The sequence below is a fragment of the Nocardia sp. NPDC060259 genome (genome assembly GCF_042728775.1).
In the GTDB taxonomy this organism is placed as follows: domain Bacteria; phylum Actinomycetota; class Actinomycetes; order Mycobacteriales; family Mycobacteriaceae; genus Nocardia.
Genome location: NZ_JBHXAY010000016.1, coordinates 1 through 57,671 on the forward strand (window position 1 = coordinate 1; position 57,671 = coordinate 57,671).

48 protein-coding genes are annotated in these 57,671 nt (G+C 67.6%); 19 read left to right on the top strand and 29 right to left on the bottom strand.

Translation table 11 applies throughout. The features are described 5' to 3' along the window. Positions 1-1,763 precede the first annotated feature (1,763 nt). Positions 1,764-2,330 (top strand): Uma2 family endonuclease, encoded by a 567-nt coding sequence (locus tag ACFWF2_RS09390; protein WP_379306298.1) that lies wholly within the window; start codon positions 1,764-1,766, stop codon positions 2,328-2,330. 62 nt (positions 2,331-2,392) lie between these two features. On the opposite strand, the gene ACFWF2_RS09395 is transcribed toward ACFWF2_RS09390, so the two are convergent. From ACFWF2_RS09395 to ACFWF2_RS09435, 9 genes are all read right to left on the bottom strand, one after another. Beyond that, the gene (locus tag ACFWF2_RS09395; RefSeq protein ID WP_379306300.1) at positions 2,393-3,937 is read right to left on the bottom strand and encodes an acyl-CoA carboxylase subunit beta; all 1,545 of its coding nucleotides are present in this window, start codon (positions 3,935-3,937) and stop codon (positions 2,393-2,395) included. Then, the gene (gene pks13 / locus ACFWF2_RS09400; RefSeq protein ID WP_379306302.1) at positions 3,934-9,138 is read right to left on the bottom strand and encodes a polyketide synthase Pks13; all 5,205 of its coding nucleotides are present in this window, start codon (positions 9,136-9,138) and stop codon (positions 3,934-3,936) included. Before pks13 ends, ACFWF2_RS09395 begins: the two co-directional genes overlap by 4 nt. A gap of 97 nt (positions 9,139-9,235) precedes the next feature. Next, complete coding sequence (fadD32, locus tag ACFWF2_RS09405) at positions 9,236-11,149, bottom strand: long-chain-fatty-acid--AMP ligase FadD32 (RefSeq protein WP_379306304.1); 1,914 nt, start codon at positions 11,147-11,149, stop codon at positions 9,236-9,238. Positions 11,150-11,359: 210 nt separating this feature from the next. Then, positions 11,360-12,379: an LLM class F420-dependent oxidoreductase gene (locus tag ACFWF2_RS09410; protein ID WP_379306306.1), complete on the bottom strand. Its 1,020-nt coding sequence runs from the start codon at positions 12,377-12,379 to the stop codon at positions 11,360-11,362. Between the two features lie 211 nt (positions 12,380-12,590). Further along, positions 12,591-13,538, bottom strand: a complete 948-nt coding sequence (locus ACFWF2_RS09415) for a cutinase family protein (protein WP_379306308.1) — start codon at positions 13,536-13,538, stop codon at positions 12,591-12,593. Positions 13,539-13,579: 41 nt separating this feature from the next. Further along, entirely contained in the window at positions 13,580-14,095 is a 516-nt protein-coding gene (locus ACFWF2_RS09420) for a DUF732 domain-containing protein (RefSeq protein WP_379306310.1), read from the bottom strand. Positions 14,096-14,208: 113 nt separating this feature from the next. After that, positions 14,209-16,065, bottom strand: coding sequence for an alpha/beta hydrolase-fold protein (locus ACFWF2_RS09425; RefSeq protein ID WP_379306312.1), 1,857 nt, complete (start codon positions 16,063-16,065; stop codon positions 14,209-14,211). A 362-nt stretch (positions 16,066-16,427) separates the two neighbouring features. Next, a complete protein-coding gene (locus ACFWF2_RS09430; RefSeq protein WP_379306314.1) occupies positions 16,428-16,709 on the bottom strand; it encodes a hypothetical protein in 282 nt (93 codons plus the stop codon). After that, positions 16,706-16,930, bottom strand: a complete 225-nt coding sequence (locus ACFWF2_RS09435) for a hypothetical protein (protein ID WP_379306315.1) — start codon at positions 16,928-16,930, stop codon at positions 16,706-16,708. The genes ACFWF2_RS09430 and ACFWF2_RS09435 overlap by 4 nt, the downstream gene beginning before the upstream one ends. A gap of 256 nt (positions 16,931-17,186) precedes the next feature. Between ACFWF2_RS09435 and ACFWF2_RS09440 the strand changes: the two genes are divergently transcribed. Together ACFWF2_RS09440 and ACFWF2_RS09445 are read left to right on the top strand one after the other, a co-directional pair. Then, positions 17,187-17,447, top strand: coding sequence for a hypothetical protein (locus tag ACFWF2_RS09440; RefSeq protein ID WP_379306317.1), 261 nt, complete (start codon positions 17,187-17,189; stop codon positions 17,445-17,447). Between the two features lie 123 nt (positions 17,448-17,570). Further along, entirely contained in the window at positions 17,571-17,921 is a 351-nt protein-coding gene (locus ACFWF2_RS09445; protein WP_379306319.1) for a hypothetical protein, read from the top strand. A gap of 70 nt (positions 17,922-17,991) precedes the next feature. Here ACFWF2_RS09445 and ACFWF2_RS09450 read toward each other — a convergent pair whose 3' ends face one another. The 15 genes from ACFWF2_RS09450 to ACFWF2_RS09520 all read right to left on the bottom strand — a co-directional run bounded on the left by ACFWF2_RS09450 (position 17,992) and on the right by ACFWF2_RS09520 (position 33,541). Beyond that, positions 17,992-19,008, bottom strand: a complete 1,017-nt coding sequence (locus tag ACFWF2_RS09450) for an alpha/beta hydrolase (RefSeq protein ID WP_379306321.1) — start codon at positions 19,006-19,008, stop codon at positions 17,992-17,994. A gap of 174 nt (positions 19,009-19,182) precedes the next feature. Next, positions 19,183-20,196 (bottom strand): alpha/beta hydrolase, encoded by a 1,014-nt coding sequence (locus ACFWF2_RS09455; protein WP_379306323.1) that lies wholly within the window; start codon positions 20,194-20,196, stop codon positions 19,183-19,185. 298 nt (positions 20,197-20,494) lie between these two features. Next, positions 20,495-21,565: an alpha/beta hydrolase gene (locus tag ACFWF2_RS09460; RefSeq protein ID WP_379306325.1), complete on the bottom strand. Its 1,071-nt coding sequence runs from the start codon at positions 21,563-21,565 to the stop codon at positions 20,495-20,497. A gap of 238 nt (positions 21,566-21,803) precedes the next feature. Beyond that, the gene (zomB, locus tag ACFWF2_RS09465) at positions 21,804-23,735 is read right to left on the bottom strand and encodes a flagellar motor control protein ZomB (protein ID WP_379306327.1); all 1,932 of its coding nucleotides are present in this window, start codon (positions 23,733-23,735) and stop codon (positions 21,804-21,806) included. Beyond that, positions 23,713-24,645 (bottom strand): decaprenyl-phosphate phosphoribosyltransferase, encoded by a 933-nt coding sequence (locus tag ACFWF2_RS09470; protein WP_189032058.1) that lies wholly within the window; start codon positions 24,643-24,645, stop codon positions 23,713-23,715. Before ACFWF2_RS09470 ends, zomB begins: the two co-directional genes overlap by 23 nt. Before the next feature lie 26 nt (positions 24,646-24,671). Then, on the bottom strand, positions 24,672-25,184 hold the full coding sequence (locus ACFWF2_RS09475; RefSeq protein ID WP_379306427.1) for a phosphatase PAP2 family protein: 513 nt from the start codon (positions 25,182-25,184) through the stop codon (positions 24,672-24,674). 89 nt (positions 25,185-25,273) lie between these two features. Further along, on the bottom strand, positions 25,274-27,196 hold the full coding sequence (locus ACFWF2_RS09480) for a glycosyltransferase (RefSeq protein ID WP_379306329.1): 1,923 nt from the start codon (positions 27,194-27,196) through the stop codon (positions 25,274-25,276). Then, positions 27,193-28,431: a UDP-galactopyranose mutase gene (gene glf, locus ACFWF2_RS09485; protein WP_379306331.1), complete on the bottom strand. Its 1,239-nt coding sequence runs from the start codon at positions 28,429-28,431 to the stop codon at positions 27,193-27,195. The genes ACFWF2_RS09480 and glf overlap by 4 nt, the downstream gene beginning before the upstream one ends. An 81-nt stretch (positions 28,432-28,512) precedes the next feature. Then, complete coding sequence (locus tag ACFWF2_RS09490) at positions 28,513-29,487, bottom strand: hypothetical protein (protein WP_379306333.1); 975 nt, start codon at positions 29,485-29,487, stop codon at positions 28,513-28,515. A 28-nt stretch (positions 29,488-29,515) separates the two neighbouring features. Then, the gene (locus tag ACFWF2_RS09495; RefSeq protein ID WP_379306335.1) at positions 29,516-30,205 is read right to left on the bottom strand and encodes a hypothetical protein; all 690 of its coding nucleotides are present in this window, start codon (positions 30,203-30,205) and stop codon (positions 29,516-29,518) included. A gap of 88 nt (positions 30,206-30,293) precedes the next feature. After that, positions 30,294-30,833 (bottom strand): hypothetical protein, encoded by a 540-nt coding sequence (locus ACFWF2_RS09500; RefSeq protein WP_379306337.1) that lies wholly within the window; start codon positions 30,831-30,833, stop codon positions 30,294-30,296. A 9-nt stretch (positions 30,834-30,842) separates the two neighbouring features. Beyond that, complete coding sequence (locus ACFWF2_RS09505; RefSeq protein WP_379306339.1) at positions 30,843-31,271, bottom strand: hypothetical protein; 429 nt, start codon at positions 31,269-31,271, stop codon at positions 30,843-30,845. A 27-nt stretch (positions 31,272-31,298) separates the two neighbouring features. Beyond that, positions 31,299-31,754 (bottom strand): hypothetical protein, encoded by a 456-nt coding sequence (locus tag ACFWF2_RS09510; protein ID WP_379306341.1) that lies wholly within the window; start codon positions 31,752-31,754, stop codon positions 31,299-31,301. Positions 31,755-32,000: 246 nt separating this feature from the next. Then, positions 32,001-32,759 carry a TipAS antibiotic-recognition domain-containing protein gene (locus ACFWF2_RS09515; protein WP_379306343.1) on the bottom strand — a complete coding sequence of 253 codons (759 nt, stop codon included), beginning with the start codon at positions 32,757-32,759 and terminating at the stop codon, positions 32,001-32,003. A 68-nt stretch (positions 32,760-32,827) separates the two neighbouring features. Then, entirely contained in the window at positions 32,828-33,541 is a 714-nt protein-coding gene (locus ACFWF2_RS09520) for an SDR family NAD(P)-dependent oxidoreductase (protein WP_379306345.1), read from the bottom strand. 105 nt (positions 33,542-33,646) lie between these two features. Here ACFWF2_RS09520 and ACFWF2_RS09525 point away from each other — a divergent pair, with 105 nt between their 5' ends. Continuing rightward, positions 33,647-34,273, top strand: coding sequence for a TetR/AcrR family transcriptional regulator (locus ACFWF2_RS09525; protein ID WP_379306347.1), 627 nt, complete (start codon positions 33,647-33,649; stop codon positions 34,271-34,273). A 13-nt stretch (positions 34,274-34,286) separates the two neighbouring features. On the opposite strand, the gene ACFWF2_RS09530 is transcribed toward ACFWF2_RS09525, so the two are convergent. Beyond that, positions 34,287-35,282, bottom strand: a complete 996-nt coding sequence (locus ACFWF2_RS09530; protein WP_379306349.1) for an EamA family transporter — start codon at positions 35,280-35,282, stop codon at positions 34,287-34,289. A 102-nt stretch (positions 35,283-35,384) separates the two neighbouring features. Between ACFWF2_RS09530 and ACFWF2_RS09535 the strand changes: the two genes are divergently transcribed. Beyond that, positions 35,385-35,885: a MarR family winged helix-turn-helix transcriptional regulator gene (locus ACFWF2_RS09535; RefSeq protein WP_379306351.1), complete on the top strand. Its 501-nt coding sequence runs from the start codon at positions 35,385-35,387 to the stop codon at positions 35,883-35,885. A 78-nt stretch (positions 35,886-35,963) separates the two neighbouring features. Here the strand turns inward: ACFWF2_RS09535 and ACFWF2_RS09540 are convergent, their stop codons facing one another. Continuing rightward, on the bottom strand, positions 35,964-37,544 hold the full coding sequence (locus ACFWF2_RS09540; RefSeq protein ID WP_379306353.1) for a SpoIID/LytB domain-containing protein: 1,581 nt from the start codon (positions 37,542-37,544) through the stop codon (positions 35,964-35,966). Between the two features lie 268 nt (positions 37,545-37,812). On the opposite strand from ACFWF2_RS09540, the gene ACFWF2_RS09545 reads away from it, so the two are divergent. Beyond that, positions 37,813-40,362: an N-acetylmuramoyl-L-alanine amidase gene (locus ACFWF2_RS09545; RefSeq protein ID WP_379306429.1), complete on the top strand. Its 2,550-nt coding sequence runs from the start codon at positions 37,813-37,815 to the stop codon at positions 40,360-40,362. 142 nt (positions 40,363-40,504) lie between these two features. On the opposite strand, the gene ACFWF2_RS09550 is transcribed toward ACFWF2_RS09545, so the two are convergent. Continuing rightward, positions 40,505-41,341, bottom strand: coding sequence for an HAD family hydrolase (locus tag ACFWF2_RS09550; protein WP_379306355.1), 837 nt, complete (start codon positions 41,339-41,341; stop codon positions 40,505-40,507). A gap of 77 nt (positions 41,342-41,418) precedes the next feature. Between ACFWF2_RS09550 and ACFWF2_RS09555 the strand changes: the two genes are divergently transcribed. The 7 genes from ACFWF2_RS09555 (at position 41,419) to ACFWF2_RS09585 (ending at position 51,040) form a co-directional block, all read left to right on the top strand. Beyond that, on the top strand, positions 41,419-42,396 hold the full coding sequence (locus ACFWF2_RS09555) for an ABC transporter permease (protein ID WP_379306357.1): 978 nt from the start codon (positions 41,419-41,421) through the stop codon (positions 42,394-42,396). Next, positions 42,393-43,361 carry an ABC transporter permease subunit gene (locus ACFWF2_RS09560; protein WP_379306359.1) on the top strand — a complete coding sequence of 323 codons (969 nt, stop codon included), beginning with the start codon at positions 42,393-42,395 and terminating at the stop codon, positions 43,359-43,361. Before ACFWF2_RS09555 ends, ACFWF2_RS09560 begins: the two co-directional genes overlap by 4 nt. Next, a complete protein-coding gene (locus ACFWF2_RS09565; protein ID WP_379306361.1) occupies positions 43,358-45,202 on the top strand; it encodes a dipeptide ABC transporter ATP-binding protein in 1,845 nt (614 codons plus the stop codon). The genes ACFWF2_RS09560 and ACFWF2_RS09565 overlap by 4 nt, the downstream gene beginning before the upstream one ends. A gap of 15 nt (positions 45,203-45,217) precedes the next feature. Then, entirely contained in the window at positions 45,218-46,912 is a 1,695-nt protein-coding gene (locus ACFWF2_RS09570; protein ID WP_379306363.1) for an ABC transporter family substrate-binding protein, read from the top strand. Between the two features lie 78 nt (positions 46,913-46,990). Then, positions 46,991-48,667, top strand: a complete 1,677-nt coding sequence (locus ACFWF2_RS09575) for an ABC transporter family substrate-binding protein (RefSeq protein ID WP_379306365.1) — start codon at positions 46,991-46,993, stop codon at positions 48,665-48,667. Between the two features lie 49 nt (positions 48,668-48,716). Further along, complete coding sequence (locus ACFWF2_RS09580; protein WP_379306431.1) at positions 48,717-50,393, top strand: ABC transporter family substrate-binding protein; 1,677 nt, start codon at positions 48,717-48,719, stop codon at positions 50,391-50,393. A gap of 2 nt (positions 50,394-50,395) precedes the next feature. After that, complete coding sequence (locus ACFWF2_RS09585) at positions 50,396-51,040, top strand: hypothetical protein (RefSeq protein ID WP_379306367.1); 645 nt, start codon at positions 50,396-50,398, stop codon at positions 51,038-51,040. A gap of 96 nt (positions 51,041-51,136) precedes the next feature. On the opposite strand, the gene ACFWF2_RS09590 is transcribed toward ACFWF2_RS09585, so the two are convergent. Further along, positions 51,137-51,670, bottom strand: coding sequence for an AAA family ATPase (locus ACFWF2_RS09590; RefSeq protein ID WP_379306369.1), 534 nt, complete (start codon positions 51,668-51,670; stop codon positions 51,137-51,139). 91 nt (positions 51,671-51,761) lie between these two features. Between ACFWF2_RS09590 and ACFWF2_RS09595 the strand changes: the two genes are divergently transcribed. Together ACFWF2_RS09595 and ACFWF2_RS09600 are read left to right on the top strand one after the other, a co-directional pair. Then, positions 51,762-52,568 carry a FadR/GntR family transcriptional regulator gene (locus tag ACFWF2_RS09595; protein WP_379306371.1) on the top strand — a complete coding sequence of 269 codons (807 nt, stop codon included), beginning with the start codon at positions 51,762-51,764 and terminating at the stop codon, positions 52,566-52,568. Positions 52,569-52,706: 138 nt separating this feature from the next. Continuing rightward, positions 52,707-53,318: a sterol desaturase family protein gene (locus tag ACFWF2_RS09600; RefSeq protein WP_379306433.1), complete on the top strand. Its 612-nt coding sequence runs from the start codon at positions 52,707-52,709 to the stop codon at positions 53,316-53,318. Positions 53,319-53,453: 135 nt separating this feature from the next. On the opposite strand, the gene ACFWF2_RS09605 is transcribed toward ACFWF2_RS09600, so the two are convergent. Beyond that, a complete protein-coding gene (locus ACFWF2_RS09605; protein WP_379306373.1) occupies positions 53,454-54,002 on the bottom strand; it encodes a TetR/AcrR family transcriptional regulator in 549 nt (182 codons plus the stop codon). A gap of 121 nt (positions 54,003-54,123) precedes the next feature. On the opposite strand from ACFWF2_RS09605, the gene ACFWF2_RS09610 reads away from it, so the two are divergent. The 4 genes from ACFWF2_RS09610 to ACFWF2_RS09625 all read left to right on the top strand — a co-directional run bounded on the left by ACFWF2_RS09610 (position 54,124) and on the right by ACFWF2_RS09625 (position 57,657). Then, positions 54,124-54,882, top strand: coding sequence for a carboxymuconolactone decarboxylase family protein (locus ACFWF2_RS09610; RefSeq protein WP_379306375.1), 759 nt, complete (start codon positions 54,124-54,126; stop codon positions 54,880-54,882). Positions 54,883-55,032: 150 nt separating this feature from the next. Continuing rightward, positions 55,033-56,442, top strand: a complete 1,410-nt coding sequence (locus tag ACFWF2_RS09615) for an MFS transporter (protein WP_379306377.1) — start codon at positions 55,033-55,035, stop codon at positions 56,440-56,442. A 19-nt stretch (positions 56,443-56,461) separates the two neighbouring features. Further along, a complete protein-coding gene (locus ACFWF2_RS09620; protein ID WP_229740050.1) occupies positions 56,462-56,701 on the top strand; it encodes a heavy-metal-associated domain-containing protein in 240 nt (79 codons plus the stop codon). Positions 56,702-56,721: 20 nt separating this feature from the next. Next, positions 56,722-57,657 carry a hypothetical protein gene (locus ACFWF2_RS09625; RefSeq protein WP_379306379.1) on the top strand — a complete coding sequence of 312 codons (936 nt, stop codon included), beginning with the start codon at positions 56,722-56,724 and terminating at the stop codon, positions 57,655-57,657. Positions 57,658-57,671 lie beyond the last annotated feature (14 nt).

Genomic DNA, 57,671 nt, shown 5'->3' on the forward strand with positions numbered 1-57,671 from the left:
ACCTCTTATTATTTTTCCCCCCCCGCGCGGCCCCCCCCCGTTTTCAGCGGGCCCCCCCCCGACCGGCCCAAAATGACACGGTAGCCGCCCGCCCACGCGAGCCTATTTGCGACGCAACGTCATCCGGATAAGTTGCGATGACACCAGGGCTACGAATATTGCAACCCACATGAACACCGCGAAGACGATCGTTCCTGAAACCGCCTGAACGTCAGACTTCACCAATTGGCCTACACCAATATTCGCCCCAGCGACCAGTATCAAGAGCAATCCTGCAGCATAGTTCAGCCATGGAGAGCGTCGATCAGCTGTCCACAGCACGACAATACTGCAAGTCGCGACCACTGCAGAGGCGATTAACACAGCTATCCCGATATCTGCCGCGACACCACGCGTACTGCCCGTACGGCCCAATTTCCATAGCAGCAGAGCAAAAAGTAGCGCCGGCAGTATTGCCCAAAGAGCGTAGATGGTACCCAGTGTTTCCGTGCGGCCGTGCGACCGATTCACTATAGCGACTTCACGGACCACTCAGCGGTACCATCCAATCGCGTTCCGTTATCGAAGGTGCTGGTAGAAGCATCAGGCCACTTACCTCCCGGCCAGATCTCATTGCCTGTTGCCGTCGCTTTCAATGCAAGCAAAGAAGTAACTTGCGCGCCGAGTACTGTAGTAATTCCAGCAACCAGTGCCGTGATCATAGCTGGATCAGCGATTGCCCCCTCCGCTGTCAGCGCCACCCCTGCCCACGAGAAACAGCCGCACCAAACGACATCTTTACCGCTAATCAGCACCCACAAACTCCCCATTCATATGCGAGCCATCCGAGCAGCAAGTTCTGCACCTGCCAGGATATGGGCGTTCGTCAATGACAGAGGGCCGATTGTCGTGCGCCCCGCCGATTCGTCCAATTGCAACGAAACACTGACTCCATCGATGGGCACCACGATATCAATCAAGCCGTCGGGGCGACCATCCGCCACGAAGGCTGGTGCGGATGCGCCTGCCAGCGGGCGAAACCTTGGGTCATTGATCTTCGGCTCGTGACTCACTTTATCCGACCGAGAGATGAATCCGACCCATGACGTACTCGTGTCCACATAGCAATTGCCACTGCGACTCGTGTATGAATCCAGATCGCGGGTAGCTCTTATTCGCGCTCCCGAAACCCCGAGTTCCTGCGTGATGAAATTGAGCAGCGGGTCGCATAGATCCCGCACCCGATAGCCAGAGGAGAACGAGGATTCGATCTGATTGGAATCTATTTCGGGCTCGATATCGACACAGGAAACTAAACATAGGGCCACCGGAACGAGAAGGAGGCACCGCCTGATACCTAGCGAGCTCCTCATCTTCGATCCGTACTTACAGACCAGGTGTTCGTCCCGTCGAGAACCGATTGTTCGTCGGGGTCATCATAGTGGTTGTGCCAGCCCTGCGTAGCCATCGCACCGCCCTTCCGACCAAGACACATGACTGTCCATCCCCCGCATACGACTCCCCTCCCGATCCTTCAGTTCCTCTCCGCAGCTGAGGGTTCCAGGCGAGTACTCGCGGTGTCAATGGTGACAACGGGTTGTCGGCGCTGTCGTGGTTTCAGCTGCGGTCAGTGGGTGGGGAGACCGGGTCTGCGCAGCCGACGACGCGGGATCTAAACAAGACCGTTGTGTTCAACGTGTGTATGACAGCGGGAACTTCGAGCTCGAGTACACTGAATCCACTGGGTTCAGCCCCGCCCCGATCGCGTCCGGGAGGAGTGCGTCATGACTGTTGAGTCAGCGCCCCCTGCGTGGATGCATCAACAGATCACGGCAGTAGAGTACGACTCCTGGTCCGAGGAGCAGTGTGCGGGAATCGAGATCGTCGACGGGATGGTCGTTGTGAGCCCGAGCGCGTCCAAGCGGCACAACCGATTGGCCCGTATTCTGGCTAATTCGCTCGATGCCGCGGCCGGACCGGACTGGAACGCCGACATAGACTTCGATGTCCGGCTCCAGGACGTTCCGCTGACAAATCGCCGCCCGGATGTCGTGGTGTATCGCGCGGACACCATCGATCTCACGCCCACCCGTCCCGAACATGTGGTACTGGTCGTGGAGGTCGTATCTCCAGGATCGGAGACCACCGACCGGATCGTCAAGGTCGACCAGTACGCCAAGGCAGGTATCGCCTTCTATTGGCGCGTCGAGCAGGCCGCAACCGGTGTCCCGCTGATCTACACCTACATCCTCGACCCCGCGACGATGACCTACCGGACCGGGGACATATTCACGGGTGTCGTCACCGCATCGGCGCCTTTCCCGGTGGAGATCGATCTCAGCGAGATCTGATCTCGAGCGAATGCCGGCGGGCCGCCGCGGCGGGTTCTCCGGGGCGGCCCGTTCGGGTTCGGCTACAGCGGCAGGACGTGGTGTTTGCGGGGGTTGCGCTGGATTTTCTTGTCCTGCAGCAGTTTCAGGGCTCGCCGGATTTCGAGGCGGGTGGTGGCTGGTTCGATGACCGCGTCGATGAAGCCGCGTTCGGCTGCTACCCAGGGGGTGGCGATATTGGTGTTGTAGAAGTCGATGAGTTTCTGGCGGATGGCGGCGCGCTGGTCTTCGGGGGCGGCGGCGATCTGGGCGGCGCCGAGGAGGCTGACGGCGCCCTCCGCACCCATGACGGCCAGGCGGGCGGTCGGCCAGGCGAGGTTGATGTCGGCGCCGAGCTGCTTGGAGCCCATCACCGCGTAGCCGCCGCCGTAGGACTTGCGCACGACGAGGGTGATCTTGGGGACCGAGGCCTCGACGTAGGAGAACAGGAAGCGGCCACCGCGCTTGATCACGCCGACCTTCTCCTGTTCGACGCCGGGCAGGAAGCCGGGGGTGTCGACGACGAAGACCAGCGGGATCTCGAACGCGTCGCACAGGCGCACGAAGTGCGAGGCCTTGTCCGAGGCGCGCGCGTCGAGGGCACCGGCCGAGGCCAGCGGCTGGTTGGCGACGACACCGACGGTGCTGCCGTCGACGCGGGAGAAACCGGTGATGATGTTCGGGCCGGTCTCGGCGCTGATCTCCTTGAACTCACCGTCGTCGAAGATGCGCAGCAGGATCTCGTGCATGTCGTAGCCGGCATTGTCGGAGTCGGGCATGAGCGTGTTCAGCTCGCGGTCGGAGTCGGTGATCTCCGGTTCCAGACCGGGATTCACCACCGGCGGCAGTTCCTGGCAGCTGCTCGGCATGTAGCTCAGGTACTCGCGCACCCAGGTGAACGCCGCCTCCTCGTCCTTGGCGACGTGGTGGATATTGCCGTACTCGGCCTGCGTGCGCGCACCGCCGAGCTCCTCGAGGCTGACGTCCTCGCCGGTGACCTCTTTGATGATCTTCGGGCCGGTGACGAACATGTGCGCGGACTCGGTCGCCACCACCACATCGGTGCAGATCGGCTCGTACACCGCGCCGCCGGCACAGTTGCCGAGGATCAGCGAGACCAGCGGCACCATGCCGGACAGCGGCTCGAGATTGGTCGCCATCCAGGCGTACCAGGCCAGCGAACTGATCGCTTCCTGCACGCGCGCGCCGCCGGAATCGTTGATGCCGACCAGCGGGATGCCGACCTTGGACGCGTACTGCATGATGCCGCACAGCTTGCGGCCGAACGCCTCACCGACCGAACCGCCGTAGACGGTCTGATCGTGCGAGAACACCGCCACCGGACGACCGTCGACCATGCCGTGCCCGACGACGACACCGTCACCGTAGAGCGCGGTCGGATCGCCGGGCTTGCGGACCAGAGCACCGATCTCGACGAAGGTGCCCGGGTCCATCAGCATGTTGATCCGGTCGCGGGCACTCGGAATGCCCTTCCGCGCCCGCTTCTCGATCCCCTTCGCGCCTGCGGGCTCTTTGGCGAGCTCGAGGCGCTGATGTAGATCGGCAAGCTTCTCGGCGGTCGTGCTCACTTCTCTCCCTTGGCGATCTTCCCCAGCTTGGCGGACAGGTCCGCACCGATCTGGCCGATCCGCGGCTCGTCCACGATCTGGAGGTGATCGCCGGGGATGTGGACGATCTCCAGGTTCGGGATGTACTCGTCCCAGCCGCCGTTGGGGCGACGGTCCGCGTAGCGCGGCTCGAGCTCGATCGCGCCGTCGTGGTAGCGATCGGCCAGGTAGAGCACGACCTCGCCGTCGTACTGGCTCGGCTGCGCCTGCTGGAGCGCGCGCTGCTCGATCCACGAGGTCCGCTGGTGTTCGAGGACACCGCCGGGAATCTTGGCACCGCTGAGCTTGACCAGATCCATGATCATCTTGATCTGGTCGTCATCGGTTGCCGCGGCCAGCTCTTCGAGCTGCTCCTGGTCCAGTTCAGCGGGGACGTTGTAGGTCTTCTTCGCGAAGGCCTGGTAGCGCTGGAGGCGGGCCAGGCGCTCGGCCGGGCTGTTGTCCTCGGGCTCCACGGTGATGGCGAGGTCGATCAGGCCGACGTGGCGCACGTCGGCGCCTTCCGCGCGCAGCAGCTGGGCCACCTGCAGCGCCAGCACAGCGCCCAGCGACCAGCCGTACAGCACGTACGGACCGTTGCCCTGGATCTTGCGCAGCTCCGGCAGGTACTCGCGGGCCCGTTCCTCGATGGAACCGTCGACCCGCTCGAAGCCGTAGACCGGGGTGTCAGCCGGAAGACGCTTCATCAGGGGCTCGTAGACCAGCGTGTTGCCACCGGCCGGGTGGAACACGAAAACCGGGACCGCGTCGGAACCTTCGGGACGAGCCCGCAGCGGACGGATGAAACCATCCACATCTGCCCCGCTGTCCTGCAGGTTGCGAACGATGTCGGACAGCTGCTCGATGGTCTCGCAGTCGAGCACGTCATCGACGGTGACCTCGGCGCCAACCCGCTCGGTGAGGCGGGCCGCCATCTTCTCGGCGACCTCCTCTTCCAGGATCGGCAGGGTGTTGAAGATGCCGCCCGGAGACGCGTCGGTGACCAATGCCCAGGTGGCGTAGGTCAGGCGCTCGGCCGCGTCACGTGGCGGAACGTTGTCCTCGTCACCGGCCGGGGCCGAGTAGTCGACGTCCGGCATGACCGGCTCGGCGGCAGGCGCCACCTCGGCGACTGCGGGAGCAGCGGCTTCGGCAGCATCCGACACGGGCGCGAATTCCGAAACCGGTTCGGCAGCAGCAGCTTCCGACGGCAACTCGGCACCAGCGGCCTTCGCGGCGGCCAGTGGATCATCGCCCGCCGCGATCGCCGCACGCGCGGCCTCGACGAAGTTGGCGTCGACGCCGATCTCGACGTCCTCACCGGCAGCCTTGGCAGCAGCCTGCTTCTCCGCCATCGCCGCGACCTCGTCGCGATGCTCGATCGCGTACCGCAGCACCTTCGACACCTCGTTGAGGCTGGCGTCGCGCACGGCCGAGATCTGCAGCTGCGGAATGTCGAACTCGTACTCGACGCGGTTCTTGATCCGCATCGCCATCAGCGAGTCGAGACCGAGCTCCATCAGCGGGATCTCCATCGGAAGATCCTCGACGGCGTAGCCCATCGACTCGGCGACGATGACGCACAGCCGCTGCTCGACCGTCTCGGTGCCGTTGGGGTCCCAGCGATCGCTGGTCGCCACGGCGACCTCGGCGGCGGTCGGTTCGGCGACGGCAGCAGCCGGAACGGCAACGGCGGCAACCGGTTCGGGCAGCGCGGCACCGGAGGTGACGACAGCGTCGAACAGCAGGGTGAACCCGACCGGGGTCTTCGCGTGCACCTGCACCGACGCACCACCGAGGTGCGGGGTGAGCGTGGTGGTCAGCGTGCTGGTGGTGGGCAGCGCGGCGTGCGGATGCGACACCGTCACGGCCACATCCGAAAGCACCTGCGCGGCAGCGGCTTGCACCAGCGCGGTCAGATCGGTGACCGAGGAGGCCTGCACCTCCCAGGCATGGCGGCCGTCCGGCATGGCGACATGCGCGCCGGGCACCCGGCTGTTGCCACCGCTCGCGGCGAAGGTGGCCTTGGGCCAGTACTGCTTGCGCACGAACGCGGTTCGCGGCACATCGGCGTAATCACCCTGCGGCAGCAGCGAACTCAGGTTCACCGCGTGACCGTGCACGTACAGCTGGGCCAGCGCGCCGATGACACCGGCGGACTCGTCTTCCTTGCGCTTGAGCGTCGGGATCAGCTGCGCGTCGTGCACGCCCGCGGCGAAGGTGGTGCCGAGAACCTGCATCAGCGCAACGGAATTGGGCGCCAGCTCCAGGAACGTGGTGTGCCCTGAGTCGACGGCGGCCTTGATCGCATTGGTGAAGTACACCGCGTGGCGCATGTTCTTCACCCAGTAGGGCTCGTCGTGGATCGGGTCGGAACCGGGCCGGAAGTACAGGCCCTCGTGCACGGTCGAGTACAGGCCGGTCTTCAGCGAGGTGGGCTCGATACCCGCCAGTTCGGCGGCGAGCTCGCCGAGCAGCGGGTCCATCTGCGAGGTGTGGCCCGCGCCGCGGGTGGGCAGGATGCGGGCGAACTTGCCCATGCCCTCCACCTCGGCGACGATCTGCTCGACCTGCTCGCGCGGGCCGCCGATGACGGTGTTGGTCGGCGCGGCGTACACCGCGCACTCCACGTCGGGGAAGCGCGGCAACAGCTCGGCCACATCGTGGGCGCTGAGCTCGACGAGTGCCATATTGCGCACGTCGTCCTCGGTGATCATCTGCTCGCCCTCGCCCATCAGGCGCGAACGGGCGCAGATCACGCGCACCGCGTCCTCGAGGCTCAGGCCGCCCGCGATGTACGCGCCCGCGACCTCACCCATCGAATGACCGACCACGGCAGCGGGTTCGGCGCCGTGTGCGCGCAGCACCGCGGCCAGACCCAGCTGGGTGGTGAAGATGCCGACCTGGCAGGTGCCGACGTCGTAGTCCTGCTCGTCGTCGAGGAACATCTCGCGAATCGAGTAGCCCGCCTCGTCCTGCACCAGCTCGTCGACCTCGTCGACGGTCTTACGGAAGATCGAGTTCTCGTTGTAGAGCTGCTTGGACATCTTGCGGTGCTGCGCGCCGAAGCCACACATCACCCAGACCGGCGCGGCGGCCGCCGGGGAATCGGCGGTGAACACACCGGCGCCAGGCTTGCCATCGGCGATGGCGCGCAGACCGGCGACGGCCTCTTCGTGCGTCTTGGCGAGCACCACACCGCGCGAACGGTGATGGCTGCGCTTGGCCAGCGACCGGGCGACATCGGTCAGCGGGACGTCCTTGCCTGGACCCTCCAGCCAGTCGGCCAGCTCGGCGGCGGCGCGCTTGCGGCGCGAGGGCAGGTAGGCGGACACGGCAAGGATCACCGGCAGCGGCTCTGCGCGCTCGCCGTCCCACTCGAGCACAGCTTCCGCGTCCTCGGCGGCGGCGACGATCGCGGCGGCCTCGGCGACCACATCGGTGGCCTCTTCGTCGGCGAGCTCGTGGGCGGCGACCTGCTCGGGCGTCACCTCGACATCGGGAACGTCGGGGGTCGGCACGTATTCCTGCAACACCACGTGTGCGTTGGTGCCGCCGAAACCGAAGCCGGAGATGCCGACGGTCGCGACGCCGCTGTAGCGCGGGTACTCGGTCGGGGAGTCGACGACCGCGAGGTTGGCCTGCTCGAACGGGATGTACGGGCTCGGGCCCGCGTAGTTGATGTTCGGCGGAATCACGTTGTGCTGGAACGACATCAGCACCTTGGCGAGGCTGGCCGCACCCGCACCGGATTCGAGGTGGCCGAAGTTGGTCTTGACCGAACCGATCAGGACGGGCTTGTCGGCGTCACGGCCGCGGCCGACGACGCGGGCCAGCGCCTCGGCTTCGATCGGGTCGCCGATGGGGGTGCCGGTGCCGTGGGTCTCGATGTAGTCGACCGAGGACGGGACGATGCCCGCGTCGCGGTAGGCGCGGCGCAGCACATCGGCCTGCGCGTCCGGGTTCGGCGCGAGCAGGCCGTTGGAGCGGCCGTCGTTGTTGACCGCCGAGCCCTTGACCACCGCGTAGATGTGGTCGCCGTCGCGTTCGGCGTCGGCGAGCCGCTTGAGCACGACCAGACCAGCGCCCTCGGAACGGACCATGCCGTCGGCATCGGAGGAGAACGCCTTGATGCGGCCGTCCGCGGAGGTGCCCGGCCCGAATCCGAGCGTCGGGAACGGCATCAGCAGCATGTTCACACCGCCGGCCAGCGCCAGATCGGCGTCGCCCTCCCGCAGCGCGCGCACCGCCTGGTGCACCGCGACGAGGGTGGACGAACAGGCGGTGTCCACGGTGACCGACGGGCCACGGAAGTCGTAGAAGTAGGACACCCGGTTGGCGATGATGCCGTTGGAGCTGCCCATGATCGCGTAGCCCTCGGCCGACGCGGGCACATCGGGGTCGGTCTCACCGAGCGCGAGTGCGGCGATCATCCCGAAATCGCTGGACGAGGAACCGATGAACATGCCGACCGGCGCGCCCTTGAGGTCGCTCGCCGGGATCCGCGCGTGTTCGAGCGCCTCCCAGGTGAGCTCCATCATCAGGCGCTGCTGCGGATCCATCCGCTCGACCTCGACCGGCGAGGTCGCGAAGAACTCGGCGTCGAAGCTCTTGACGACGTCCTGGTCGAGGTAGCCACCCCGGGTCTTGCCCTCGGCGACGGCCGCTGCCACAGCGGGGTCACTCAGGAACTCGGACCAGCGGCCCTCGGGCAGCTCCCGGATCGCGTCACCGCGCCCGATGATGAACTCCCAGGTCGACTCGGGCGTATTGCCCGCGCCCGGCAGACGCGTCGACAGACCGACGACCGCGATGTCGTGCGCCTCGCTCGGCGTGAACGCGGCGGTGTAGTCCTCGTCGTTCTCGGCGGCGGGCTCCGGCTCACCGTTGACGATGATCTCGGCCAGCGACGCGATCGTCGGATGCTGGTAGATCACCGTCGGGGCGAGCGAGACACCGGTGTAGTCCTCGATGTCGCCACCGAGGGCGAGGGCATCGCGCGAGGCCAGCCCGAACTCCTCCATCGGCCGGTCGACCGTGATCGCGTCGACCGACTGCCCGGTCGCGTCCGCGACCCATTTCCGCAGCCAGTCGCGCACCTCGGCAACCGAGTGATCACCCGCAGGGGTGCTCGTCGCGGGAACTTCGGGGTTCTGGGTGGGCGTGCCCTCGTTGTCAGCCATCAATTCCTCAAGCTACCTGTCTGCGTACAGGGCGCGCCGTGGAATGACGCCCGACGCGGGTTCCACGTCGAGCGTCATCACCGAACCGGTCGGCCGATTACTCTTCCGGTGCATCGGGGAAAGCCTGCTGGGTGTAACCACCGCGCAGCGTTCCCTCGAGGTAGGCGGCCTTGCAGGCCCTCCGTGCAATCTTTCCACTGGAGGTACGCGGGATGGAACCCGCGGGGACCAGCAGGATGTCACGAGCGGTCACGCCGTGGCGCAGCGAGACCGCCGCGCGCACCGCGTCGGCGATCGGAGCTGGGTCGGCCTTGCCCGCGCCGGGACCACGTTCGGCCACGATGACCAGCTGTTCGGACGCGTCGTCGGCGTCGAACTTCAGGCCGGAGTGGCTGTCGGCGGTGAAGACCTCGGCGGGCAGCTGGTTGGCAGGCACCGCGAAGGCGGCGACGAAACCGGGCCGCAGCGCCTTGGACGCCTCCTGCGCGGAGTACTCCAGATCCTGCGGGTAGTGGTTGCGGCCGTCGACGATCACCAGGTCCTTGACGCGACCGGTGATGTAGAGCTCACCCTCGAAGTAGACGCCGAAGTCGCCGGTGCGCATCCAGTCCGCGTCGGCCGCGGTGCCCTCGGCGTGCCCGCCCGGCTGACGCTCGGTGACCCGGTTGCGGAAGGTCTTGGTCGACTCGTCGGGGCGTCCCCAGTAGCCGATGCCCATGTTGTTGCCGTGCAGCCAGATCTCGCCGACCTGGCCGTCGGCCAGCTCACGGCCGCCCTCGGGGCCCTCCACCGACTCGGGGTCGATGATCGCGGCCCACTGCGACAGGCCGACGTAACCGCAGGAGACCTGCGCGATGGCGTTCTCGGCGGACTGCTCGACGCGGACCATCCGGCCCTTGTTGAGCTCGTCGCGGTCGACGTAGATGTATTTGGCCTCGTCCTCGGCCTTGGTCGCCGATACGAACAGCGTCGCCTCCGCCATGCCGTAGCAGGGCTTGATCGCGGTCTTGGGCAGGCCGTACGGGGCGAACGCCTCGTTGAACTTCTTCATCGACGAGACCGTCACCGGCTCGGAACCGTTGATCAGGCCGATGACGTTCGACAGGTCGAGCGACTCGCCCGCCTTCGGCACACCACGCGCCGCGGCGTGCTCGAACGCGAAGTTCGGCGCGGCCGCGAACGTGCCCGCACCGTCGGAGACGGCGGCGAGCTCGTTGATCCAGCGCGAGGGGCGGCGCACGAACGCGCTCGGCGACATGATGGTGATGAACTTGCCGCCGACCGCGGGCAGGATGACCGTCAGCAGGCCCATGTCGTGGAACAGCGGCAGCCAGGTGACACCGCGCGAGTTCTCGTTCATGTTCAGCGAGTTGATCATCTGCAGCAGGTTGGTGCCGACCGCGCGGTGGGTGATCTCCACACCGGCCGGGACCCGGGTCGAACCCGAGGTGTACTGCAGGTAGGCGATGTCATCGATCGCGGTGTCGGGACGGACCCAGGAATCACCGAGGGTGTCCGGGATGGCGTCGACGGCGATGATGCGCGGACGCTGCGCGGCGGGCAGCGAACGGAAGAACTGGCGGACACCGGCGGCCGAGGAGGTCGCGGTGAGGATCGCCGAGGGCTCACAGTCACCGAGCACGGCGTGCAGCCGGTCGGTGTGGCCCGGCTCGTCCGGGTCGAACAGCGGGACCGAGATGGTGCCCGCGTAGATCGCCGCGAAGAAGGAGATCACGTAGTCCAGGCCCTGCGGCGCGAGGATCGCGACCCGGTCGCCCGGGTTGGTCACCTGCTGCAGGCGAGCGGCCACCGCGCGCAGCCGAACTCCGAACTCCTGCCAGGTCAGCTCGTGCACCTCGCCGTCGCGTTCCCGCGAGTAGTCGATGTAGCGGTACGCGAGCGTGTTCGCATCGTTACGGGTGTGCTTCTCGACGTGATCGACCAGGGTCCGACCCTCGGGAATGATGAGGTTCCCGGTTTCGTCCAGGTAGTCGTCGAAAGTCTCTTCCATTCCTTCTTCTCCTCCGAGGCCCAGACACCGGTGAATTTCCCAACGCACTTCGGCGCTGACACCCGTGAGGCCCCGACTCGCTATCGCCACCGGCCCCCGGACGACGCCGTGCGTGCATCCTGACAACCTGCGGATTTTCGAGCGGTCTGCGCGGTGACCGCTATCGGCTAGATGTTCTCAAACCAGAGTCATGTTACAGAGAACCCCCGCTCAGTCCTCCCGCAGCAGCGGAATGACAGGCGCGAAAGCGTCCATCTGGGTGGGGAAGATACCCACATACGACATCGACGTGAGTTCGCGCACACGCTTGATCTGTTCGGCGATCTCTTCGAAGCTGCCGATCGCGACGTACGGCGAATTCAGGATGTCTTCCACCGACAGCTCGACGTCGACCTCGAGGTCGGGGTGCAGGCCGCGGGCGATCGCGTTCAACGCCATCTCCGCGGTCTTCTCCCGATCGTCGGTGATGACGATCGCGGTGATCGCCCAGTTCAGTTCGATGTCGGCGAAACGGTCACCGGCAGCGGCCTTGACGATGTTGACCTTCTCGATCGTCTTCTCGAGCGTGATGCCCGACAGCAGGCCCTTACCGTTCTTGGTGGTCTGCGGGACGATCGAGACGATGTCGGCGTGCTTGGCCGCCAGCGCGAGCATCTTCGGCCCGCCGCCACCGGTACACAGCGGCGGACGCGGACCCTGCCGCGGACGCGGGGTCCCCTTGATGCCGCGCACCTGGTAGTGCTTGCCCTCGAAGTTGCACTCCTGACCACGCAGCAGCGTGTCCAGGATGGTCAGCGACTCGTCGAGCTTCTCGAGCCGGACGCCGGGCCGCTCGAACGGGATGCCCGCGTTGTCGAACTCCTCCTTGATCCAGCCCGCGCCGACGCCGACCTCGAGCCGGCCCTTCGACAGCACGTCGATGGTGGCCAGGTCCTTGGCGAGCACCACCGGATGGCGCAAGCCGTTCGCCAGCACCGAGGTGCCGAGGCGGATCTTGTCGGTCGCCTGGGTCAGTGCGCCGAGCGCGGCGATCGGCCCGATCTGGTCACCCAGGTGGTCGGGCACGAAGAAGGTGTCGAACCCGTACTCCTCGGCCTGCTGCGCAGTCTGGACGAACTTGCGTGCGCCGCCCTCCTGCTTGTTGCCCTCGCCCGCCGCTCCGAAGCGGAACGGACGCAGCGGCGTACCCAGCGCGGTCAACTCACCGACGGGTGCGGCAGCTTCGGTCATGAACTCATCGCTCCTGGCTGTTGCACGCTTTCGCGTACTAGGCGGTGTACTCGGGCTCGCCGCCTACTCCGCGGTAGCGGGGGTAGACGGCGCGATCACCAGCGCACTTTACAGCGTGCGGGCGGATGGGCGTGCGGATGTCACAGCGAGGCATGATCCATGGCAATCACACACCCGCTGTGACTGTGACAACTCCGCCTCTTGCGCCCGCTCAGGAATGCGGTGGGTGTGGCGCGTTCTCGATCAGGCCAGCGGCCCAGTTCACCGTCCACTGGGTGGCGGTGGTGCCCTGCGCGTCGACCGTGTTGGTGGCGTACAGCGCGTGCACCGGGTTGCCCGCGGAGCGGATCAGGGCGCCCAGGCTGGTCAGCGCGTTGGCCGGGCTGAGCGCCTCGCGTGGCGCGTCGCAGATCATGTCGCCGGGCGCGCAGATGGAGTTCACCTTCGGCGCCAGCGAGCCGAAACCGCCGGGACGGGCACCGGTCATGCTGATGCCCGGCACGTTGATTCCCCGCAGCGCGACCTCGGCGCCCTGGCCCGCGGGCGGCGGATCGCCGATCTCGGTGGGCTGGCCAGGACCGGTCTCGCCGGTGCGGCGGCCGTCGGCGATGACCGTCACGCCGAGAACCTTGTCGGCCGGGATGGGTCCGTTGCCGGCGCCGATCTGCGCGGCCAGGTCACCGGCGATGACGGCGCCCTGGGAGAAGCCGGAGATGACATAGGTGGTCAGCGGGCATTCCTTGTGCCGCTGGGCCAGGATGTCGGTCGCCCGCGCTGCGCCCTCGGTGCGGCTGTTGTTGTAGGAGGCCTGGCCGTCCGGCGGGATCGCGATCGGGTTCGAGAACTGGGCCACGTAGGGCACCGTGTACACCTCGAGCCGATTGTCCGGGAACTGCGCGCGCAGCGGCCCGCTGACGCTGAGCATCAGCGAGATCGGGTTGGCGCTGGGGTTGTACGGATCGTCGCGGCTCGCCGACTCCCAGGTGCCGGGGATCGAGAGCAGCATCACATCGGGACAATCCGCCGACTGCGACGTCGGTGGCGGCGGTCCGGGCGGAGTGGGCCCCGGCTCGCGCAACCGGCCTGCCAGCAGGTACCAGAGCAGCACGATGACGATGATCGCCAGGACGAACAGCGCCAGCACGGTCAGGCACCCCACAGGCCAGAGCCTGCGGGTGCGTCGCGTCGGTCGGGGGTTCACTAGCAGTAGGTCGTGGTCGCGGCGGCGATGTAGATCTGAGCGGCCTTGTTGACGTCCATCTTGGCCGGGTCGAAGGCCGGGTCGGTGCCTGCCATCGCGGCGACGAAGGTCGCCATGTCGGATTCACTCGCACCGGTGGCCTTCGTCGAGCAGATGTAGCTCGCCGCGGTCAGCGCGCTCGCCGGGTCGGCGGGGGTGATCCCGTTCTTGGCCAGCTCGTCGAGGAAGGCCTTGTCCTTACCGGCGGCGGGCGCCGCCGCGGCCGACGTGGTCTCCGGCGCGGCCTGCGGCTGCTCGGGGGCAGCGCTGCTCTCCGGCGCGGCGGTCGCCGACGGCGCGTGGTCGCCGTGGCCTTCCGCGGGTGCCTGGGTGGCCGACGAAGCGGCGGCACTCGCGCTGGTGGAGAGGGTGGGCGTCTGCGAAGCGGTCGAGTCGTTGCCGCCACAGGCGGACAACAGGGCGACGGCAGCCAGGGCCGCGACCGATCCGGCAACCTTGCCAGGGATCCGATGCATGAAGATGTCTTTCCTCGATCGTTCGTCAGGGAAGCGGTCGCAGACCAGGCTAGCCGCACATTCGGCGCCGCCGGGTACCGCGCGACGATGCTCAGAGAGTTCTCAGCCCGAACTCACACCCCGTGAACTTCGGATTTGCCATTGCGCACCACGATGAACCCGGTCTGGAAGTTCTGCTGGATTCCGCCGGGGACGGCGAATTCGTCGGACACCGGATACCCCAGCCGTCCGTTCTCGAACCCCTGCGCGCCCCAGGCGTCGGCGAGGGCGCCCTTGCGCACCGACCAGGCGCCCGACAGCGGACTCCAGTAGATGTTGCCGCCCTCGAACCGGCTGTACCGCCCGAGATCCTTCAGCGGCGCCTCCTCGGCCACCGGGAAGCCGAGCGGGCTGTTCTCGAAGCCGAGGGCAGCGTACTTGTCCAGGATGAAGCCCTGCACGCGGTGCGCGCCGGTGGCCGCGCTGTAGAACATGGGGCCGTGTTCGAAGGCCTGCACCACGCCGTCGCGGCTCGGCGTCGGCGCCTCCGCGGCCACCGGATATCCGGCGGGCCCACGCTCGTAGCCCTGTTCGCCCCATTCCTCGAGGATCGCGCCGCGCATCACCTGCGCGCCGGTATCGGGGGTCCAATAGATCGAGCCGCCATCGAAGGCCTGCATCCGGCCGCGCCCGTCGGGCAGGCCCCGCTCGTCGCCGGTCGGCAGGCCGAGCGGGGAGAGCGGTCCGCCGACGCCTGAGTAGGCACCGCCGATGCGGCCCGCGACCGGATGCGCGCCGGTCGCCGCGGAGTAGAAGACCCGGCCGTTCACGAAGTCCTGCACCACCGCGGGACCGAGGGGGTACTCGCCGGTGACACAGTTGCCGATCCAGCTCTGCGCCACCGGGGCGATCGCACCGGCCGTCGCGCAGGCGGCACCGTCGGGGTCGGCGCCGAGGGCGGCCGCGGCATGCGGCCAGGACTGACGCATCTCGAAGTCCCAGTACGGCCAGGTGTGCGTCCCGGCCGGCCGGTAGTTGACCTGGACCGGAATCGCGAGTTCACCCAGTTTGGTGACGAAGTTCTGTGTCGAGAGCCTGGACAGGATCTCGAGCCCGGTGCCCGACCAGTTGTCACTGGTCATCGGCAACGGACCGGGCTGGTCATGGGTGCCTGCCAGGCCGCTGCCCGAGGACACGTACACGCTGATCCCCTGCAGCTTGTCGGCCATCCGCTCCGGATCGTGCGCCTCCCATTCCGGCCCGCCGGGCGGCCCCCACATCGCCGTGGAGTCGAAGCCGCCCACGCTGCGGACCGCGAACTCGATCGCCTGCGGCATACCGAGCGTGGTGGTGGTCAGCAAGCCGGAATACGACGCGGCGAACTTGACGAAATCCGGGTTGCGGGCGGCCAGATTCATCGCGCCGGTGCCGCCCATCGACAGGCCGGCGACGGCGCGGACACCGGTGGTCCGCCAATCGCGTTCGAGCAGCGGTGGCAGTTCCTTGGTCAGGAATGTTTCCCACCGATAGTGTTTTCCATTGCTCGGTTGCAGCCAGTCGGTATAGAAACTGGACTGTCCACCGACGGGCAGCACGACATTCACATTCTTATCGGCGAAGAATCCTTCCGCGTCGGCGTCTTTGGTCCAGCCGTTTTCGTCGTCGGTCGCCCGGAGTCCGTCGAGCATCAGCAACATCGGAAAACGCGCGTCGGGCCGCAGATGCCAATCCCTGGCAAGCAACATCTGTACTTGGATAGAGGTATTCATCGCCGCGGAGTGCACCCACAGCGCCACCCGCCGGTCCGACAGCCACTCGAGGCGCTCGATCGCCGAGGCCGCGGCGGGCTGGGCGGCCGCCACAGCGGGAAACACGGACTGGCCCAGGGGAAGCGCGATCGCCGTCGCCATGGCCAGTGGGGCGCCAAGTCGACACGCAAGGCGCCGCCGGGCGGACGGGCCGCGGTCCCTCTCCTTCTGCGCGACTCTCATCAGGTCGTTGTACCTCGCCAGGGGCGAGATAGGCGGCAGGCGCGCGGAAGTAAGGAACGGTTCACTTCGGTCTGTGACCTGACCGAAAGCGCGGTTGTGCAATCATCACCTCGTGCCGAACGTTCGGTCGATATCGATCTGGGGCCGATTCAGCTTCCCGGTCGCGAAAACGATTCGGCGAAAAGAACCTCATACCGAAATGAATCTTGCACGGCCTGTTCGCCAGCGGCTCGCCGAACCCGTGGAATCCGCGGTCCGAGCGCGCGACCCAGATGTCCGACAAGCAATTCCTCGCGCAGATGGAGATATTCGCCAGTTACTACGGGGCCCGCTGTTGCGAGCTGATGCATTGTTCACCTCCTCTAAGGTTGCTCGGTCGAGCTCGGTTGGAGCAGGATTCTGGACTGCCAGACCGTGGCATTGACCCACCACAGCAGCCCGCCCGCGTACTCGCGGCACTGCACGAGGCGAAGGCGATGCAGCTCGCCGAGGTAGACGCCGGTCTGGCGGGTGTCGTGCCACAGAACCGCGGCGAACTCATACACGGTGGTGCTCTGGTTGCGCACCGGTGCGACCGCGGCGAGAGATTCCAGCGCCCACCGCTGGCAGCGGGTCAGTGTGACCGGCACGTCGTCGTCGATCATTCGGCCGCCGCCTCGAGCGCGTCGAGAACCGCGAGCGCGGCGCGCACGTCGGCGTCGAGCTCGCGTAGCTGGGTTCCGTTGTCCCATAGACCGAACGCCATGGTGTTTTCGCGGCCCTCGTCGTCGATGCGCGACCATGAGGCGTCGTCGCGTTGCAGCCACCCGAGCGTCACCGGACTGCCCGCCGAGGCTGCACCCGCAGCGGCAGCCAAATCTGCCACAGCTCGCGATGTCTGCGGAACGCGATCCCATCCCGGAACAGCACCCAGAGGGCGCGGCGAGCTTTCCACTTTTCGGCAGACCCGCGCCGCGGGCGATCTGCTCGACGGTCAACATGCCACACCGCGCCTGTTGGGCTGCGCATCAAACGCCACCGTGAACGCATCGGGATGACTCGGCCCGTGCTGGGTGGCATCGTCGACCGGTCGGCCCAGTGGGTCAAGTCGGTTGAGACCGTGAAGATTCAGACACCGTGCGGTGCTCGCCGGCGTCTACCAACTCACCGATTTCTACGTCGCGTACCAACGGGATGCGGCGTTGGTGTGGCTCGTCGCCGACCGCGCCCTCGAGCAAGCCGAGGCCGCCGACGATCCGTACATGATCGCTTGCTCTGCATGGGGAATGGTGCAGGCGCTGCGCGACTCCGGCCGGTGGGATGAGGCGCTGAGCCTGATCGACTCTGGCACAACGCTGCTCGCCCCGCACGTCGCGCTTGACGAGACTCCGGACGATTGGTGAGGGATCACCGGCGCCCTACACGCCGAGGGTGCACTCGTACACGAGCGCCGCGGCCGATATGGCTGGTCGGCATGAGACCGTGCCGACGGCTGGGCTCGCAAGCTCGGCCCCGGATACCGGCACATGCAGACCTCGTTCGGTCAGGCCGTGCCGAGCGCGAACGCAGTCACGCTCGGCGTGGATCTGCGCCGCTCCGGCGAGGCGCTGCGTGCAGCTCGCCAGCTCGATCCCACCGCGATCGTGTCGGTACCACGTCGGTCCCGGCACCTCATCGAGGTGGCTCGCGCGTACGCACAGCGCAACGAGCCCGCCGCCGTCGTGGAGATGCTCGACAGGTCGCAGCGCACCGCGCTGGAGACGATCAGCTACTCAAACAACCCCAAGGAATCCCGAACCATCCCAAGGAATCCCAAGGTGGCGTGCTGTGAGCTGGGGAGATACAGCGGTTCAAGACCCCATCAAGTCGAGCGGTGAAACAGCGAAGGCATGGCCGCGAACGATGTTCGCCACAGCCATGCCTTCGTCGATATTCAGTTGATGCGTATCAGACGCCGAGAGCGGCGAGGATCTGCGGGCGACCGGCCCAGAGCTGGTCCTCCCAGTACTTCCAGGTGTGGGTGCCGGTAGCGGGGAAGTCGAACGTGGCGGGAACGCCGATCGACTTCAGCCGCGATTCGAACGACCGGGTGCTGATCAGGGTGACCGCCTCGATGCCCATACCGACGCCGGTATCGAAGACCTCGCCGGGGTTGCGCGGGTTGTTGTACTGACCCGGCAGGCCGCTGCCCGCGGAGATCCGCATCGGCAGACCCTTGAGCTGCGCCGCCACGGTGAAGGGGTCCATCCGCAGCCACTGCGGGCTCCACGGCGGAGCCAGCGAGTCGGAGCTGTAGGCGCCCCAGCGCAGCATGGCCACGCGCACGGCTTCGCGCATGCCCGGCTGCGAGAGGTTGAGGGCGCCGGAGAACGAACCGGCGTACTTGAACTGGTCGCGGTGCATGGCGGCCAGCGACAGCGCCGCGCTGCCACTCATCGACAGGCCGATGATGCCGTTGTTGGTCTTGGAGACGCCGTAGCCGGCGAGGAAGTTCGGGAGTTCCTCGGTCAGGAAGGTTTCCCACTTGTAGGTGGTCTTCTGCCCGTTGAGGCTGCTCGGCGACACCCAGTCGGCGTAGAAGCTCGACATACCACCGACCGGCATCACCAGGGTGACGTTGTCGTTGGCGAACTGCTGCATGGCGTTGGTCTCGAACGACCACGCGTTCTTGTCATCGCGCGCCGCCATACCGTCGAGCAGGTACAGCGCGGCGGATCCGCCGTTCTTGGCCCACTGGACCTGAACCTTCACGGGCCCCATCACCGAGGGGACCATCAGCTCCTCGTAGCCACCGGCCGGCGCCCGCAGGACGGGAGTCGCGGGCGCGGCCGAAGCGGCGACGGTGGCGGAAAAGGGCATGGCGACCGCGGCGGCGATCGCGACAAGCGCACGCAATCGCCGGTGCAGCCGTGGATCACTGCTCGCGTCGCTCAGCCCTGAAGCTGGCGTCCGTCCGAAGCGCATGGTGCGGCTCTCTTTCCGAGTTGTTCTCGACGCCGCCGGAATGCGCCCGACCGCATACCACCACGTCTATCCAATTGGCCACGCAAACTTGACTTTTCAGATGACAGCACGCGGCCTTCTGTCCGCGATGAAGGGTAGTCATACAGCGACGTCAGTGCAACCTATCCAGGAGTTTCACCCGATGTTTGCCGACAGGTCGGGAATCATGCGGAATGCTTCCGCGCCCCAGGTATTCCACGCGTGAATTCCGTACGCGGGGTAGGAGTAGGTGACATTGCGTGCTCCGAGCGTGGCCATGCGGACCTCGAATGCCCGGGTATTGGCCAGTGCCATGGCTTCCAGGCCCATGCCGTTGACGGTATCCATGGTCGGGCCGTCCTGGCCCGACGGCCGGCCGGAGGCCGCACCGATCCACAGGCGGGTGTTGTTGCCGATCAAGTTCGGCGCGAACACGAACGGGTCCATCCGCAGCCACTGCGGGCCCCACGGCGGCGCCATCGCGTCCACGTTGTATCCGCCCGCATCGAGCATGGCCAGGCGGATTGCCTCGCGCATTCCGGGGGCCGAGATGTTCAGGTAACCGGAGAACGCACCGGCGTAGGAGAACTGATCAGGGTGATAGGCAGCCAGCGTCAAGGCGGCTGATCCACCCATCGACAAACCGAATACGCCGTTGCGGTCGCGGCGGAACCCGAGCCGGTCGGCCAGTGCGTTGCGCAGGTCGACGGTCAGGAAGGTCTCCCATTGGTACCGGTAGCTCTTGCCGGGGCCCGCGGCGGAGCCGGTGGCGAAGAAATCGCTCGGCGCGTTCCAATCGGCGTAGAAACTCGACATGCCGCCGACCGGCATCACGACATTGATATTCGCCGCGGCCAGCGCGTTGGGTACGTCGGTGGCTTCCTCCCAGCCGTTGAGGGACTCGGGGGCGCGCATACCGTCGAGGGCGTAGACGACGCGCTGGGTGTTGCCGTCGGCGGCACGCAGGACGCGGGTCTTGATCGGGCCCATACCGGAGTCGACCCAGAAGTCGAACGCGCCGGGATGGAATCCGGCCGACGCCGGTGCGGTAGTCCCGGCGACGACCGTTCCGAGCGGCGCCAGCAGAACCAGGGAAACGCCGGCAGCCCAGCGCTTCGCCCACGATCCACGGGTCTCGACGGGCCTACGCTTCCAGCGCAGTGTTCGCATTCGATCGACCTTTCTCGCCAAGACCGCCTGCGCAAACTCTGAGCTACGCAACCGGATCCCTCATCGGACGTCGAAATGACTCGATCCAGGGCAAAACGGACGATTCAACCTCGACGCATGCTCACTGTGTATCAACCGCTGACGAACGCTTCCATGTTGCTGGAAAGTGACCCGCAGCACAACCGGAGGTCACCTGCCGCACATGATTCGTCACCCCGTGTCCTTCGGATCGAGACGTAAACGAAAAAACCGCCCGGTGCGTCATGCACCGGGCGGTTTCGCCGTCGAACGGGTGGAGCTAGCCGATGTTGGCCGACAGATCCGGGATCATGCGGTTGACCTCGGTCTCCCAGTTGCGCCAGTTGTGCACGCCGGTGATCGGGAAGTCGAAGTTCGCGTTGCCGCCGCCGAGGGTGGCCATCCGGACCTGGAAGGCACGGGTGTTCACCATCGCGAGCAGCTCCAGCGGCACGCCCTGGACGATCTCCATCGGGTTGGACACGTCGCCCGCACCGGGGATACCGCTGGCCGAGGACACCCACACGCGGGTGCCGTTGGCGACCAGACGCGGCGCGAAGACGAACGGGTCCATGCGCAGCCACTGCGGGCCCCACGGCGGCGCCATCGCGTCGATGTTGAAGCCACCGGCCGAGACCATCGCGACGCGCATCGCCTCACGCATGCCCGGCGCCGAGATGTTCAGGTAGCCGGAGAACGAGCCGGCGAAGCTGAACTGATCGGGGTGGTAGGCGGCCAGCGTCAGCGCGGCCGAACCGCCCATCGACAGACCGAACACACCGTTGTTGTTCGGGTTGAAGCCGAGGCGGCTCGACAGCGCGTTGCGCAGGTTGTTGGTAAGGAAGCTTTCCCACTTGTAGGTGTTCTTCTTACCTGCGACCTGGGCCGGAGCGATCGACGAACCAGTCATCGCGGAACCGGTGGCGGCCGAGCCGGTCGAGCTGCCGCCCGAGCCCGCGTCGAGGCCGAAGAAGTTGCTCGGCGCGTTCCAGTCGGCATAGAAGCTGGACTGGCCGCCGACCGGCATGACGACGTTGATGTTGGCCGCGGTCAGCGCACGGGCGACGTTGGTGTCGATCTCCCAGCCGCTGAGATCGTCACGCGCCCGCATGCCGTCGAGCGCGTACACGACGCGGCCGGTGTTGCCGTCGGCGGCACGGAAGATCCTGGACTTGATCGGGCCCATCTCGGAGTCGACCCAGAAGTCGAAGCCGCTGGGGTCGAAGGCCGCCGTTGCCGTACCGGTGGGACCTGCCACCGATGCGCCGAGCGGCAGCACAACCGCCAGGGAAACCAGCACCGACCGCTTGAGCCAGCCGGCTCCCCTGGCTCTTAGACGTCCGCCACGCATTCTGTTTTTGGCCTTTCCTCGTGCGGTTCGCGCGGAACCGCGGTTGCAATGACCGCCGACTTACTACCGGCACACCAGTGCGCCGACGGAGTTCCTCGTTGACCATATCGCTACATCGATAGCCGGACGTTACCGAAAAGAGATTTAATGGTGTTCGCCACTAAGAAAAGCCTGAACAGGGGTGTAACCACTGGGCTCATGGGTACCCATGAGCCCAGTGTGACGCAAGGAGAGTACTTCAGCGGGGAGGCTCGGGGAAGGGATCAACGAGCCCACATCGCTGGATTTCGTACTTCGGCACCCGGTCGATCCGGTACTTCGCGAAAGTCAGCGCATGGCGCAGGTTGTGCTTGAACCGGTCGACGGTGAGCGGGTCACGGGTGGAGAGCATCAGCGCCTGCGTCTGCGGGCACGAGAACGCCGTGCGTGCCTGGGTGACCCAGTCCTCGTCCATGTACCAGGGCATCCACGGATGGATGTCGACCATGCCCGAGTCGACCACCACCCAGTCCGGGTACAGGCTCTTGTCGTGCCCGATGCGGCCGTCGGCGAGCCGGTCCGAATGCGCTGCCAACGGGTAGGCCAGGCCCATCGGATCGATGACGCGCACGTCCAGCGGCACATTCATGCTGGTCATGCCCAGGTTCAGGAAGTAGACCGTGTGCCCGGCGCCACCTTCGGGGATCGGCTGCGGCGGCGGGTCGAGGTACCAGAACGTGAACGACGGCGAGTTCAGCAGCAGGCCGCCGTTGGGGTTGGCCGCGATGTCGTTGACCATCGCCCGCATGCGCGGATAGTCGAGGTAGTCCTCGGCCAGGATCGGATGATCCCTGCCGGTGTTGAGCACGTAGTAGACGCGCTCGTCGACGATGCCGGACGAACTGATCTTGGTGCCGGTCTTGATGGCGGTGGTGCTCGCCGCGTACAGCGACCAGCCCGCGGTGCCGAGCAACGCGGCGAGCACGACGACCGTCGACCAGTCACGGGGGCTGAACGTGCGAAGCCGGATCGGCACGACGGCCACCGGCAACAGCAGCAGGAACAGCTGGGTCAGCAGCATCCGGCCGTGCATGAAGTCGCCGCCGACGCGGATCGCGTAGACGGTGAGCAGCAGACCGCTGACCAGGACCAGCACGACGACCGCGCTGGGCGAGCGCAGCCAGGTCCGGAACCCCGCGACCGACCACGTCGGCCGGACCGTGATACCACGCGCCACCGCGGTCACCGCACCGGCGATCAGCAGCACGAGCAGCGGAATCCACAGGTAGTACGGGCCGACCAGGTCCCAGAGGTACTTCATGCCCTGGCCCCACTTGGCCCCGCCCGCGTCCTTGGCGACCGCGGTGTTCGGGTAGGGCAGGCCGTAGTAGCCCATCCGCCAGATCTGGTAGGCCACCGGCACGATCCCGGCGACGAACACGATCAGCGCGCGCAGCACGATCGGCCCGTACCGGAACCGCGGCATCGGGGTCAGGAAGATCATGCCGAGCGCGAGCGCGCCGATGAGGGTGGCCTCCGGCCGGATCAGCGGCGCGAGACCGGCGAGGAAGACCAGCCCGAGCAGGCTCGGCACGCGAACCACCGCCGCCTGGCTCCAGCGGATCAGCAGCCACCACAGCAGCCCGATCCAGCAGATGACAAGGCCGCTCTCCAGTCCGGAGGTGGCGTAGTCACGGGCGGGCGGCAGCGCGATGTAGACGAGCACACCGGCCGGGATCAGCAGCTGACCTGTGCTGCCGCCCCACAGCCGGGCGGTGCCGAGCATGGCGAACACGATCGCCAGCAGCGAGGCCACCAGCGCGACGCCGAGCACAACGTACTCGAGCCGGGCCTGGGTGAGCCAGCTGAAGAACCAGACCACGTACGTCCACGCGGTGCTGGTATTGGCCTCGACCCGCTCGCCCATGTTGAAGACGGGGCCGTTGCCTGCGAGCAGGTTGCGCACCGTCCGCAGCACGATGAGGCCGTCGTCGGCGATCCATCGCCGCTGCCAGGCACCCACCGCGAACAACACGACGGCGAGCACAACCCCACCGACGAAGGTGGCGCGGGACAGAATCGCGAAACGCGCGGCAGGGCGTGCCGACTGCTCGTCGTCGTGTAGCCGCTCGTATTCGGTTGTTTCCTGCTCCGCTACCACGATCTCGTCAGGTGAGATAGACAGCGACACCTACCGCTCCGATCCAGGCAATAGCGAGGAACTGCAGGATGCGGTCCCCCAGCGCGATCTCTTCGGGTTCACCGGCCTCGCCACCATCGACGTCGACCGCGTAACGCAGGATTGCGATGGTAAACGGAATCATCGAGATCGAGTACCACTGGGTGTCACGCAGCTCGTCCTGCTGGAATGCCCAGAGGCCGTAGAAGATCACGACGGCGGTGGCCGCGAGTGTCCAGATGAAGCGCAGGTAGGTCGGCGTGTAGTACTGCAGCGACTTGCGGATCTTCGCGCCGGTCTCCAGCGCGATCTGCAGTTCGGCGTAGCGCTTGCCCGCCGCCATGAACAGCGAACCGAACGCCATGATCAGCAGGAACCACTGCGACAGCGCGATGCTCGCCGCCGCGCCACCGGCGACGGCGCGCAGCAGGAAGCCCGACGAAACGATGCAGATGTCGAGCACGGCCTGGTGCTTGAGGCCGAGGCAGTAGGCCAGCTGGATGGCGATGTAGATGGCCATCACCACGGCGAGATGCCAGGACGCGAGGAACGAACCGGCGATCGAGCCGATCAGCAGCACCGCGGCGAGCCCGTATGCCAGGTTGACAGGGACGACGCCCGCGGCGATCGGCCGGAACCGCTTGGTCGGATGCGCCCGGTCGGCCTCGACGTCGAGCGAGTCGTTGACCAGGTAGATGCCCGAGGCCGCCATGCAGAACACGACGAACGCGATCGCGACGTGCACAAGCACGCCCGCGTCGCCGACAGCTTCCGGCCCGACGGCCAGCGGCGCGGCGAGCACCAGGACGTTCTTCACCCACTGACGTGGGCGCATGGCCTTGACGACGCCACCGACGAGGGTCTTCGGCGGGCCCTTCACAACACCTTCGTCGAGGACGGCGGCGGACGGTTCTTCGCTCATCTCAGCCAAGGTTCTTTCGGTTGCGGTCACTGTCGGAGTCTCTTTTCGGCGGCTAGCACGGCAGCTGCCGACGCGGCACCCAATGCGGAACCGGCGAGCACGTCGGAAGGGTAATGCACACCGAGCACGACCCGGGAAAGGAGCATCGGCGGCACGAGCACCGCAGGCAAGGGTAGCCCGGTCAACCTGCCGAGCAACACCGCCGCCGCCGTAGTCGAGGTCGCGTGCGAGGACGGGAAGCTCAGTTTGCTCGGCGTCGACACGTTGACCTGCACCGCAGGACTGTTCGGACGCGGGCGCCGGACGATCCGCTTGATCACGATCGACGCGGCATGCGCGCCGACGGCGCCGACCGCGACACCGGCCCACTGCCGACGGCGCCGCTTGTCGACCAGCCAGCCCGCCGCGGCGATGCCGACCCAGCCCAGCGCGTGCTCACCGAAGTGCGACATGCCGCGCGCGGCCGAGACGACGGCCGGGTTGGTGCCGATGGTCGTCTGCACGGTGTTGATGATGCCGACCTCGAGCGGAACCTCGATGTACTCGTCGTCGCCGCACGCGCAGGCGCACTCACCGCCGCAGCCTTCCTCGGCCAGCTCCAGCTCGGGCAGTTCGGGGTTGATCGCGTTCACTTCTGGGTTCCGTTCAGGCCGAAGGTCTTCTCCCACGCCGCCGTGCTGGTCAGCTCGGCGTGCGCGGCCCGGTAGCGCTGCTGCATCTCCGGGAAGCGGGCGGTGAGCTCTTTACGCAGGCGCATCGCTTCCTTGAGGAGCTCGGCGGCCTTGCGCGGGTCGCGCTTGCGGTAGACGACGCCACGCCCGTCGGCGGTCGTCACGGTGACGCCGTCGACCTGGGACAGCAGGAACCAGCGCGCGTCCAGCGTCGGCACGTTGAGCTGCGGTGTCTCGTGCGCGGCCGGGTCGGCCTTGCGGAAGTTGTGCACGACGCCCTTGGCCAGGCGCGCGACCTTCGCGATCGGGTTGCCCGGCTCGCCGGTCGCGCCGACGCCGTGCCGGTTGGCCAGCGGCAGCTCCGTCGATGACGGCAGCACCACGGCGTCCGGGTACTGCTTGCGCATGGCGTGGATCTTGCCCAGCGCGCTCGGCAGCAGGTCGAACAGGCCCTCGGGCCCGGCCAGGAAGTCGCGGATCGCCTCGTTCTGGATGGCGACCGTCGAGTACTCCAGGCACAGCAGGTGCTTGAGGGTGGCCTTGACCGTGTTCACGATCATCGGCTTGCCGTCGCCGGGCAGGTGCAGCGAGGCGACGACAAGGCGGTTGCGCAGGTGGAAATACGCCTGCCAGTCGATGGCGTCGTCCTTATCGGACCAGGCCATGTGCCACACGGCCGCGCCGGGCAGGGTGATGGTCGGGTAGCCGGCCTCGCGGGCGCGCAGGCCGTACTCGACGTCGTCCCACTTGAGGAACAGCGGCAGCGGCTGACCGATCTGCTCGGCAACCTGGCGCGGGATCACGCAGGTCCACCAGCCGTTGAAGTCGACGTCGATGCGCCGGTGCAGCAGCTTGGAGTTGTCGCGGTCCTTGAGCGGGTACTTCGAGAAGTCGTGGTCGTACTCGACGTTCGGCGCGGAGGACCACATGAAGATCCCGCGGTCGACGACCTCGCCCATGCTGTGCAGGTGCGAACGCTCCTGCAGGTTCAGCATCTGCCCGCCGACCAGCAGCGGCGACTTGGCGAACCGGGAGAACGCGAGCGCGCGCAGGATCGAGTCGGGCTCGATCTCGATGTCGTCGTCCATGTAGACGATGAACTCGGCGTCGGTCTTGAGCGCCTCGTACATCACCCGGCTGTAGCCGCCGGACCCGCCGAGGTTGGGCTGGTCGTGGATGGAGAGCCGGTCGCCGAGGGTCGCGGCGGCCTCGGTGAAGCCGGGCTCGTCGACGACCTTGCGGTTGCCCTGGTCGGCCACGATCACCTTGGTGACATTGCCGAGCACCAGCGGGTCGGAACCCAGCGCGGCCAGCGTCTTGACCAGGTCGGTCGGCCGGTTGAAGGTGGGCATGCCGACCGCGATGGTGCCGGTGCCCGGCGCGTCCTGCGGCGCGTACCAGCCACCGGCGAGCAGCGTGACCGCCGTGTCGGTGGTGATGTCGAACCAGATCCAGCCGCCGTCCTCGAACGGACCGAGATCGGTCTCGAACGCCACGGTCACCGACTCCGCGCCCTGGGCGACAGCGAATTCCTTGCCCTGCACATGGATTCGCGAGCCGTCGGCCTTGGAGCGGTAGACGTCGACGCGGCCGTGCCCGGCCAGTTCCAGGCGAAGCACCACCGAGTTCAGCACGCTCCAGCGCCGCCAGTAGCTGGCGGGCAGCGCGTTGAAGTAGGTGCAGAACGACACCTCGGACTCGGCGCCGATCGAGAGCGCGGTCCGGCTGGTGGCGTGCGCGCGGCGCGCGTTGGTGGTGGATTCCTCCAGGTAGAGGGTCCGCACGTCGAGCGGCTCGCCCGGACGCGGCAGGATGATCCGCTGCAGCAGCGCCTTCGCTCGCGTCTCGGTGGTCACGTCGTCGAGCACCGGCGCGCTCACGCCTCGTCCACCAGGGCCGCGCCGGACTCCAGGTGCGGGCGCAGCACGTTCTCGAACATGCTCAGCGCCGAACCGATCGCCATGTGCATGTCCAGGTACTGGTAGGTGCCGAGGCGGCCACCGAAGAGGACCTTCTTCCCGGCGGTCTCCTCTTTGGCGAGCTCGCGGTAGGCCAGCAGCTTGGCGCGGTCCTCGGGAGTGTTGATCGGGTAGTACGGCTCGTCGCCGGTCTGCGCGAAGCGGGAGAACTCGCGCATGATGACCGTCTTGTCGGTCGGGTAGTCGCGCTCGGGGTGGAAGTGGCGCGGCTCGATGATGCGGGTGTACGGGGCGTCGGCGTCGTTGTAGTTCATCACCGAGGTGCCCTGGAAGTCGCCGATCTCGAGTACCTCGGTCTCGAAGTCGATCGTGCGCCAGCCCAGCTCGCCCTCGGCGTAGTCGAAGTAGTGATCCAGCGGGCCGGTGTAGACGACCGGAGCGTCCGGGCTGGCCGCGACGATCTCGTCACGCACGTCGAACCAGTCGGTGTTCAGGCGCACCTCGATGAGCTCGGAGGCGGCCATGTTCTCCAGCCACTTCGTGTACCCCTCCTTGGGGAGGCCCTCGTAGGTGTCGTTGAAGTAGCGGTTGTCGAAGGTGTAGCGCACCGGCAGGCGGGTGATGTTGCCCGCGGGCAGTTCCTTGGGGTCGGTCTGCCACTGCTTGGCGGTGTAGTCGCGCACGAACGCCTCGTAGAGCGGGCGGCCGATCAGTGAGATCGCCTTCTCCTCGAGGTTCTGCGCGTCGGCGGTCTCCACCTCGGCGGCCTGCTCGGCGATCAGCGCCTTGGCCTCTTCGGGGGTGAAGTAGCGGCCGAAGAACTGCGAGATCAGGCCGAGTCCCATCGGGAACTGGTAGGCCTGGCCCTTGTGCAGCGCGAACACGCGGTGCTGGTACCCGGTGAACTCGGTGAACTGGGTGACGTAGTCCCACACCTTCTTGTTCGAGGTGTGGAACAGATGCGCCCCGTACTTGTGGATCTCGATACCGGTTTCCGGCTCCGGCTCCGAGTAGGCGTTGCCACCGAGGTGGTAGCGGCGGTCGATCACCAGCACCCGCTTGCCGAGCAGGTTCGCGGCACGCTCGGCGACGGTCAGGCCGAAGAAGCCGGAGCCGACCACGATCAGGTCGTACTGGTTTGCCGAAGTGGCGGAATCTGCGTTGACGGAGTTACCCGGGGACGATGCGACGGTCACGGGTGCCCAGCGTATCGGAAGACCGCAGATTGTCCCGGCGGAGTCACCGACCTGGGCCTGACCTGGGTCGATTCGGCCGCCTCAGCGGTAGGGGTGGTGCGGCGGGGCGCCGGGATAGGGAGTGACCTGTCCCTGCACGGATCCACCGGGATAGGGCATCGCTTGTCCGTGGGGGTATCCACCGGGGATCGCCCCGTGCGGTGTCTGTCCAGCGAAGCCGGATGGCACCTGCGGAGGTCGTCGACCCTGCGTCCGGGTCGTGGTGGCTGCCGAGACCAGCATCAGGATGAGCATGAGCACCGACAGCACAGCCCCCGCCCCGGCGATCCGCCTCCCAGATTCGTCGTCGAAAAGCAGACTGTCACCCCAGCCCGCGTCGATCATGACGACGTGCAGCATGATGGTGAATATCGAGTCCAGCCCGAGCACGTTCAACGCGAGATACCCCACCGCGAGGACGCCGGCCATCGCCCGACCTGCCTTCACCCGCCGCGCGAGCAGCAGCGCGGCAACCACCCAGAGCAGCGCGGCGACCAGGTGCGCCAGGGTCATGGCCAGGACTCGGCGAGTGTCGTCCGGGTAACCGGAGCCGATCAGCTGGATCGCCCTGAACCCGCCGACCGTCGCGCCGGCAGCAACCCCGGCGAGCACCACGGCGAGCGCGATCGCCGCCCGGTGTGTGAGCGCGCCCCGTGTGCCGGAACGTCTCGCCCGCGTTTGGGCACCCGGAAACCCTTGATGTCCCGGATATCCGGCCATCGGCATCCCGGGCAGCACGCTCGCGTCCGTAGCCGGCGATTGCCACCATTCACCGGCCGGCTGTCCTGGGCCCGCCGATCCGAGATAGGGCTGCCCGGGGAACACCCCGGGCATAGCCCCGGCCGGGCCTGCAGGCGAGCTCGGATAGCCGATCGCGGGTACTCGCTGATCCGCGCTGGCACCGGCGGGCAGCGGGTGGTCATGGCCGTAGCGCACGGTCGCGGGCGCCAGGCCATTGCCTGGCGAGACCGGCTGAGCCGCACCCGCATTCGGATCGTGGCCGGATGGATGGCTCATGCGTTGTCCCCCGTGTTCGCGCGGATCGTCAGTTGTACGGGTACGGAGGGTACGCGGGCTGGCGGCCTGCGCGGATCCAGCGGCCGGTGGACGGGGCTGCGGCCATGACAAGGATCAGCAGGGGAATCGCTCCGACGATGACGGCGCCGACAAGTGTGGCCGGAGTGGTTTCGTAGCCGGTTTCCGCACTGTTTTCCACGATCGCGGCTCCCGCCGACAATCCGATGCCGATCAGGCTGATCGAAGAAAGGAGGATGAGGAGCACCCGGCCTGCGGTCTTGCGCCGGAACAGCAGGATGGAGCCGAGCAGCAACAGCAGAGCTGGGGCTGAGCCGATCGCGAGGCCGATCGCCACTTCCTCACGGCCCGCTTCGTCCCGAGCGCTCGTGGCGTCGGTGCTCAGCAGAATCGCCAAGCCGATGCCGAGGCCGCCCAGGGAGATCAACGACAGCAGCAGTGCGATCACCGCGGCAGTGATCGCGGTTCCGCCGCCGGCCCGGGGCTGACCGTAGCCCGGGTAGGGGGCGGCTCCGTAAACCGGTGCTCCGTAACCATATTCGTGGCCCGGGGCCGGATAGGACTGGACACCATAGGCCGGTGCGCCGTGCGGTTGCGCGGGGTAGCCCTGCTGGGCGTAAGGATCTGCGCCGTAGCCTGGTTGCGCGTAGCCGCCCGCGTACGGGTCGTTGCTCTGTTGCGGGCCGTACGGATACCCCATTGCGAATCCCCCTCGTGGAAGCCGTCTTCAACACCTACGCGCCCGAACCGACGTGCCCGCGCCGCTGTCCGACGCTGACCCGCCGAAACTATACGGTCGGCCCGACAGCGTGGTCCGGCCGAGCGTAGGCCGCCGTCCACGGCAGTGCCGCGGGCAGCAGCACCAGCGCGCCGAGGACGACGGCGGCCAGCGCCGCCGCCCAGCTGTGGTTCACGATCGCCGTCACGGCACCGGGTACCCCGCCGAAGCCGATCGGAATCGAACGGATCACCGGCTCCTCGGCGAACCAGTGGATGCCGTACTCGGAGTCGTAGTTCACGAGCGTGGCCAGCAGGCCGAGCACACCGAGGCCGACCTGCGCGCTCGCCGCGACGATGAGCACCCACCGGCCGGTCTGGTCGCGCCGCGCGAGCAGCAGCCCGCCGTAGCCGAACGCGAACGCCGCCACCAGCGCGCCGAGCGTGGTGAACAGGGTCAGCGAGTCGTCGAGCCGGTCGGGGTCGGCGAGAAAGGCGCGCACGAGAATCACAGTGCCGAGCAGATTCGCCGCGGCGGCGATGGCGGCGCAGCACACGGCGGTAATCGCCGTCACGTCACCGATTGTCGACTTCGTTTCCTGCACGACCATGCTCAGAACCTATCCCGTGCCGTGCCGACGCGTGGTGGTCCAGCGCCGCGTCGGCTCACTCAGGCTGAGCACGAGGATCACCACATTGAGCGCGAGCCAGAAATCCAGCGGCCCCAACCGCCACCCGTGACTCGACCCGTTGAGCACGATGACCAGCAATGTCGCACCGGCCATCACCGCGGACATGGTGACCAGCATCCGCCTGCCCAGCATCCGCCGCCGCAACAACAGCAACGCCCCGAGCAGATAGACCACCCCGAGCCCGCCGACGATCCCCGCCCCCACGTAATCGAGCTCGATCTCACGTCCGAGCGCCAGCACCACCGCCGTCGCCGTGCCGACGATGATTCCCGCACCACCGACCAGCACCCCGAGCCATCCCGCGACCAGCGCGGTCACCGCGCGAGAAGGCCGCTCCGGCCGCACCTGATCCACCACTGTCCCCGCTACTTGTCGACGTCGCCGTCAGTTATACGGCGGAACGGCCGATCGCGGGGTGTTCGCAGGTGCGGACGGACCGCTCGGCCGGGCATCGATCCAGCGGTGGGTCGCCGGAAGTAGCGCCATGACCAGCAGCACCACGCAAGCGAGCGCGAGCCCGACATAGATGACCTGCGTCTGGGCGTACTTCGCCGTCGCGAGCGGGACGAGGCAACCGAAGATCCCGAGACCGCCGCCGATGATCACCATCGTCAGCCCGGCCGCGCGCCGCGCGAGCAACAGCGCTCCGCCCAGGCCGAGCAGCACGAGGAAAACCGCGCCGGTGGCGAGTTCGAGCTGGTTCTCCAACTCGAGCCCATCCCAGTCGACTTCGCTCGTGGGATCCCGCATTTCCTCGACCACTCGGAGCCCGGCGTACCCCATCTGCACCCGGACCAGTCCGACCAGCCCACCGACGATTGCACCGATTCCCGCGATCATTGCCGATGCGGGAGGCGTACGGTCCGTACCACGCTGCGGCGGAAAGCCCTGCGGTCTTGGCTGATGGTTCATAGCTCCCCCGAGATACCAAAACAGTGTCCAACGCCCAGCATCCGGGCGCGGGGGAAGCCTACCGCTGTCTCGCACCTCGGCGGTCGAGTGCGGATCACGCCGACAGCCACGCCCGGACGGCTGTCATCCGAGCGCGGCTGTCGCACTGTATTCCGGTCACCCGACCGTCATTCGTCAGGCGGACTTCCCCGCGACGTACGCGCGGAACGCGTCGAGGATGTACTCGGACGTCCCCTCGCCGTGCACGTCGTAGTTCTTCCGGAAACGCGGGTCGGCGACGTACATCTCGCCGAGTCCGAGCAGGTACTCGTCGGTCACCGGGCGGCCCTGCGTTCCGTCACCGAGCCAGGCGCGGTGCCTGGCGACGATCGCCTGGACGGTCTCGCCATCGACGGGAAGTCCAGCGGCATAGGCCTTTCCGAAGTCGGCGGCGATGTCGAGCTGGGTCTGCAGGAACGCCTTCTTGCCGTCTTCGGTCAGCGAACGCCACCAGCGGTCGCCGCTTTCGTAGGCATCCTTGCCCCAGCGTTCGGTGACCTCATCCTTGTACTGAGTGTGGTCGAAGCCGTCGAAAACCTCTGCGGCCATGAGTGGTTCACCTCTTTCGGTCTTGTGCAACGTGGTGGACACCGACTCGATCTGGCGTGCGATCCGATCCTGTTGCTGCCGAAGCAGTTCCAGGTGGGTGCGCAGGGCGCCCGCGGTGTCCTGTTCACCGGCGAGGACCTCGGCGATCACCGGGAGGCCGAGGCCGAGTTCGCGCAGCAGCAGGATGCGCTGCAGGCGGATCAGGGAGTTCTGGTCGTAGTAGCGGTAGCCGTTGGCGCCGGTCCGGCTCGGCTCGAGCAGCCCGAGCTGGCCGTAGTGGCGCAGCGTCCGGCTGGTGGTGCCCGCGGCTTTCGCGAGGTCCTGGATGGACCATTCACCCGCCATGACCACTCCCTTTCTCGTCGGTGTCTCCAGTCTGCAAGTTGACGTTACGTCAAAGTCAACACCGAAAGTCAGAACCCGATCTCGACCTCGACGGTGTCGCGTTCGGTGTACATCCGCCAGTACCGCGCGCCGAGTTCGTCGTTGCCGATCCGCGGCAGTTCCAGCCCGGCGGGGATCAGCTCGGGATGCGCGTCGACCTGCCGCTGGACGGCGCTGTTCTCGATGAGCGCGCCGATCGCGAGCAGCCCGACGTAGACGCCGGTGCCGTCGAGTTCGGCGGCCAGCTGGCGGACGTAGGCGCGCTGGGCGCCGAGCGCGACACCCATATTGGCCAGGTAGGGCTGCAGATTCGCCTCGGAGGCGCCCGAGGAGAACAGCAGGGCGCCGCTGCCGCGCGCGACCATGGCGGGCAGCAGCGCGCGGCTGAGCTGGATCGGCGAATACACCTTCAGCGCGAACGGCAGTTCCAGCGCCGACGGGTCGACATCGCGGGTGGACGCGCTGCGGATCGACATCCCCGCCGCGGCCGCGTGCACCGCCACCTCGATCGGCCCCAGCTTCTCCGCTACCCGTGCGATGACCTCCGCGGGCTGCGCCGGATCGGTGATGTCGGCGGCGAACGCCTCGGCCTCGATCCCGTCCGCGCGCAGGGCCTCGGCGCGTTCCGCGGCCGCGTCCGGGTCACGGCCGATCACCGCGACCCGAAATCCGTTGCGACCGAAGTGCCGCGCCGTTCCCGCGCCCAGCCCGGGTCCGTATCCGAAGATCGCGAGCGTGCTCATCCGACTACCTCACTAAGTTGAGCGATGGTTCAGTTATCGGCAACGTAGCACTAACTTGAACCATGGCTCAAGATAAATCGCACCGCTGATTTGTAGGATCGGCGAATGCCCGAGGACAAGCCGTTGCGCAGCGACGCCAAGCGCAACCGCGACGCGCTGGTCACCGCGGCCCGCGAGCTCTTCGAGGAACGCGGGCTCGACGCGCCGCTCAAGGACATCGCCGCGCGGGCCGACGTCGCGATCGGCACCCTCTACAACCGTTTCCCCACCCGCGACGACCTCATCGCCGCCGCCGTCGCCGACCGGGTCGAGGCAGGCACCGCGATCGCCGAGCAGGCGCTCGAACTCACCGACCCGTGGGAGTCGTTCACGTTCCTCGTCGAGCGGATCTGCGCACTCCAGGCGAGCGACCGCATCCTCGGCGAGCTCGCCCTGCGCAATCCACCGAGCGCCGCGCTGGAGCGGGCACGCGAGCACGGTCACGCGCTGATGCGCCGGATCATCGCCCGCGCTCAGGAGGCCGGAGCGCTGCGCCCTGACTGGACACTCGAGGACATCGCCTTCATCACCTGGTCGCATACGAGTGTCGTCGCCGCGACGGCGAGCGTCGCCCCCGAGCTCTGGCGCCGCAACCTCGCCCTGATCCTGGACGGCCTGCGCGCGAAAGCCGCGCACCCCCTGCCGGTTCCGGCCCTCACCGAGGACCAGTTGATGCAGGCGATGCGCGGCTGAGCCGACCGGCTACTCAGCGGGCGGTAGCTTCGGCCGCCGAAACCGCTTCCGGCGCAGGCAGAACCGCGACCTCGGTGATCGCGACAGCGGCGTCGTCGATGTCCTCGGGCGGGAACGGTTCAGCCACCACCGGCGCGGGCTTCGGCGGAATCTGGCCGAGCACGGTGCCGGCGAGAGCGATGACGAGGCCGAGGATCTGCAACGGAGTGAGCGCCTGACCGAGGGCGATCCAGCCGATCACCGCGGCCGACATCGGGCTCAGCAGACCGAGGAACGCCACCGAAGTCGCGGGCACACGCGAGATTCCGCGGAACCACAGCCAGTACGCGAGCGCGGTGCCGATGATGCCGAGGTACAGGTAGCCACCGATGGCGGCACCGTCGAGCGCGGGCGGAGCGCCTTCGAGGAGCACCGCGAGCGGCAGGATGAACAGCCCACCGGCGGTGAGCTGCCAGCCGGTCATCGCCAGCGGACCGACGCCGTCGGGGCGTCCCCACTTCTTGGTCAGCACGGTGCCCGCCGACATCGCCGCCGCGCCGGCCAGTCCGGCGACGACACCGATCGTGTCCAGCTCGGCGTTACCGCGCAGCACGACCAGCGCGACGCCGAAGACGCCGATCACCCCGGCGATCACCTTGCGCCGGGTCGGCGCCTCGGCGAGCAGCACGGCCGCGAAGCCGAGTGCGATCATCGGCGCCACCGCGCCGAGCACCCCGGCCACGCCGCCGGGCAGCCGGTACGCGGCCAGGAACAGCAGCGGGAAGAACGCGCCGATATTGAGCACGCCGAGCACCGCGGCGCGGCCGAGCCAGATGCCGCGCGGCAGCACCCTGGTCAGCGCCAGCAGCACCAGGCCCGCGGGCAGGGCGCGCATCAGGGCGGTGAACAGGGGCCGGTCCGGTGGCAGGAATTCGGTGGTGACGGCGTAGGTGGAGCCCCACACGATCGGGGTGAGGGCGGTGAGTGCGAGGGTGCCCGCGTAGCCGGTCGGGCGGGTTGCGGTGGTCATGTTCACTCCTGATTGATAATCTCAACATTGAAATATCTACCCGGCGGGATGGCTCAGCGTCAAGTAGATGAACGTTAAGAGTTTCAACCGAGAGGAAAGCGCATGCGGGATGCCGTCGACCTGATCACCGCGCACTGGCGGGCCGAACGCCCCGATGTCGACGTGTCGCCGATGGCGATCGTCGGCCGGATCACCCGGCTCTCGCGCGTCCTCGAGCAGGACCTCAAACGCTTCTTCGCAGGTCACGGCCTGGAATTCTGGGAGTTCGACGTGCTGGCCACGCTGCGCCGCTCCGGCGGCGACACCGGCCTGACCGCGGGCTCGCTCAACCGGGCCGCCATGGTCACCTCCGGCGCGATCACCAACCGGATCGATCGGCTGGCCGCGAAGAACCTGGTCCGGCGCGTCCCGTCGGCCGATGACCGCCGGTCGGTCTTCGTCCAGCTCACCGACGAGGGCAGGGAACTGGTCGACCGCCTGCTGCCACTGCATATGGAGAACGAGCAGCGGCTGCTCGCGGCGCTGGGCGCCGAGGATCGCGAACAACTCGCCGGTCTGCTGCGTGTCCTGGCTGTCGGCCTGGACGACACCGCCCTCGACTAACCCGGCGTCATCGTGCAATTCGAGCTGCGGCAGTCAGATATCTGATCGAAGCGCGCCGATTTGCACGATTACGCCGGGCTACTCGCCGCCATAGATCCCCGGCGCGGCAGCCGGATTCGCCTGGCCGTACACGGGCGTCTCCAGCGGCACACCAGCCACCGGCGCGCCAGCCGCAGCCTGCGTCGGCACACCAGCCACCGGCGCAGGCGCACCTGCCGGCGGCACAGCACCCGCACCGGGCGTCGGCGCGTCAGCCGTCGGCGCACCACCCGCACCCAGCGTCGGGTCGCCGGGTTGGGCCGGGATCTGCGCGCCCGGCGTGGCATCCATTGGCGCCGAACCTTCGGGCGTCGTCACCTTCGGCTCCCCCGACGCCGACGGAGGCAGCTGATCACCCGCGCCCGGAACGAGCTGGAGCAGCGTCGAGAAGTCGACGACCTGCGCGCCGAGCGTCTTCGTCGCCACGATGACACCGTTCGTGTACAGCCGGTAGGTGCCCGCCCGTTGCGGCAGTTGCATTTCCGGCCCGATGGGCGCGCCGATCGCACTCTGCGCACCGCCGATCCGCCGGTACTCGGCGTCGATGATGCTCTCGCCCGCAAGTGCCTCGATCGTCGGGTCAGGCTCGATCGTCGGGTCAGGCTCGGTCGGAGAGGTGGGAGCTGGTGGCGCCGGTGCGGTTTCGACGAGTTCGTCGGGCGCGGGGCCGACGGCGAAGGTCTCGATATCGGCGGGCCTGCCGCCGTCGGGAGCCGCGGAGTACTCCGAGCGCAGGATCAGCCCGTCGCGCAGCAGCACCGTGCCCGTGGTCGCCGCGACGGCTTCGGTGGTGCGCGAATCCTCTTTCACCGTACCGGGATACACCTGGCAATCGGTGGTGTCGCAGGTCTGCGCGTAGGCGTAGCGGTTCTCCGCGAGCGCGTAGGAACGGGCGGCGATCGCCTGCGCGCGCAAGGCCTCGAACGCACCCTGATCGGCCCAGTTCGCCTGCATTTCCGCGGGCAGCAGCCCGGCGAGGTAGTCGTCGAGGTCCACCTGGTTGACGGTCCGGTACGCGCCGCCCTCCAGCGCGACGCCGAGCGCGCCGCGATAGGCGGTGCCGCCGCACAGGGTGAGGTGTTCGTCGGCGGGCCTGCCCGGCCCGGCATCGACGGGGTAGACGAACGGATCGTCGGTCGCGGCCTGCCACAGCACCTCGCCGTCGCAGCCGGTGGTGACCACGACGTTCGCGCCGCCGTCCGGCAGCGGAGTGAGGTGCGCGGCCTCGCCCGGTCCGATCATCCGGCCCGCGACCTGCGCGCCGGCGGCGGCGAAGGTGTCGAGGGTGGCGTCGTCCTGGGCCTGCAGCCGGACGCCGATGGTGGTCGGACCGACCTGTCCGAGGGCGGCGCCCGGGTAGTAGTGCCCGAGGATCTCCTCGGCGGTCCAGCCTTCCCTGGCGCTGTCGAACGCGCCGACCTGGCTCATCCCGCGCCCGTGGCCTGCTCCGACCGTCGGCGCGACTTGGCCGGGCAGGATCTGCCACAGCCCGATCGCGCCGGTCAGCGCCAGTGCGGTGCCGCCGACCAGGACCGGCAGTGGCGGGGTCCGCAGCATCGGCACGCTGCGTCGCCTTGTCCCTCGGCGGGTACTGCGGTTGATCTTGGTGTCCGCTCTCATCCTGCGCTCCCACGGTTCGGTGGTTCGACCGGCGGAGCTCGCGTCGGCATGTCGTCACCGCCGAGCGGGTTCCGAAGGCTACATTCGAGCAATCACATAATCCTCAAGTTGAGGTTTAGATATGTGACGTATGTTAACTAGTGTGGTGTGTGAGGCAAGAGGAAGCAAGCATCACTTGCCGGTGATGGGCCCCTGAACCACCAAGGTCTACGAGCTCGACCCTGATTGGAGAAGGCACGTGCGTAATCGAAAGCCGAAACGTTCCTACGTGCTCCCGGTGGTCACCACGCTCGCCGTCGCCGCTCCTGTCGGCGCCTTCGCGCTGAGCGACTCGACCGATTACCGCAGCACAAACGACCAGCTCGAGGCGGTGCCCGCACAGCTGGCCGAGGTCGCGCTGACCTCCGTCCCCGACATCACTGTCCCGCTACGCGAGCTGACCGGTCTCGACTTACCCGATCTGCACCTATCGGATCTGCAGATGCTGCCGCTGCCGACCTCGATTCCGGTGCCGCCGGGATTGCCCGTTCCGCCGGGCGTGGCGCTGCCGACCGAGATCGTGCTGCCGCCGATACCGACAAAGGCGCAGCCGACGACGACCACCGCCGCGCCGGCACCCGCCCAGCAGGGCGGCGCACCCGCGCGTCCACCGGCGCCGAGCACCGCGGTCCCGACCGCGCCTGCGACACAGCCGCCCGCCGCGGCCCCGGCCGCGCCAGCGCCAGCTCCGGCAGCACCAGGGGCACCAGCACCGGCAGCGCCCGGCGCACCCGCGGCACCAGCCCCCGCAGCGCCGGTCGCACCCGCGGCACCGGCCGCCCCCGCAACACCAACTCCGGCAGCACCGGTCGCACCAAGGGCACCGGCACCCGCGGCACCAGCCCCGGCGGCGCCCGCGGCTCCGGCTCCCGCAGCGCCCGTAGCGCCGACATCTGCCGCACCAGCCCCGGCCGCACCCGCGACGACTCCGCCCGCAGGTGCCCCGGTCGCCCACCGTCCGGCCGGCATCAAGTTCATCGCCGATCCGGCCAACCTGGAACCCGGCACCACTCCCGACACCCCCGCGCTCTCCCCCGGCGCGGTCGCCGCCGACCTGGTCGACCAGGTCGGCGCCCAGGTCAAGGAGCTCACCCAGGACACCCCGTTCAGCATGGTCGCCGTCACCGCGCGTGACCTGGTGAACACCACGACCAAGCTGCGCGCCCGGCAGCAGGACGGCAACTGGGGACCCTGGTACGACGCCGATCCGCTCGACACCAGGGCCACCGACCACACTTCCGCCGACGCACTGACCGGCACCGAGCCGATCTACGTCGGCGAGACCACCGCCGTACAGATGCTGGTGACCCGCAAGCCGGCAGCGGCCCCCGACCACGACCCGGCCCACCTCACCGAGGCCGCGCTCAAGGCGATCCTGATCAACCCCGGCCGCGCCGCCATCGACGCCGGACTCACCGACGTCGCGGCCGCGCTGCCCGGCGGCGGACCGAAGGTCATCACCCGCGCGCAGTGGGGCGCCGACGAGTCGATCCGCTGCGAGGAACCCACCTACGACGATGGTGTCGGCGGCGTCACCGTGCATCACACGGCAGGCCGCAACGAATACAGCCGCGCGGAGTCGGCGGGCATCGTCCGGGCGATCTACGCCTATCACGCCGAAACCCTCGGCTGGTGCGACATCGGCTACAACGCCCTGGTCGACCAGTACGGCCAGATCTTCGAGGGTCGCTATGGCGGTCTCGATCGCGCGGTGCAGGGCGCGCACGCGGGTGGTTTCAACGAGAACACCGCGGGCGTGGCGGTGATGGGCAACTACGAGTCAGAGACCCCGAGCGAGGCCTCACTCAACGCGATCGGCAAGTTCATCGGCTGGCGGACCAAGCTCGCCGGGCTGAACCCCAAGGGCCACACCACGATGTACTCCGAGGGCACCGAGTTCACCCCGTACGCCCTGGACGAGGCGGTCGACCTGCCGGTGGTGTTCGCCCACCGCGACGTCGGCAACACCGACTGCCCCGGCGACGCCCTCTACGCCCTGATGGACCGCATCCGCAATATCGCCGCGGGCAACGCGGGCACCTATTCCTCACCCGCGACGCCTTCCCGCCCGCCGAGCCAGCAGGCCCGCGCACCGCAGCAGGGCAACATGGCCGAACTGGGCGCCCTGGTCGACAAGCTGCTCGGGCTGTCCGGCGAGAACGAGATCGCCAGGCACTGGGTGAGCCGCGGCGGCGTCGACGGTCCGCTCGGCGCGCCGCAGTCGGATCTGCTGTCGGGCTCACAGGGCCGCCAGTACGCGAAGTTCGCCAACGGCTACGTCTTCTCCGGCGAGAACGGCCAGGTCTTCGAGGTGGTCGGCGCGATCCTGGACCGCTACCTGAGCCTGGGTGCCGACGCGGGCGTGCTCGGCCTGCCGACCGGCAGTGCGTACCTCGTACCGGATGGTCTGCGCACCGATTTCCAGAACGGTTCGCTGGTGCTCAACGAGCTCACCGGCATCGTCACCACGTTCTGGAAGACCTACAACGAGACCTACGAGGAAGAGATGGAGGGGATGAACACCAAGCCCGAACAGGCGCCCGCCACCACGGCGCCCACGTCGAGGGTGCCCGCGACCCCGGCGGCCCCCGCTAATTCACCGACGGAACCGGCCGCCCCCGCCGGCCCACAGGCCGCCGCACCCGCACCGGCCGCCCCCGCGGGCCCGCCGGTCCCCACGGACCCGCAGGCCGTCGCACCCGGCGCGGCCGACCCGGTACCCGTCGATCCGGCACCGGCCCAGCCTCCGGTAGCCGCAGAGCCCGCCCCGGTCGGCTAACCCCCGGTCATGGCGAAGAACGGCCGGTGCCCCTCCACCCGAGGGCACCGGCCGTTACTTGTCCGACCAAGATCACCAAGCCGTGGTGGCGCAGGCCTCTCGGCCGATACTCACCTGACAGCGTGGTGATCAATCGCCCAGCTCAGGACCACCAGCGTTCGAGCACCATCGCGACGCCATTGTCGATATTGCTTCCGGTGACCTCGTCCGCGGCGGCACGTGCCTCCGGATGCGCGTTACCCATGGCGACACCGTGCCCGGCCATCGTCAGCATCGGCACGTCGTTGGGCATGTCGCCGAACGCGACGATCGACGCGTCGTCGACGCCGACCCGTCGCGCCACCTCGGCCAGCCCGGACGCCTTGGTCACCCGCGGCACCGCCAGCTCGATCAGCCCGTTCTCGGTGGAGTAGGTGATCTCGGCGCGATCCCCGATCAGCGGCGCGAGCGCGGCGCGCATCGCGGAACTGCGGGCCGAACTCAGCCGGATCAGCATCTTGATCGCGGGCGACTCGATCACCTCGGCATGCGAGACGACGGTGTCGTCCGGGTTGAGCCAGGCGTGCTCGTAGTTCGGCGAGCTGACGAACTGCGGGGTGGCGGCGTCGTGCGCGCTCGCGCCGACGCGCTCGGTGGCCAGTCCGCAGCCGGGTAGCGCGTGTTCGGCGAGTTCGGCCAGCCAGCCGAGGGTCTCGACGTCGAGGGTGTGGCTGGACAGGACGCGGTCGTTGGCGCTGTCGTAGATGACAGCGCCGTTGCCGCACACCGCGAGCGGCGCGTACCCGAGTTCGCTGACGACCGGATCGATCCAGCGCGGCGGCCTGCCGGTGGCGAGCACGAAGGTGGCGCCGTCGGCGACGAGCGCGTTGACGGCGGACTTGGTGCGGGCCGATACCTTGTCCGCGTCGTCGATCAGCGTGCCATCGACATCGGTGGCCACCAACTTCGGTTTCGGGTGCAGGGGCGTCATCCATTCCATCCTGCCGCACGTCGCCACGCGGGGACGGCGGACTGTCCTTATGATCAGGGCCTGAATACCCGATCCAGAGGGGACTGATGACCGGCTTTCTGTTGCGGCGCGCGCTCAACTACGTCGTGCTCTTGCTGCTGGCCTCGTTCCTGACGTTCAGCCTGGCCTCGCTCACCTTCCGCCCGCTCGACAGTCTCGAGCAGCGCAATCCGCGCCCGCCGCAGTCGGTGATCGATGCCAAGGCCGAGCAGTTGCACCTCGACGAGCCGATCCCTCAGCGCTATCTCACCTGGCTCGGCGGCGTCGTGCAAGGGGATTTCGGGACGACGCTGGCCGGCCAGCCGGTGAGCGAGGAACTGGGCAGACGGGTGGCGGTGAGCCTGCGGCTGCTGATCCTCGGTTCGGTCATCGGCACGTTCCTGGGTGTACTCATCGGCGCGGCAGGGGCGATCCGGCAATACCGGTTCAGCGACTATTTCACGACAGTCGTCTCGCTGCTGATCATCTCCACCCCCGTATTCCTGCTGGCGACTCTGCTGAAATACGGTGCGCTGCAGATCAACACGGCGACCGGTACCCAGATCTTCCTGTACACCGGCGAGACCTCGGCCACCCAGGTCGTCGGCTTGTGGAACCAATTCGTCGACCGCGCACAGCATCTCGTACTGCCGACACTGGTGCTGGTGCTCGGCGCCGCGGCCGGGTACAGCCGCTACCAGCGCAACGCCATGCTCGACGTCCTGCAGAGCGACTTCATCCGCACGGCTCGGGCGAAGGGGCTCTCGCGCAATCGGGCACTGTACAAACACGGCCTGCGCACCGCCCTGATCCCGATGGCCACCCTGTTCGCCTACAGCCTCGGCGGATTGATCACCGGAGCGACATTCGTCGAGAAGATCTTCGGCTGGCACGGCGTCGGTGAATGGTTCATCGACGGGATCAACGCCCAGGATCTGTACATCGTCGTCACGGTGGCGACCTTCGCCGGGCTGGTGGTGCTCGTGTCGGGTCTGCTCTCCGATGTCGTGCTGGCCCTGCTCGACCCGAGGGTGCGTGTCTCGTGACCGAAACCGAAATCATCGTCGTCGGCGCCCCCGAGGCGGTCGCGGCCGGACGCCGCAAGCTGGTCTGGCGCCGTTTCCTGCGCAACAAGCCCGCCGTCGTCGGCGCGGTGATCCTGCTCCTGCTGGTGATCGTCAGTTTCGCGCTGCCCCCGCTGCTGGCGTGGGACTACCAGCAGATGGACTACAAGGCGCTACTGAAGCCGCCGAGCGCCGAGCATCCGTTCGGCACCACCCAAATCGGCCAGGATGTGCTCGCCCAGACCATGCGTGGCCTGCAGAAATCGCTGATCATCGGATTCTGTGTAGCGCTGTTCTCCAGCATCATCGCCTCCACGGCGGGCGCGCTGGCCGGGCTGCTCGGCGGCTGGACCGACCGGGCCATCATGTGGCTGGTCGACCTGCTGCTGGTCGTCCCCGCGTTCATCATCATCGCGCTGTTCGCCCCGCGCACCAAGGGTTCCGGTTCGATCGCGATCCTGATCGTGCTGCTCAGCGTGTTCGGCTGGATGATCTCGGCCCGCATCATCCGCGGCCTCACCCTGAGTCTGCGTGAACGCGAATTCATCCGCGCCGCACGGTATATGGGCGCGCCGACGCACAAGGTCATCATCAGCCACATCATCCCGAACATCGCCTCGATCCTGATCATCGACACCACGCTGGCCGTCGGCGCCGCGATCAGCGCCGAAACAGGTTTGAGCTTCCTCGGTTTCGGTGTCCAGCCGCCCGATGTGTCGCTGGGTTCGCTGATCGCCGCGGGCACCAAGTCCGCGCTGACCTACCCGTGGCTGTTCCTGTTCGCCGGTGGCCTGCTGATCACGATCGTGTTGTGCGCCAACCTCGTCGGCGACGGCCTGCGTGACGCCTTCGACCCGGGCGCCCGCGGTGCCCGCAGGGCGCGCAAGGAAGTCGCCGAGCAGAAGGACGAGGCGCAGGTGGAGTTGAAGGAAGCCGAGAAGCGATGACCACGTCCACCGCACCCCTGCTCGAGGTAACCGACCTGCGGGTTTCCTTCCCCGGTGAGGAAGGCCGCGTCGACGCCGTGCGCGGGGTGAACTACACCGTCGGCGACGGCGAGGTGCTCGCGATCGTCGGCGAGTCCGGTTCCGGCAAGTCGGTATCCTCGCTGGCCGTGATCGGCCTGCTGCCCGAACAGGCACGCGTGCAGGGCTCGATCCGGCTGCGCGGTCGCGAGCTGCTCGGCCTCGGCGACAAGCAGATGTCGAAGCTGCGCGGCTCCTCGATCAGCATGGTCTTCCAGGACCCGCTCTCGGCGCTGACCCCGGTGTACCGGGTGGGCGACCAGGTGGCGGAGGCGCTGCTCGCGCACGGCTCGATGAGCCGCAAGGAAGCCGACGAACGCGCGATCGAGCTGCTCGAACTCGTCGGCATCCCCGACGCGCGCCTGCGCTCGCGGGCGTTCCCGCACGAGTTCTCCGGCGGTATGCGCCAGCGCGTGGTGATCGCCATGGCCATCGCCAACGATCCGGCGCTGATCATCTGCGACGAGCCGACCACCGCACTCGACGTGACGGTGCAGCGCCAGATCCTCGACCTGCTGCGCAAGGCCCGCGACATCACCGGCGCCGGCGTCATCATGATCACCCACGACATGGGCATCGCGGCCACGATCGCCGACCGGGTCGCGGTCATGTACGCGGGCAAGGTCGTCGAAACCGCGCCGGTCACCGAGCTTTTCACCGCGCCGCGGATGCCGTACACGGTGGGCCTGCTCGGCTCGATCCCGCGCATGGACGGCCCGCCGCGCAAGCCGCTGATCCCGATCGTCGGCGCGCCGCCCGCCATGCACGATCTGCCGCGTGGCTGCTCGTTCGCGCCGCGCTGCCCGATCGCCATCGACGACTGCACCGCCGCCGAACCGCCGCTGGAGAAGGTCGCGCCCCGGCACTCGGCGGCCTGCATCCGTACCGCCGAGGTCGGCACGTCCCAGCTGTTCGAGGCCTACCGCAAGGAGATCCCCGAACCGGCGCGGCCCGAGGCCACCGATTCCGATGTCGTCCTGCGGGTCACCGACCTGGTGAAGACCTTCGCGCTCACCTCCGGCGTGCTGCTGCGCCGCAAGACCGGCGAGGTTCGCGCCGTCGACGGCATCAGCTTCGCCGTGCGCGCCGGCCGCACCCTGGCCCTGGTCGGCGAATCCGGTTCGGGCAAGTCGACGACCCTGTCCCAGATCATGGACCTGGTTCGCCCGCAGTCGGGCAGCATCGAGGTCCTCGGCACCGACGTCGCGAGCCTCACCAGGGACCGCACCCGCGAGATCCGCCGCAAGATGCAGATCGTCTTCCAGGACCCCAGTTCCTCCCTCGACCCGCGCCTGCCGATCTTCGACGCGCTGGCCGAGCCGCTGCGCATCGACGGCCGCTCGCGCGAGGAGGTCAACCGCCGGGTCCCGGAGCTGCTGCGCCAGGTCGGCCTGCGCCCCGAACACGCCGAGCGCTACCCGGCGGACTTCTCCGGCGGACAGAAACAGCGCATCAGCATCGCCCGCGCCCTCGCCCTCGACCCCCAACTGCTCGTCCTCGACGAACCCGTCTCCTCGCTGGACGTGTCGATCCAGGCCGGCGTCCTGAATCTGCTGCGTGACCTGCAGGCCGAGCGCGGACTGTCCTACCTGTTCGTCTCGCACGACCTGTCCGTGGTCCGCAATCTCGCCCACGACATCGCCGTCATGTTGCGCGGCAAGATCGTCGAATCCGGCCCGGCCGAGCAGATCTTCGCGAATCCTCAGCACGAGTACACCCGCGCGCTGATCGCGGCAGTCCCGGAACCCGTCGTCAGCGGCTGAGCACCAGGAGGCGCCATGAGATCCCGAGGAATGCAGTCCCGTCGCCGCGGCCGGCTGCGCTGCGCCGCCGTGGTGGTGGCGGCCGGGATGATCGTGGCGGGGTGCGGGGCGGGTGAGGAGTCGGCGACCGGTCTCAGCGATGCGCTCGGGACGACCAGCGATATCAATCCCCAGGGATTGGACGCGCTGCGCGAGGGTGGGAATCTGCGGCTGGCCACCACCTCGTATCCGGCGAACTGGAACACGCTGTCCAACGACGGCAACGAGGGCGAGATCGCCGACATCCTGCGGCCGATGATGCCGCGCTCGTTCGAGATCGACGCGGCCGGACAGCTCAGCGTCAACACCGACTATTTCACCGATATAGCGCTGACCGGCACCGACCCGATGCGGGTCACCTATTCGATCAACCCGAAAGCGGTGTGGTCGGATGGTTCGCCGATCACCTGGGAGGACATCGCCGCCCAGGCGAACGCGCTCAGCGGCCGCGACAAGCGCTACCTGATCGCGATCACCTACGGTTTCGAGTTCGTCGAGAAGGTGGAGCGTGGCGTCGACGACCGCCAGGCGATCCTCACCTTCAACACCCCGTTCGCCGACTGGCGCGGCCAGTTCGCGGGCAACAGCTCCCTGTACCCGAAGTCGGTGACCAGCACGCCCGAGGCGTTCAATACCAGCCTCGTCGACGCGATCGGCCTCACCTCGGGCCCCTTCGTCATCACCGCCACCGACCGTGCTCAGGGCCGGATCACCCTGGGCCGCAACCCGAAATGGTGGGGCGACAAGCCGGTCCTCGACACCATCACCTACAGCGTGCTCGACCGATCGTCGTGGGTACAGGCCCTGCAGAACAACGAGCTCGACCTCGCCCTGCTCACGACCATCGACGACGTGAAGACGGTCCGCGGCACCGAAGGACTCGTCGTCCGCCGTGCCCCCGGTAATCGCTGGCGGCACATCACCTTCAACGGCGCACCGGGCTCGATCCTCGCCGACCCCGCAGTGCGCGTGGCGATCTCGAAGGCGATCGACCGCCAGGGCATCGTCTCCGCGATCCAGAACGGCCTCGTCGAGAACCCGAAACCGCTGAACAACCACGTCTTCCTGCAGGGCCAGCAGGGCTACCAGGACAACAGCCTCGGCTTCGATCCCACCGCCGCCGCCAAGGAACTCGACGCACTCGGCTGGAAGCTCAACGGTGACGTCCGCGAGAAGGACGGCCGCAAACTCGTCATCCGCGACGTCATGTACAACGACCCGACCTGGGTGCAGATCGCCCAGATCATCCAGCAGAACCTGGCCGCGATCGGCGTCGGCCTGACCCTCGACACCAAGCCCGCCGCGGGCCTTTTCACCGACGTCATCCAGCCCGGCGATTTCGACGCCGCCCAATTCACCTTCCAGGGCGACCCGTTCCCCCTCGCCAGCATCCGCCAGATCTACTACTACGACCCCAACGACCTGCAGGGCAATTTCGGCCGCATCGGCTCCCCCGAACTCAACGCCCTCATCGAACGCACCCTCACCGAACTCGACCCCCAGAAGTCCATCGACCTGGCCAACCAGGTGGACCGCATGGTCTTCGAAGAAGGCCACTCCCTGCCGCTCATGCAGTCCGACGGCAGCTACGGCGCCCGCACCACCCTCGCCAATATCGGTTCGCCGGGATTGGCATCGTACGACTACACGAAGATCGGCTTCGTGAAATAGCCGCAGCTACTCACGCCGTCCGGCTCATGAGGTAAACGCGCCGCACTTGTGCAGCGAACTATCGGAAAGGAGCGAACCATGCGGATTCGTTCAATGACCACCCGCTTGGCAATACCACTGGTCATAGTCAGCGTGCTCGCTGCCGGGTGCGGCGTGGGCGAGGAGGTCACAGCGGAAGGCTCCGCGGCGCTCGGCACCACCAACGACATCAACCCCAAGGATGTCAGCGAACTGCGTGACGGTGGCAATCTACGGCTGGCGCTGACCTCCCTGCCCGAGAACTGGAACAACCTGCACACCGACGGCAACGACGGTGACACCGGCGCCCTGCTGCGTCCGGTCATGCCGCGAGCCTTCAAGACGAACGCGGCAGCGGAGCTCTCGGTGAATACCGACTTCTTCACCGATGTCGCGTTGACCAATACCGATCCGCAGCAGGTGACGTACACGATCAACCCCAAAGCGGTATGGACGGACGGCACTCCGATTTCCTGGGAGGACATCAAGTCCCAGGCCGCGGCCCTCAGTGGCGCCGACAAGGCATTCTTGATCGCCAACAACAGCGGTTTCGATCGCGTCGAGAAGGTCGAGCGCGGTGTCGACGACAAGCAGGCCGTCATCACCTTCAAAAAGCACTATGCCGACTGGCGTGGCCAGTTCGCAGGCAACTCGTTCCTGTTCCCGAAGTCGATCACAGGCACCGCGGAAGCCTTCAACAACAGCCAGGTCGACGCGCTGACCGTGTCGTCCGGACCGTTCGTCGTCCAGTCCGTCGACCGGGGGCAGAGCCGGGTCGTCCTCGGGCACAATCCGAAGTGGTGGGGCGACAAGCCGAAGCTCGACACCATTACCTTCAGCGTGCTCGACAGCTCGGCGTTCGTTCCCGCTCTGCTGAACAACGAGATCGATGCGGTGGGCGTCGCCAGTCGCGACGAGTTGAAATCCGCGAGAGACACCGCGGGCGTCGCGATTCGCCGAGCGCCCGGCAACAGCTGGGGCCACTTCACCTTCAATGGCGCACCCGGCTCTGTCCTCGCCGACCAGGGTGTTCGAGTGGCGATCTCGAAGGCGATCGATCGTCAGGGCATCGTCACCGCTGTCCAGAACGGGCTCGTCCAAGATCCGCAGCCGCTGAACAATCACATCTACCTGCGCGGCCAGGACGGCTATCAGGACAACAGCCTCCCCTTCGATCCGACGGCCGCGGCCAAGGAGCTCGACGCTCTCGGCTGGAAGCTCAACGGCGACGTGCGCGAAAAGGACGGGCGCAAGCTCGAGATCCGCGACGTCATGTACAACGACCCGACCAATATCCAGATCGGGCAGATCATCCAGCAGAACCTCGCACAGATCGGCGTCAAGCTGACGATCGAGACGAAGCCAGGAGCCGGGCTCTTCTCGGATGTGCTCCAGCCGGGCAACTTCGACGTCGGCCAGTGGTTCTGGGCAGGCGACCCCTTCCCGCTCAGCAGCCTGACCCAGATCTACGGCTACAACCCGGACGACATTCAGGGTAACTACGGCCGCATCGGCTCCGCTGAGATCAACGCCCTGATCGAGCAGACCGTCTCCGAGCTCGATCCGGTCAAGGCGAAGCAGCTGGCCAACGAGCTCGATCGAAAGATCTTCGAGGAGGGGCATTCCCTGCCTCTGTTCCAGTCCGCGGGCAATGTCGCGGTGCGGGACAACCTGGCGAACTTCGGTGCGGCAGGCTTGGCTTCGCTCGACTACACCAAGATCGGCTTCGTCAAGTAGCTGTCGACCCGCCGCACTCGTGCAGCGAACCTTCGGAAAGGAGCGGACCATGCGGATTCGTTCAATGACAACCCGTCTGGCAATACCACTGGTCATCGTCAGTGTGCTCGCTGCCGGATGCGCATCGGACGAGGGTGCCGAAACCGGTGGTTCCGCCGCGCTCGGCACTACCAACGACATCAATCCCAAGGATGTCAGCGAACTTCGTGATGGCGGCAACCTGCGGCTGGCGACCAGCGCTCTGCCGCAGAACTGGAACGCGCTGCACAACGACGGCAACGACGCCGGGACCGCCGCTCTGCTGCGGCCGGTGATGCCGCGGGCGTTCACCACTGATGCGGCGGCCAATCTCTCGGTCAACACCGACTTCTTCACCGACATCCAGCTGACCGGAACCGACCCACAGCAGGTGACGTACACGATCAATCCCGAGGCGGTGTGGTCCGACGGCACGCCGATCTCCTGGGAGGACATTCAGTCTCAGGCCACTGCGCTCAGCGGCGCCGACAAGGCGTATCTGATCGCCAACAATTCCGGCTTCGATCGGGTCGAGAAGGTCGAGCGGGGCGTCGACGACAAGCAGGCCGTCATCACGTTCAAGGAGCACTACGCGGATTGGCGTGGCCAGTTCGCGGGCAATTCGTTCCTGTTCCCCAAGTCGGCCACCGCGACGGCCGAGGCGTTCAACAACAGTCAAGTCGACGCGCTGGGGCTGTCGGCGGGTCCGTTCATCGTCCAGTCGGTCGACCGCGCGCAGGGCCGAGTCGTGCTCGCGCGTAACCCCAAGTGGTGGGGCGATACTCCGAAGCTCGACACGTTCACTTTCAGCGTGCTGTCCAGCGAAGCCACTCTGCCCGCGTTGCAGAACAACGAGATCGACGCGGTCGGTCTCGCCAACATCGACGAGCTGAAGACCGCACGCAGCACGCCCGGCATCGCGATTCGCCGAGCACCGGGCAACAGTTGGTCGCACCTGACATTCAACGGCGCGCCCGGCTCGATCCTGGCCGAACAGGGTGTGCGCGTCGCCATCTCGAAGGCGATCGACCGCCAGGGCATCGCCACGGCCATTCAGAACGGCCTGGTTGCCGACCCGAAGCCGCTCAACAACCACATCTACTTGGCCGGCCAGAAGGGCTATCAGGACAACAGCCTCGGCTTCGATCCGACCGCCGCCGCCCAAGAGCTCGATGCTCTCGGTTGGAAGCTCAACGGTGACGTCCGCGAGAAGGACGGCCGCAAACTCGAAATCCGCGACGTCATGTACAACCAGGACGTCTGGGTACAGATCGCACAGATCATCCAGCAGAACCTCGCTCAGATCGGCGTGAAGCTGAACATCGAGACCAAGCCGGGCGCGGGGTTCTTCACCGAGAACATTCAGCCGGGCAATTTCGATGTCGGACAATGGAGTTGGGTCGGCGATCCATTCCCGCTCGGCAGTCTGACCCAGATCTACGGCTACTACCCCGATGATCTGCAGGGCAACTACGGTCGCATCGGCTCGCCGGAACTCAATGCGCTGATCGAGCAGACAATTTCCGAACTCGATCCGGACAAGGCGGTCGAACTGGCGAACCAGGTAGACCGGAAGGTCTTCGAGGAAGGCCATTCCATTCCGCTGCTGCAGTCGCCCGGCAATGTCGCGGTGCGTGACACTCTGGCCAACTACGGCGCGGCAGGACTGGCCTCGCTGGACTACACCAAGATCGGCTTCGTGAAGTAGCAGTGCACAGCTCGAGCCCGGCGCGCGCGCTCACCTATCCACTGCTGGTCACCTCCGGCACCCTCGCGGTCATCGCCGCGTGGGTGCCGTTCGCCGACCTCGACCAGCTGAGCGCGCTCGCCGCGGTCGCCCTGGTGATCCTCGCTGTCACCACCTACCAGCTCGGACTCGCCTTCGGCGTCATCCCGACCGGACTCGTGGCAACCGGCACGGTGGGCGGGAAGCGAGTCCGGCAGCAGCATCGGCTGGTGAGCCGATCATGGCTGGAGATCACCAGTGGTGACCGGATGGTGTGGCAGCCGGTTTTCTACGAACCGAGCCTGTCCGCGTTGACCCCCACCGACCTGGAGCTGACCGGCCGCACGATCCGCGCGGGCGACACCCGCTTCTACCCCTCCGGCCGGGTCCGCACCACCGAGCCCGCGGGCAGACTGATCGACAACCCGAGCCGCCCCACCGAGGAACCCACATTCGGCATCCCCCGCCGCCTGATCCTCGACATCCAGCCCGCAGTAGCCGCCCCCATCGCGGGCCTCCTGTGGATCTACGTCATGAACGGCGGCATCGCCGCCTTCGTCGGCGCCACCACCGTCACCGCCGCCACCTTCACCTGGCTCTCCGCCATCCGCGGCTCCGACCCGAGCTGACCCTGCGGCCGTCCGATCTGCCGGCCGGCTCGGCGGGACTGCCCCTATCCCGACCGGATGTCCCGTTGCGTGACCTCGGGTCGTGCGGGGCACCATTCAGAACTGAAGTGGGCTGGCTGCGAGCTTGATTCGCCTGGCAAGGTCGGCGCAGTCGACTGGCCGGGTCGTGTCGATGACGACGGTAGGCATGAGCCCGAGCGGCTCGGCCTGCTCAGCCCACACCGTCCAGTCTTCAGCCAGGCGCTGTTCGTCCCGATGCAGCACGGTTCGGCGCCTGGACGCATAGCGGACTCTTGCTACCTCGGCTGGGACGTCGCACCAGACTTCGACCACCAGATCGGCCCCGGACTGCTTGATGCCCGCCGCGGCGAATTGCAGGTCGCGTGGCTTGAACCACCACGAGTCGACGACCACGGTTTCCGGCGTCGCCCGTGCGAGTGCCCACAGCGCGTCCATCGCGATACCGCCGATTTCGGGGATCGTCAGTGCGTCGTCGACGCAGGTGGCAAGTGCCTCTTTCACGATGTCCTTGGACAGGAACTGAGCTTCTAGCGTGTGGGCCAACGAGCGGCCCAACGTCGATTTGCCCGAGCCTGGCAGACCGTTGACCAGCACAAGAAGTTTGTCCACCGGGACATCATGACGGAACGACGCTTCGTCTGAGGCAAAGGAACTGGTCTGACCACTTGACCTCTTGACCTGTTGGGTGCATGCTCGGGGTATGGCATGGACTCCTGTGGTGAAGCGCTCGGTTTCCGGTGATGTGTTCGAGCAGATCGCCGCCGAAGTGCTGGGTGGGGAGTTGGTGGCGGGGAGTACGTTGCCGAGTGAGCGGCAGTTGGCCGAGGCGCTGGGGGTTTCGCGGCCTGCTGTTCGGGAGGCGTTGCAGCGGCTCGCCGCGGCGGGGCTGGTGTCGGTGCGGCAGGGTGAGGCCACCACGGTGCTCGACTATCGGCGGAGTGCGGGGCTGGAAGTGCTGCCTCGGCTGCTGCTTCGGGGCGACACCATCGATCCGGCGGTGGCGCGCAGCATTCTCGAGGCGCGGCTGCACAACGGTCCGAAGATCGCCGAACTCGCGGCCGTGCGCGTTCGGCGGGCCCGATCGCTCGGTACCGGCGCCGCCTCGGGTTCCGCTCCCGGCAGCGGCCGGAAAGACCTGAGCGAGAGTCGGAACTCCACTGCGCCGATCGACAGCGAACTGGCGCTACTGCGGGAATCCGTCGACGCCCTTGTCGCCGAACAGGACCCGCTTACCCAGCAGCGGATCGCCCTCGAATTCTGGGATCACGTTCTCGATCTCGCCGATTCGATCGCGTTCCGGCTGATGTATTCCATGCTGCGCGCCGCCTATGAACCCGCGCTGGCTGCGCTCGCGCCGATCATGTCCGCCGAGGTGGGCAATGGTGGCGCGTATCGAGACCTGGCCGCCGCGATCACCGCGGGCGAGCCGGAAAAGGCCGCCGAATCCGCCCGGGCACTGCTCGGGCCGGCGACCACCGCTCTCATCCACGCCCTCGACGGGGCGTGATCCACCCGAGGAATCGCCATGAAGAATGACCGTCCGACAACGACGTCGCACGAGACCGCCCCGGCAGGGGACACCCCGATCGACACCGGGCAACGCCGCGCGACCGGCGCGATCCGTCGCGGCGCGACGCTGCGCGAGATGGCGCGCGAGTTCGTCCGGCACCCGTCGCCCTGGATGATCGCCGCGGTTTTCGTGGCCGCGCTGGTGGCCCGCATCGCCGTCGGCGACTGGCGGCTCACCGACGCTCTCGTTCCCCTGATCGTCGTCGCCACCTTCCCGGTGACCGAGTGGATCATCCACGTGACAGTGCTGCACTGGCGGCCGCGCCACCTCGGCCCGATCACCATCGACAGCGAGCTCGCGCGCAAACACCGTGAGCACCATACGGATCCGCGCGACACCCCTTTGGTGTTCATCCCGCCCAAATCCCTGATGCTCACCATCGTCACGCTGGTCGCCATCGCCCTGCTGGCCTTCCCCCGCCTCGGCCTCGGCCTGACCTTCCTGCTGACGATCACCACCCTCGGCCTGCTCTACGAGTGGACCCACTACCTCATCCACACCGACTACAAGCCCAAGCACGCTCTCTACCGGGCGATCTGGCGCAACCACCGCCACCACCACTACAAGAACGAGCACTACTGGTTCACCGTGACCACCTCCGGCACGGCCGACCGGCTACTCGGTACCGCGCCCGATCCAGCGACGGTGCCCACGTCACCGACGGCCCGTCACCTGCACGCGCAGTAGCCACGCCACCGCGTTGCCTGCCTGCACGCGCCCCGCAACCGGGTGACCCACACGGAGTCGCTGCTCGATGCCGCCGTCGAGCAGCGACTCCAGCTGTGTGACGGGCACCAGCCGCGATCAGCCCCGCACTGACACTCAGGCGAGCAGCCGGGCGGCGATGGCGGCCGCGCGGTCGGCGGCGGCCGGGGAGTTCTCGCGGACGGCGGTGACGATGGCGCCGTCGATGAGCAGGGCCAGTTCGGTGGCGAGAGTGTCTGGGTCGGGTTGGTCTGCGGCGGTGAGGAGTTCGGTGAGGTAGGTGATGACGCGCCGTTTGTGGCGGTCGGCTACCCGGTGGGCCGGTGAGGTGGGGTCGGCCATTTCGATCATGGTGTTGATGAAGGCGCAGCCGCGGAAGTCGTTGCGGGCGAAGCGTTCCGCGAGGGCGGTGAAGACGGCCAGCGGGCGGGCCGCGGGGTCGTCGACGGATTCGACCGAGGCGCGCAGCCAGTCGAGCCAGCGCTGGTCGCGGTCTTCCAGGACGGCGACGACGAGGTCGTCCTTGCTCGCGAAGTGGCGGTAGAAGGAGGCGCGGCCGATGCCGGACTCCTGGAGCAGCCGGTCGATGCCGACGGCGCGGATGCCCTCGGCGTAGAACAGCTCTTCCGCGGTGATGAGCAAACGCTGCTTGGCCTGTGTCGCCATGCGCTCACGGTACCAGAACGGAAACGATCGGTACCGAATTGCTCGACAACTACGGAACCGATCAGTACCGTCTCCATTCGGTACCGATCAGTACCGTCGTCGACAAACTTTGGAGCACATGATGTCCCGACTTCCCCTCGTCACCGCCGACGCCGCCGATACCGAACAGGGCGAACTACTCGCCGAAGTGCACCGGCAGCTGGGCCGGGTGCCGAATCTCTATGCCGCGATGGCGAACAGTCCGGCCACCCTACGGGGGTATCTGCGCCTGCGGGATGCGCTGAGCGCCGGCAAGCTCGGCGCGAAGACCCGCGAGCGACTGGCCCTGCTGATCGCGAGCGACAACGGTTGCGAGTACTGCGTCTCCGCGCACACGATGCGGGCGGCGAAGATGGGGTTCACCCCGGAGGCGATCGCGGCGACGCGCGCCGGCGATGCCGACAACCCGCATGCCGAAGGGGTGTTGCGCTTCGCGCGCGAGGTGCTGCGCACCGGCGGACGGGTGAGCGACGAGCAGCTGGCCGCAGCCAGGAACAGCGGTGTCAGCGACGGCGAGCTGGCCGAGGCCGTCGGGCATGTGGCATTGAACGTGCTGTCGAACTACTTCAACCACGTCGCACGCCCTGAGCTGGACTTTCCGCTCGTTCCCACGCCCGCGAAAGAGGCTGCGACGTCCCCGAAATGGCGCGCCGCCGACACCGTCGCGCTGGTTGACGGCTACACCCTGACCGATGCCGACGGGCAGCCGGCGTCGACGGTGCGCGACGCGCATGTCGCCATCGAAGGCGGCTTCGCGCATATCTCCGTCCACGGAAGCGCGCAGGTTCAGATGGTCTCGGCGCCCGCCGTCGCGCTGATCACCTATCGCCCCGAATCCTGATCCGGCACAGCCATGTACGCCCGGTCCGCCACGACGCGGGCCGGGCGTTCGGCTATCCGAATCCTTTCCCGCCGGAGGCTTGACAGGTTAATACCCTAGGGGGGTATGGTACCGAGCACGAGACGCACTCTGCTCGAAAGGACGAAAGTCGTGACTACGCAATCGCAATCCACCCGGAAGTGGTGGGCGCTGGCGGTGATCGCCGCAGCGCAGTTCATGGTCATCATGGACACCTCGATCATCGGGATCGCACTGCCCAAGATGCAGGCCGAGCTCGGCTTCACCCCCGGCAATCTGACCTGGGTGTTCAACGCCTATGTGATCGCCTTCGGCGGCCTGCTCCTGCTCGGCGGCCGGCTCTCCGACCTGCTCGGCGCGCGCCGGGTATTCGGCGCGGGCTGGCTGGTTCTCGCCGTCGGCTCCGTCCTCGCGGGCGCGGCGGGCAATGTCGGCCTCGAGCTGGCCGGCCGGGCGATCCAAGGCGCGGGCGCCGCGCTGATCGCACCGTCGGCGCTCACGCTGCTGATGATGTTGTTCGGCGGCTCGCCACAGGAGCTCACCAAGGCACTCGCCGTCTACGGCGCGGCCGCACCGGCCGGTGGTACCGCGGGCGTGTTCCTCGGCGGTGTGATCACCGAATACATCAGCTGGCCTTGGGTTTTCTACATCAACATCCCGATCGCGGTGCTCGCGTTGATCGCCGTTCCGCTGCTGATGCCCGCCGCTCCCGCGCGCAAGGGCTCTATCGATATCGCCGGATCCGTCACTGTGACAGCCGGTTTGGCGGCCGCGGTGTACGCGATCGTGCAGGCTCCGGAGGCGGGCTGGGCTTCGGGCCAGACCTGGGGTGTGCTGGCGCTGGCCGCCGCGCTGCTGGCAGGCTTCGTCTTCATCCAGTCGCGCCGCGGCGAACCGCTGATGCGGCTGAGCATCTTCCGCGCGCCGAATCTCGCCGCCGCCAACTTCGCCCAGTTCGCGCTGGCCGCCGCGTGGGTGCCGATGTGGTTCTTCCTCAATCTGTACCTGCAGCAGGTGCTCGGGTACAGCGCGTTCCCGTCGGGCGCCGCGCTACTGCCGATGACCACACTGATCATGCTCGGCATGGTGGTGCTGGCCCCGAAGGCGATGCAGCGCTTCGGCGCCAAGCCGATGATCGTCACCGGCCTGATCGTGCTCGGCCTCGGCCTCGGGATCATGTCGCTGGTTCGGCCCACCGGCAACTTCTGGGTCGACGTGCTGCCCGCCTCGCTGGTGGCCGCCGGCGGCATGTCGCTGGCCTTCATCCCCTCGCTCGGCACCGCCATCTCGGCGGCGCGACCGGAAGAGGGCGGTCTCGCCTCGGGCATCGTCAACGTCAGCTACCAGGTGGGTTCCGCGCTCGGCCTGGCCGCGATGACCGCGGTGGCCGCGGCATTCGGCGCGGGCGAACTGGGCGACGCAACGGCACTGACCGACGGCTACTCGGCGGCCTTCCTCGGCGCTGGCCTGCTCGCCCTGGCAGGCGCCGGCATCACCGCGGCGGTCATGCGCACCCCGGCGATGGCCGACGCGACTGTTTGACAAAGTACCCTAGGGGGGTATGGTAATGATTGAGATCGACGACGAGGAGAACACCACCATGAGCACCACCGTCACCGTCACCGGTATGACCTGCGGTTGCTGCACCAACAAGGTGCGCGACAAGGTCGGCGCCCTGCCCGGCGTCACCGGCGTCGAGGTCGACCTGGCCGCGGGCTCGGTGACCATCGAAGGCACCGAACCCGACCGCACCGCCCTCGCCGACGCCGTCACCGCGGCCGGTTTCCAGCTCGCCGACTGAACCCGAAACGGAGCATCCCGATGAACGCAACAGGCAAGTTCGCCGGTTTCACCCTCGGCCTCGCGGCGGTCTTCGGGATCGCTCTGGCCGCAGGCGCCCTGGTCGGTCCGGAACCTTCCGAACCGGCCGGGCACGGCGAGCACGCGAGCGCGGCGCCGTCCACTGATCTGCCCGGTGGCCTGCTGGTCACCGACCAGGGCTACACGCTGGCCCTGGACAAGCCGAACACCACGACCGCGGCGCAGACACCCGTCGCCTTCCGCATCCTCGACGCCACCGGCGCCCCGGTCACCAAGTACGAGACCAGCCACGACAAGGACCTGCACCTGATCGTGGTCCGGCGGGACATGGCCGGTTTCCAGCACGTGCATCCGGTGCTGGACCCGGCCGGGACCTGGTCTGTCCCGCTGAACCTGAGCAGGGCCGGTGACTACCGCGTCTTCGCCGACTTCACCCCGGCGGGCGGGTCGAATCTGACCCTCGGCGCCGATCTGCGGGTCGCGGGCAACTACGACGTGCAGGCGCTGCCTGCCCCGGCGGCCACCGCGCGGGTCGGGGAGTACACGGTCGCCCTGAACGGCACCGTCAGCCCGGGTGCGGCGTCGAAGGTCACGCTCTCGGTCAGCCGCAACGGCGCGCCGGTCACCGACCTGCAGCCCTACCTCGGGGCTTACGGTCATCTGGTCGCCTTGCGGGCAGCCGACCTCGCCTATCTGCACGTTCATCCCGAGGGCACGCCCGGTGACGGGGTCACTCCCGCCGGTCCCGGCGTCGACTTCGTGGTGAACGCGCCGAGTGCGGGCGACTACCGCCTGTTCCTCGACTTCCAGCACCAGGGCGTGGTGCGCACGGCCGAGTTCACGGTGCGGGTCGCCCAGCCGGACGCCACCGGCGCGAGCAACCCCGCGCCGACGAGTGCACCGGCCGACCACGGCACCCCGGGCCACGGGCACTGACGTAACTCAACCCG

Excerpts from the sequence above, each read along its gene's own strand:
- ACFWF2_RS09390 (WP_379306298.1), top strand. The coding sequence starts at position 1,764 with ATGACTGTTGAGTCAGCGCCCCCTGCGTGGATGCATCAACAGATCACG.
- pks13 (WP_379306302.1), bottom strand. The coding sequence starts at position 9,138 with ATGGCTGACAACGAGGGCACGCCCACCCAGAACCCCGAAGTTCCCGCG.
- fadD32 (WP_379306304.1), bottom strand. The coding sequence starts at position 11,149 with ATGGAAGAGACTTTCGACGACTACCTGGACGAAACCGGGAACCTCATC.
- ACFWF2_RS09410 (WP_379306306.1), bottom strand. The coding sequence starts at position 12,379 with ATGACCGAAGCTGCCGCACCCGTCGGTGAGTTGACCGCGCTGGGTACG.
- ACFWF2_RS09420 (WP_379306310.1), bottom strand. The coding sequence starts at position 14,095 with ATGCATCGGATCCCTGGCAAGGTTGCCGGATCGGTCGCGGCCCTGGCT.
- ACFWF2_RS09425 (WP_379306312.1), bottom strand. The coding sequence starts at position 16,065 with ATGAGAGTCGCGCAGAAGGAGAGGGACCGCGGCCCGTCCGCCCGGCGG.
- ACFWF2_RS09430 (WP_379306314.1), bottom strand. The coding sequence starts at position 16,709 with ATGATCGACGACGACGTGCCGGTCACACTGACCCGCTGCCAGCGGTGG.
- ACFWF2_RS09445 (WP_379306319.1), top strand. The coding sequence starts at position 17,571 with ATGCAGACCTCGTTCGGTCAGGCCGTGCCGAGCGCGAACGCAGTCACG.
- ACFWF2_RS09450 (WP_379306321.1), bottom strand. The coding sequence starts at position 19,008 with ATGCGCTTCGGACGGACGCCAGCTTCAGGGCTGAGCGACGCGAGCAGT.
- ACFWF2_RS09455 (WP_379306323.1), bottom strand. The coding sequence starts at position 20,196 with ATGCGAACACTGCGCTGGAAGCGTAGGCCCGTCGAGACCCGTGGATCG.
- ACFWF2_RS09460 (WP_379306325.1), bottom strand. The coding sequence starts at position 21,565 with ATGCGTGGCGGACGTCTAAGAGCCAGGGGAGCCGGCTGGCTCAAGCGG.
- ACFWF2_RS09470 (WP_189032058.1), bottom strand. The coding sequence starts at position 24,645 with ATGAGCGAAGAACCGTCCGCCGCCGTCCTCGACGAAGGTGTTGTGAAG.
- ACFWF2_RS09490 (WP_379306333.1), bottom strand. The coding sequence starts at position 29,487 with ATGAGCCATCCATCCGGCCACGATCCGAATGCGGGTGCGGCTCAGCCG.
- ACFWF2_RS09495 (WP_379306335.1), bottom strand. The coding sequence starts at position 30,205 with ATGGGGTATCCGTACGGCCCGCAACAGAGCAACGACCCGTACGCGGGC.
- ACFWF2_RS09500 (WP_379306337.1), bottom strand. The coding sequence starts at position 30,833 with ATGGTCGTGCAGGAAACGAAGTCGACAATCGGTGACGTGACGGCGATT.
- ACFWF2_RS09510 (WP_379306341.1), bottom strand. The coding sequence starts at position 31,754 with ATGATCGCGGGAATCGGTGCAATCGTCGGTGGGCTGGTCGGACTGGTC.
- ACFWF2_RS09515 (WP_379306343.1), bottom strand. The coding sequence starts at position 32,759 with ATGGCGGGTGAATGGTCCATCCAGGACCTCGCGAAAGCCGCGGGCACC.
- ACFWF2_RS09520 (WP_379306345.1), bottom strand. The coding sequence starts at position 33,541 with ATGAGCACGCTCGCGATCTTCGGATACGGACCCGGGCTGGGCGCGGGA.
- ACFWF2_RS09525 (WP_379306347.1), top strand. The coding sequence starts at position 33,647 with ATGCCCGAGGACAAGCCGTTGCGCAGCGACGCCAAGCGCAACCGCGAC.
- ACFWF2_RS09530 (WP_379306349.1), bottom strand. The coding sequence starts at position 35,282 with ATGACCACCGCAACCCGCCCGACCGGCTACGCGGGCACCCTCGCACTC.
- ACFWF2_RS09535 (WP_379306351.1), top strand. The coding sequence starts at position 35,385 with ATGCGGGATGCCGTCGACCTGATCACCGCGCACTGGCGGGCCGAACGC.
- ACFWF2_RS09540 (WP_379306353.1), bottom strand. The coding sequence starts at position 37,544 with ATGAGAGCGGACACCAAGATCAACCGCAGTACCCGCCGAGGGACAAGG.
- ACFWF2_RS09550 (WP_379306355.1), bottom strand. The coding sequence starts at position 41,341 with ATGGAATGGATGACGCCCCTGCACCCGAAACCGAAGTTGGTGGCCACC.
- ACFWF2_RS09555 (WP_379306357.1), top strand. The coding sequence starts at position 41,419 with ATGACCGGCTTTCTGTTGCGGCGCGCGCTCAACTACGTCGTGCTCTTG.
- ACFWF2_RS09565 (WP_379306361.1), top strand. The coding sequence starts at position 43,358 with ATGACCACGTCCACCGCACCCCTGCTCGAGGTAACCGACCTGCGGGTT.
- ACFWF2_RS09570 (WP_379306363.1), top strand. The coding sequence starts at position 45,218 with ATGAGATCCCGAGGAATGCAGTCCCGTCGCCGCGGCCGGCTGCGCTGC.
- ACFWF2_RS09575 (WP_379306365.1), top strand. The coding sequence starts at position 46,991 with ATGCGGATTCGTTCAATGACCACCCGCTTGGCAATACCACTGGTCATA.
- ACFWF2_RS09580 (WP_379306431.1), top strand. The coding sequence starts at position 48,717 with ATGCGGATTCGTTCAATGACAACCCGTCTGGCAATACCACTGGTCATC.
- ACFWF2_RS09595 (WP_379306371.1), top strand. The coding sequence starts at position 51,762 with ATGGCATGGACTCCTGTGGTGAAGCGCTCGGTTTCCGGTGATGTGTTC.
- ACFWF2_RS09600 (WP_379306433.1), top strand. The coding sequence starts at position 52,707 with ATGGCGCGCGAGTTCGTCCGGCACCCGTCGCCCTGGATGATCGCCGCG.
- ACFWF2_RS09605 (WP_379306373.1), bottom strand. The coding sequence starts at position 54,002 with ATGGCGACACAGGCCAAGCAGCGTTTGCTCATCACCGCGGAAGAGCTG.
- ACFWF2_RS09610 (WP_379306375.1), top strand. The coding sequence starts at position 54,124 with ATGTCCCGACTTCCCCTCGTCACCGCCGACGCCGCCGATACCGAACAG.
- ACFWF2_RS09620 (WP_229740050.1), top strand. The coding sequence starts at position 56,462 with ATGGTAATGATTGAGATCGACGACGAGGAGAACACCACCATGAGCACC.
- ACFWF2_RS09625 (WP_379306379.1), top strand. The coding sequence starts at position 56,722 with ATGAACGCAACAGGCAAGTTCGCCGGTTTCACCCTCGGCCTCGCGGCG.